The organism is Isoptericola sp. NPDC056134 (assembly GCF_042264825.1).
Lineage (GTDB): Bacteria > Actinomycetota > Actinomycetes > Actinomycetales > Cellulomonadaceae > Isoptericola > Isoptericola nanjingensis.
Genome location: NZ_JBHJVM010000014.1, coordinates 1 through 57378, shown reverse-complemented (window position 1 = coordinate 57378; position 57378 = coordinate 1). Strand labels below are relative to the sequence as shown.

The 57378-nt window shown below is 75.6% G+C and carries 48 protein-coding genes (1 of these 48 only partly in view); 19 read left to right on the top strand and 29 right to left on the bottom strand.

All coding sequences use genetic code 11. From position 1 onward, the window contains the following. From murF to mraZ, 6 genes are all read right to left on the bottom strand, one after another. Positions 1-646, bottom strand: the 5' portion of a protein-coding gene (gene murF, locus ACFCZN_RS14385) for a UDP-N-acetylmuramoyl-tripeptide--D-alanyl-D-alanine ligase (RefSeq protein WP_430557190.1). The gene continues 839 nt to the left of window position 1, outside the view; only the first 646 of its 1485 coding nucleotides appear in the window; it begins with the start codon at positions 644-646; its stop codon lies beyond the left edge, outside the window. Further along, positions 643-2286, bottom strand: a complete 1644-nt coding sequence (locus ACFCZN_RS14380; protein ID WP_429762185.1) for a UDP-N-acetylmuramoyl-L-alanyl-D-glutamate--2,6-diaminopimelate ligase — start codon at positions 2284-2286, stop codon at positions 643-645. The genes murF and ACFCZN_RS14380 overlap by 4 nt, the downstream gene beginning before the upstream one ends. A 108-nt stretch (positions 2287-2394) precedes the next feature. Next, complete coding sequence (locus tag ACFCZN_RS14375; RefSeq protein WP_430557189.1) at positions 2395-4404, bottom strand: peptidoglycan D,D-transpeptidase FtsI family protein; 2010 nt, start codon at positions 4402-4404, stop codon at positions 2395-2397. Between the two features lie 116 nt (positions 4405-4520). After that, on the bottom strand, positions 4521-4952 hold the full coding sequence (locus ACFCZN_RS14370; RefSeq protein WP_429762187.1) for a hypothetical protein: 432 nt from the start codon (positions 4950-4952) through the stop codon (positions 4521-4523). After that, positions 4949-5986, bottom strand: coding sequence for a 16S rRNA (cytosine(1402)-N(4))-methyltransferase RsmH (gene rsmH / locus ACFCZN_RS14365; protein WP_429762188.1), 1038 nt, complete (start codon positions 5984-5986; stop codon positions 4949-4951). The genes ACFCZN_RS14370 and rsmH overlap by 4 nt, the downstream gene beginning before the upstream one ends. Positions 5987-6179: 193 nt before the next feature. Beyond that, positions 6180-6614: a division/cell wall cluster transcriptional repressor MraZ gene (mraZ, locus tag ACFCZN_RS14360; RefSeq protein ID WP_429762671.1), complete on the bottom strand. Its 435-nt coding sequence runs from the start codon at positions 6612-6614 to the stop codon at positions 6180-6182. A gap of 495 nt (positions 6615-7109) precedes the next feature. Here mraZ and ACFCZN_RS14355 point away from each other — a divergent pair, with 495 nt between their 5' ends. From ACFCZN_RS14355 to ACFCZN_RS14345, 3 genes are read left to right on the top strand one after another with little or no spacing between them, the layout of a single operon-like run. Then, positions 7110-8120 carry an AAA family ATPase gene (locus ACFCZN_RS14355; protein ID WP_429762672.1) on the top strand — a complete coding sequence of 337 codons (1011 nt, stop codon included), beginning with the start codon at positions 7110-7112 and terminating at the stop codon, positions 8118-8120. A gap of 8 nt (positions 8121-8128) precedes the next feature. Next, a complete protein-coding gene (locus ACFCZN_RS14350; protein WP_430557188.1) occupies positions 8129-9532 on the top strand; it encodes a DUF58 domain-containing protein in 1404 nt (467 codons plus the stop codon). Further along, a complete protein-coding gene (locus tag ACFCZN_RS14345; protein WP_430557187.1) occupies positions 9529-11766 on the top strand; it encodes a transglutaminaseTgpA domain-containing protein in 2238 nt (745 codons plus the stop codon). The genes ACFCZN_RS14350 and ACFCZN_RS14345 overlap by 4 nt, the downstream gene beginning before the upstream one ends. A 213-nt stretch (positions 11767-11979) precedes the next feature. Here ACFCZN_RS14345 and ACFCZN_RS14340 read toward each other — a convergent pair whose 3' ends face one another. The 3 genes from ACFCZN_RS14340 to ACFCZN_RS14330 are packed head-to-tail and all read right to left on the bottom strand — an operon-like array spanning position 11980 to position 14137. Next, on the bottom strand, positions 11980-12408 hold the full coding sequence (locus ACFCZN_RS14340; protein ID WP_429762191.1) for a DUF3040 domain-containing protein: 429 nt from the start codon (positions 12406-12408) through the stop codon (positions 11980-11982). A gap of 38 nt (positions 12409-12446) precedes the next feature. After that, positions 12447-13724, bottom strand: coding sequence for a DNA polymerase IV (locus tag ACFCZN_RS14335; protein WP_429762192.1), 1278 nt, complete (start codon positions 13722-13724; stop codon positions 12447-12449). Further along, positions 13721-14137 carry an SAV_6107 family HEPN domain-containing protein gene (locus tag ACFCZN_RS14330; RefSeq protein ID WP_429762193.1) on the bottom strand — a complete coding sequence of 139 codons (417 nt, stop codon included), beginning with the start codon at positions 14135-14137 and terminating at the stop codon, positions 13721-13723. Before ACFCZN_RS14330 ends, ACFCZN_RS14335 begins: the two co-directional genes overlap by 4 nt. A gap of 295 nt (positions 14138-14432) precedes the next feature. Between ACFCZN_RS14330 and ACFCZN_RS14325 the strand changes: the two genes are divergently transcribed. Continuing rightward, positions 14433-15251 (top strand): spermidine synthase, encoded by an 819-nt coding sequence (locus ACFCZN_RS14325; RefSeq protein ID WP_430557186.1) that lies wholly within the window; start codon positions 14433-14435, stop codon positions 15249-15251. 100 nt (positions 15252-15351) lie between these two features. Here the strand turns inward: ACFCZN_RS14325 and ACFCZN_RS14320 are convergent, their stop codons facing one another. From ACFCZN_RS14320 to ACFCZN_RS14300, 5 genes are all read right to left on the bottom strand, one after another. Then, positions 15352-15555, bottom strand: coding sequence for a cold-shock protein (locus ACFCZN_RS14320; protein WP_429762195.1), 204 nt, complete (start codon positions 15553-15555; stop codon positions 15352-15354). 193 nt (positions 15556-15748) lie between these two features. Continuing rightward, positions 15749-16687 carry a proteasome assembly chaperone family protein gene (locus ACFCZN_RS14315; protein ID WP_429762196.1) on the bottom strand — a complete coding sequence of 313 codons (939 nt, stop codon included), beginning with the start codon at positions 16685-16687 and terminating at the stop codon, positions 15749-15751. A gap of 113 nt (positions 16688-16800) precedes the next feature. Beyond that, positions 16801-17241, bottom strand: a complete 441-nt coding sequence (locus ACFCZN_RS14310) for a response regulator (protein ID WP_429762197.1) — start codon at positions 17239-17241, stop codon at positions 16801-16803. Positions 17242-17331: 90 nt separating this feature from the next. Beyond that, entirely contained in the window at positions 17332-18543 is a 1212-nt protein-coding gene (locus tag ACFCZN_RS14305) for an ATP-binding protein (RefSeq protein ID WP_430557185.1), read from the bottom strand. Further along, on the bottom strand, positions 18540-19952 hold the full coding sequence (locus ACFCZN_RS14300; protein WP_430557184.1) for a PP2C family protein-serine/threonine phosphatase: 1413 nt from the start codon (positions 19950-19952) through the stop codon (positions 18540-18542). Before ACFCZN_RS14300 ends, ACFCZN_RS14305 begins: the two co-directional genes overlap by 4 nt. 170 nt (positions 19953-20122) lie before the next feature. Here ACFCZN_RS14300 and ACFCZN_RS14295 point away from each other — a divergent pair, with 170 nt between their 5' ends. Beyond that, a complete protein-coding gene (locus ACFCZN_RS14295; RefSeq protein ID WP_429762200.1) occupies positions 20123-22432 on the top strand; it encodes a HelD family protein in 2310 nt (769 codons plus the stop codon). 154 nt (positions 22433-22586) lie between these two features. After that, positions 22587-23825 carry a phosphoglycerate dehydrogenase gene (gene serA / locus ACFCZN_RS14290; RefSeq protein ID WP_430557183.1) on the top strand — a complete coding sequence of 413 codons (1239 nt, stop codon included), beginning with the start codon at positions 22587-22589 and terminating at the stop codon, positions 23823-23825. Positions 23826-23914: 89 nt separating this feature from the next. Here serA and ACFCZN_RS14285 read toward each other — a convergent pair whose 3' ends face one another. From ACFCZN_RS14285 to ACFCZN_RS14275, 3 genes are all read right to left on the bottom strand, one after another. Continuing rightward, entirely contained in the window at positions 23915-24094 is a 180-nt protein-coding gene (locus ACFCZN_RS14285) for a DUF5302 domain-containing protein (RefSeq protein WP_429762202.1), read from the bottom strand. A gap of 132 nt (positions 24095-24226) precedes the next feature. Continuing rightward, positions 24227-24712: a transcriptional regulator NrdR gene (nrdR, locus tag ACFCZN_RS14280; RefSeq protein ID WP_430557182.1), complete on the bottom strand. Its 486-nt coding sequence runs from the start codon at positions 24710-24712 to the stop codon at positions 24227-24229. A 112-nt stretch (positions 24713-24824) separates the two neighbouring features. Then, positions 24825-25232 (bottom strand): LysM peptidoglycan-binding domain-containing protein, encoded by a 408-nt coding sequence (locus ACFCZN_RS14275; RefSeq protein WP_429762204.1) that lies wholly within the window; start codon positions 25230-25232, stop codon positions 24825-24827. A gap of 177 nt (positions 25233-25409) precedes the next feature. Here ACFCZN_RS14275 and lexA point away from each other — a divergent pair, with 177 nt between their 5' ends. Further along, positions 25410-26240: a transcriptional repressor LexA gene (lexA, locus tag ACFCZN_RS14270; protein WP_429762205.1), complete on the top strand. Its 831-nt coding sequence runs from the start codon at positions 25410-25412 to the stop codon at positions 26238-26240. A 25-nt stretch (positions 26241-26265) separates the two neighbouring features. Here the strand turns inward: lexA and ACFCZN_RS14265 are convergent, their stop codons facing one another. The 3 genes from ACFCZN_RS14265 to hflX all read right to left on the bottom strand — a co-directional run bounded on the left by ACFCZN_RS14265 (position 26266) and on the right by hflX (position 30957). Beyond that, a complete protein-coding gene (locus ACFCZN_RS14265; RefSeq protein ID WP_429762206.1) occupies positions 26266-27225 on the bottom strand; it encodes an L-lactate dehydrogenase in 960 nt (319 codons plus the stop codon). A gap of 9 nt (positions 27226-27234) precedes the next feature. Continuing rightward, complete coding sequence (locus tag ACFCZN_RS14260) at positions 27235-29295, bottom strand: ATP-dependent DNA helicase (RefSeq protein WP_430557181.1); 2061 nt, start codon at positions 29293-29295, stop codon at positions 27235-27237. Positions 29296-29382: 87 nt separating this feature from the next. Further along, entirely contained in the window at positions 29383-30957 is a 1575-nt protein-coding gene (gene hflX / locus ACFCZN_RS14255) for a GTPase HflX (protein ID WP_429762208.1), read from the bottom strand. A 172-nt stretch (positions 30958-31129) separates the two neighbouring features. Between hflX and ACFCZN_RS14250 the strand changes: the two genes are divergently transcribed. Next, positions 31130-31732 carry a class I SAM-dependent methyltransferase gene (locus ACFCZN_RS14250; RefSeq protein WP_430557180.1) on the top strand — a complete coding sequence of 201 codons (603 nt, stop codon included), beginning with the start codon at positions 31130-31132 and terminating at the stop codon, positions 31730-31732. Between the two features lie 19 nt (positions 31733-31751). On the opposite strand, the gene dapF is transcribed toward ACFCZN_RS14250, so the two are convergent. Both dapF and miaA read right to left on the bottom strand, forming a co-directional pair. Continuing rightward, positions 31752-32687 (bottom strand): diaminopimelate epimerase, encoded by a 936-nt coding sequence (gene dapF / locus ACFCZN_RS14245; RefSeq protein ID WP_430557179.1) that lies wholly within the window; start codon positions 32685-32687, stop codon positions 31752-31754. After that, positions 32684-33697 carry a tRNA (adenosine(37)-N6)-dimethylallyltransferase MiaA gene (gene miaA / locus ACFCZN_RS14240; RefSeq protein ID WP_429762673.1) on the bottom strand — a complete coding sequence of 338 codons (1014 nt, stop codon included), beginning with the start codon at positions 33695-33697 and terminating at the stop codon, positions 32684-32686. Before miaA ends, dapF begins: the two co-directional genes overlap by 4 nt. A 187-nt stretch (positions 33698-33884) precedes the next feature. Between miaA and ACFCZN_RS14235 the strand changes: the two genes are divergently transcribed. Genes ACFCZN_RS14235 through ACFCZN_RS14225 form a run of 3 tightly spaced genes read left to right on the top strand, consistent with a single transcriptional unit; the run spans position 33885 to position 38340 of the window. After that, a complete protein-coding gene (locus tag ACFCZN_RS14235) occupies positions 33885-34400 on the top strand; it encodes a YbjN domain-containing protein (RefSeq protein WP_430557178.1) in 516 nt (171 codons plus the stop codon). After that, positions 34397-36337, top strand: coding sequence for an HSP90 family protein (locus tag ACFCZN_RS14230; protein WP_430557177.1), 1941 nt, complete (start codon positions 34397-34399; stop codon positions 36335-36337). The genes ACFCZN_RS14235 and ACFCZN_RS14230 overlap by 4 nt, the downstream gene beginning before the upstream one ends. Beyond that, on the top strand, positions 36334-38340 hold the full coding sequence (locus ACFCZN_RS14225) for a hypothetical protein (RefSeq protein ID WP_430557176.1): 2007 nt from the start codon (positions 36334-36336) through the stop codon (positions 38338-38340). The genes ACFCZN_RS14230 and ACFCZN_RS14225 overlap by 4 nt, the downstream gene beginning before the upstream one ends. An 82-nt stretch (positions 38341-38422) precedes the next feature. Here the strand turns inward: ACFCZN_RS14225 and ACFCZN_RS14220 are convergent, their stop codons facing one another. Then, on the bottom strand, positions 38423-39139 hold the full coding sequence (locus tag ACFCZN_RS14220) for a hypothetical protein (RefSeq protein ID WP_430557175.1): 717 nt from the start codon (positions 39137-39139) through the stop codon (positions 38423-38425). Positions 39140-39281: 142 nt separating this feature from the next. Between ACFCZN_RS14220 and ACFCZN_RS14215 the strand changes: the two genes are divergently transcribed. Then, positions 39282-39857 carry a YbjN domain-containing protein gene (locus ACFCZN_RS14215; RefSeq protein WP_430557174.1) on the top strand — a complete coding sequence of 192 codons (576 nt, stop codon included), beginning with the start codon at positions 39282-39284 and terminating at the stop codon, positions 39855-39857. Next, positions 39854-40435 carry a YbjN domain-containing protein gene (locus ACFCZN_RS14210; protein ID WP_430557173.1) on the top strand — a complete coding sequence of 194 codons (582 nt, stop codon included), beginning with the start codon at positions 39854-39856 and terminating at the stop codon, positions 40433-40435. Before ACFCZN_RS14215 ends, ACFCZN_RS14210 begins: the two co-directional genes overlap by 4 nt. A 28-nt stretch (positions 40436-40463) precedes the next feature. Here the strand turns inward: ACFCZN_RS14210 and miaB are convergent, their stop codons facing one another. After that, complete coding sequence (gene miaB / locus ACFCZN_RS14205) at positions 40464-42116, bottom strand: tRNA (N6-isopentenyl adenosine(37)-C2)-methylthiotransferase MiaB (protein ID WP_429762218.1); 1653 nt, start codon at positions 42114-42116, stop codon at positions 40464-40466. Between the two features lie 187 nt (positions 42117-42303). Between miaB and ACFCZN_RS14200 the strand changes: the two genes are divergently transcribed. The 4 genes from ACFCZN_RS14200 (at position 42304) to ACFCZN_RS14185 (ending at position 45815) form a co-directional block, all read left to right on the top strand. Next, a complete protein-coding gene (locus ACFCZN_RS14200; protein WP_430557172.1) occupies positions 42304-43098 on the top strand; it encodes an amino acid ABC transporter ATP-binding protein in 795 nt (264 codons plus the stop codon). Between the two features lie 123 nt (positions 43099-43221). Continuing rightward, a complete protein-coding gene (locus ACFCZN_RS14195; protein WP_430557171.1) occupies positions 43222-44079 on the top strand; it encodes a glutamate ABC transporter substrate-binding protein in 858 nt (285 codons plus the stop codon). Positions 44080-44205: 126 nt separating this feature from the next. Beyond that, entirely contained in the window at positions 44206-44895 is a 690-nt protein-coding gene (locus tag ACFCZN_RS14190; RefSeq protein ID WP_429762221.1) for an amino acid ABC transporter permease, read from the top strand. After that, the gene (locus ACFCZN_RS14185) at positions 44892-45815 is read left to right on the top strand and encodes an amino acid ABC transporter permease (RefSeq protein WP_430557170.1); all 924 of its coding nucleotides are present in this window, start codon (positions 44892-44894) and stop codon (positions 45813-45815) included. Before ACFCZN_RS14190 ends, ACFCZN_RS14185 begins: the two co-directional genes overlap by 4 nt. A gap of 179 nt (positions 45816-45994) precedes the next feature. Here the strand turns inward: ACFCZN_RS14185 and ACFCZN_RS14180 are convergent, their stop codons facing one another. From ACFCZN_RS14180 to ACFCZN_RS14160, 5 genes are all read right to left on the bottom strand, one after another. Continuing rightward, entirely contained in the window at positions 45995-46537 is a 543-nt protein-coding gene (locus tag ACFCZN_RS14180) for a regulatory protein RecX (RefSeq protein WP_429762223.1), read from the bottom strand. A gap of 184 nt (positions 46538-46721) precedes the next feature. Then, on the bottom strand, positions 46722-47840 hold the full coding sequence (gene recA / locus ACFCZN_RS14175; RefSeq protein WP_429762224.1) for a recombinase RecA: 1119 nt from the start codon (positions 47838-47840) through the stop codon (positions 46722-46724). A 158-nt stretch (positions 47841-47998) separates the two neighbouring features. After that, complete coding sequence (locus tag ACFCZN_RS14170; RefSeq protein ID WP_430557169.1) at positions 47999-48952, bottom strand: MBL fold metallo-hydrolase; 954 nt, start codon at positions 48950-48952, stop codon at positions 47999-48001. Then, positions 48949-51006, bottom strand: coding sequence for an alkaline phosphatase family protein (locus ACFCZN_RS14165; protein ID WP_430557168.1), 2058 nt, complete (start codon positions 51004-51006; stop codon positions 48949-48951). The genes ACFCZN_RS14170 and ACFCZN_RS14165 overlap by 4 nt, the downstream gene beginning before the upstream one ends. 63 nt (positions 51007-51069) lie before the next feature. Continuing rightward, positions 51070-51303, bottom strand: a complete 234-nt coding sequence (locus ACFCZN_RS14160; protein WP_429728478.1) for a DUF3046 domain-containing protein — start codon at positions 51301-51303, stop codon at positions 51070-51072. Positions 51304-51416: 113 nt separating this feature from the next. Here ACFCZN_RS14160 and ACFCZN_RS14155 point away from each other — a divergent pair, with 113 nt between their 5' ends. Both ACFCZN_RS14155 and ACFCZN_RS14150 read left to right on the top strand, forming a co-directional pair. Next, positions 51417-56504, top strand: a complete 5088-nt coding sequence (locus ACFCZN_RS14155; RefSeq protein ID WP_430557167.1) for a DEAD/DEAH box helicase — start codon at positions 51417-51419, stop codon at positions 56502-56504. Between the two features lie 20 nt (positions 56505-56524). Further along, positions 56525-57331 (top strand): DNA-formamidopyrimidine glycosylase family protein, encoded by an 807-nt coding sequence (locus ACFCZN_RS14150; RefSeq protein WP_429762228.1) that lies wholly within the window; start codon positions 56525-56527, stop codon positions 57329-57331. The last annotated feature ends 47 nt before the right edge of the window (positions 57332-57378 follow it).

The following is a 57378-nucleotide window of genomic DNA, read 5'->3' as shown; positions in this document are numbered from 1 at the left end:
CCTTGGTGCGCGCGATGGCCTCGACCGAACCGAACTTGCCCACGTGGGCCACGCCGACGGCGAGCACGATGCCGACGTCGGGCGGGGCGATCCGCGTCAGGTAAGCGATGTTGCCGGGGCCGTCCGCGCCCATCTCCAGCACGAGGAAGCGCGTGGCCTCGGTGACGCGCAGGACGGTCAGCGGCAGGCCGACCTCGTTGTTGAACGACCCCGTGGGCACCACCAGGCCGTCCTCGGGGGCGACGCCCTCCGGCAGCAGGTCCACGAGGAGCTGGCCCAGCAGGTCCTTGGTCGTGGTCTTGCCCACCGAGCCGGTCACCGCGACGACCCGGAGGTCGCCCGCGGCCCGCACGCGGGCGAGCACGACGCGCGCGAGCTCGCCCAGCGCGGCCTGCACGTCGTCGACGACGACCGTCGGCACGCCCTCGAGCTCGCGGGCGGCCAGGACCAGCGCGGCCCCCGACTCGACGGCGCCGCGGGCGAAGTCGTGCCCGTCGACGCGCTCGCCGGGCAGCGCGACGAACAGCCCCCCGGGCTCGACGCGGCGGGAGTCCACGACGACGGGCGCGCTCACGGGCGTGGCGGCGTCGGCGTGCAGCCGTCCCCCGGTCGCCTCGGCGACGTCGGCGGCGGTCAGCGCGATCATGCGGTGGTCCTCTCGTGCCGCCGCTGCAGCGCGCGGCGGGCCTCGTCCCGGTCGTCGAGCTCGAGGTCGACGCCCGCGACCTCCTGGATGGTCTCGTGGCCGCGGCCCGCGACGAGGACGGTGTCGTCCGCCCCGGCGTCGAGCACGGCCTTCTCGATGGCGGTCGCGCGCGGCGCCGCCTCGGTCACGACGACGTCGCGACCCGAGCCGCGCGCCGCGTCGCGGGCCGCGCGGGCGCCCTCGAGCACCGCGGCGCGCACGGCGGCGGGGTCCTCGCCGTGGGGGTCGTCGTCGGTGACGACGACGACGTCCGCGCCCGCGACGGCGGCGGCGCCCATCGCGGGCCGCTTGCCCTTGTCGCGGTCCCCGGTGGCTCCGAACACGACGACGAGCCGGCCGGCCGTCGTCGGGCGCAGCGCGGCGAGCGCGAGCTCGAGCGCCTCGGTGTTGTGCGCGAAGTCCACGACGACGCGAGGGTGGCCGTCCCCGCCCGCGCCGACCACCTGCATGCGGCCCGGCACGACGGCCGAGAGGCCGTCGGCCGCGGCGAGGGCCTCGGCCACGTCCTCGACGTGCGCACCGCCCTCGAGCACCATCGCGACGGCGAGCGCGGCGTTCGCGACGTTGAACCCGCCGGGCAGGGACGTCGACGTGCGCAGCGAGCGCCCGTCGGCGTGCGTGAGCGTGAACGCGGAGCCGGTGCCGTGCGCCGCGACGTCCGTGACGGTCCAGTCCGCCGCCGCCTCGCCGTCCCGGGGGGCGCGGGTGCGCAGCGTCGCGACGGGCACCTGCGCGGCGGTCGCCATGCGCTCGCCCCACACGTCGTCCACCACGACGACGCCGCGGCGCGCGTGCTCGGGCGTGAACAGCGACGCCTTCGCGTCGAAGTACGACTGCAGGTCGCCGTGGAAGTCGAGGTGGTCCTGGCTGAGGTTCGTGAACCCGACCACGCCGAACTCGATGCCGTCCACCCGGTGCATCGACAGCGAGTGGGAGGACACTTCCATCGCGAGCGTGCGCACCTCCGCCTCGCACATCGCGGCGAGCAGCGCCTGCAGGTCCGCGGCCTCCGGGGTGGTGAGCCGGCTCGGGAGCACCGTGTCGCCCGCACGCATCTCCACCGTGCCGATCAGGCCGCCGGTCCAGCCGAGGGCCCGCAGCAGGTGGTCGACCTGGTAGGTCGTCGTCGTCTTGCCGTTGGTGCCGGTGACGCCGAAGGTCATCAGGTGCTCGGCGGGCTCCCCGTACACCCAGGCCGCGACGGGCCCGAGGACGGCCCGCGGGTCGCCGGCGACCAGGACCGGCACCACGGGGTCGAGCGCGTGCGGCCCGCGGGTGAGGGTGGCGGCGCCGGCGGCGTCGGTGAGCACGGCCCGGGCCCCGCGGGCCACGGCGTCGGCGGCGAACCGCGCGCCGTGGGCCTGCGCACCGGGCAGGGCGACGAACAGGTCGCCACCTGCGACGACGCGGTTGTCGGACGCGACCGAGGTGACGACGACGTCGGCCGGGACCTGCGGCCGGGGGCCGCCCTCGTCCGGTGCCGCCGGCGTCGTCACCTCGAGCCCGAAGGCCAGGGCGAGGTCCCGCACCCGCCGGGGCGTCGTGCCCGCGGGCCGGATACGGGGAAGCGGGGATGTCACGGAGAAGAACCTACCGTCTGCGTGCTGCGGGCCCGGCACCCAGGGCGCCCGGCATGAGAACCGTCACGGACCGCACGGCGTCTTTCGCCGCCTCGGTCACCACGTCGTTCACCAGGTGAGGGCGTACGGCTTGAACGGGGTCGTGCTGGGGGGCACGTCCATCTTCTGCAGCGTGTACCCCATGAGGTCGCTGAAGACCGGCGCGGCCACCACGCCGCCGTAGATCGACGACTGGGGGCTGCGCAGGAAGACCGACACCGTGTAGCGAGGGTCGTCGGCGGGCGCGACGCCGATGAACGACGCCATGTAAGTGGTCCCGGCCCCCGTCCACATCTGGGCGGTGCCGGTCTTGCCGGCCACGCGGTAGCCGGGCACCCGCGCGTTGGCGGCGGTGCCCTCCTCCCCCACGACCGACTCCATCATCCGCATCACCGAGTCGGCGGTCTTCTCCGAGACCACGCGCTCCTTCGAGGGCGCTTCGGCGGGCGTGAACGTGCCGTCGGACGCGCGCGTGCCGGCGACCAGGCTGGGCTCCACCCGGACGCCGCCGTTCGCGACCGTCGAGAAGACCTGGGTCGCCTGCATCGCGTTCACGGCCACGCCCTGCCCGAACAGGATCGTGTACGGGGTGCGGGCGTCGTGCGCCAGCGTCTGCTCGGAGGGCAGGATGCCCGCCGACTCGCCCGGCAGCCCGAGGCCGGTGGGCTGCCCGAACCCGAACTTGCCGAGGTAGTCGTAGCGGACGTCGAGCGGGATCTTCTCGCCGATCTGCACCGTGCCCGTGTTGGACGAGTGCGCCAGGACGCCGGCGAGCGTCAGCTGCTGGTCGGGGTGCTCGTGCGAGTCCTTGAACGACTCGCCGTTGGGCGTGGTGAAACGGTACGGCACGCGGAACTGGCTGTCGGGCTTCCAGTAGCCCTCCTCGAGGGCTGCCGCCATCGTGATCACCTTGCCCGTGGAGCCGGGCTCGAAGACGTCCTTCACGGCGCGGGAGCCGTTGGCCACCGCGGACGTCGACCGGTCGTTGGGGTCGACGTCGCCCGAGTCGGCCACCGCGAGCACCTGGCCCGTGCGCACGTCCTCGACGACCGCCATGGCGTACTTCGCCCCGGTCTTCGAGACCGCGTCGTCGAGCAACTCCTCCGCCTTCCACTGGACGTCCAGGTCGATCGTCAGCTCCACGTTGCTGCCGGGCACCGCCTCGGTGGTGTCCCGCTCCGAGTTGGGGATCGGGACGCCGTCGCGGCCGCGCTCGTAGGTGACCTTGCCGTCGGTGCCCGCGAGCACGTCCTCGTAGGCGCGCTCGAGCCCGCCCTGGCCCACCTGGTCGCGGTCGACGAAGCCCACGAGCGTGCCCGCGACGGTGCCCGCCGGATAGGTGCGGCGGGAGGTGAGCTCGGTGCGGACGTAGGCCTGCAGCTCCAGCTTGGTGATCGCCCGCTGCACCTCGGGCACGGCGTTGCGCTTGAGGATCACGTACCGGTCGTCCCCGTTGAGCTTCGCGGCGAGCTCCGCGGGCTGCGCGTCGAGGATCGGCGCGAGGAGCTGCGCGATGCCGAGCGCGCCGTCCTGCACCGCCTTGCCGGTGGCGGTGTCCACGCGCTGGCCGCCCTGGAAGCCCTGGATGGCGAGCGTGTCGGCGGAGATGGTGTACCGGTCGACGGACGTCGCGAGCACGCGCCCGTTGGCGTCGACGATGTCGCCGCGGTGCGCGAGCTGCACCGAGTGCGTGGTGCGCGCCTCCTGCGCCTTCGCCGCGAGCGCCGGTCCCTGGAAGATCTGCACCTGCACCAGCCGGCCCACGAAGACGGTGAGCACGAGCGCCGCGACGACCATGATCCACCGCTGCCGGCGCCCGGGGTCGCCCGGACGCCCCCGGCCCGCGGCTCCGCCACGCGGGCGCGGCGGTGCACCCCCGCCGCGCGCCGTCGTCCGGCCCGTGGAGCGGACCGGCGTCGTGCCCGCCCGCGGGCGCCCGCCGCCCGCGGGCGGGTTCGCGTTCCGGGCCGCCGTCCCGCGGCCCGGGCGGGAGCGGGGCGTCGACCGCGAGGTCGAGCCTGTGCCAGGACGCGCGGCCGCCCGCGGCGTCGAGCCGTTCGTGGTGCGGGAGGTGCTCACCCCTCGAGTCTGCGGTGCCGACGTCCGGGTCGTGCGGGCCGGGCCCGGGCGTGTCGCGCGCCCGCCGGCCGAGCCGCCGCTCCGCGCGCCGCCGCGGGCCGGAGGCGTCCGCCCGGTCACGGCGTCTCCGTGTCGCCGATCCCGACCTTCGCGCGCTTCTCGACGCTGATCATCGTCGGGTCCTCGGCGGGGACCATGCCGAGCTTCGTGGCGCGCTCCGCCAGCGACGACTCCGCGGCCCGGAGCTTCTCCTGCTGGGTCTGGACGTCCTGCGCCACCTGACCCACCTCCGCCTGCAGCCGCGACGCCTCGTACGAGCCGCGCGCCATCGACGTGTTGAGGAGCAGGGCCGCCAGCAGCGCGGCGGCGAGGATCACCGCGCACAGCACGAGGAACGGGACGCCCGACGTCGCCTGGAGGGGGGCGCGGACCGCGTCGAGCCGGCGGCCGCGGTCGTCGGCGCCGCCCGGCAGCGAGGTCAGCGGTGCACGGCGGGGTGCCGCGGCCGGGCGGGTCCCGGGGGTGGCGGGGGCACGCAGGGCGCTCATCGGCGGTCCTCCTTGGGGTGCGGGCGGGTGCGCGGGCGGGGCGCGGTGCGCATGTGGTCGGGGGTGGGGCGGACGCGGCGGGCGGCGCGCAGGCGGACCGAGGCGGCGCGCGGGTTGCGCTCGAGCTCCGCCTCGTCGGCCTCCTCCGCGCCCCGCGTCAGGGCCTCGAGGTAGGGCTTGTGGGTCTCCGGCTCGACGGGCAGGCCGGCCGGCGCGCTCGACGTCGTCCCGCGCGCGACGGCCCGCTTGACGATCCGGTCCTCCAGCGACTGGTAGGACTCGACGACGATCCGCCCGCCGACGGCCAGCGCCTCGATCGCGGCTGGCACGGCGCGCTCGAGCACCTCCAGCTCGCCGTTCACCTCGATCCGCAGCGCCTGGAACGTCCGCTTGGACGGGTTGCCGCCCGTGCGCCGCGCCGCGGCGGGGATGGACGCCCGCACCAGGTCGGCGAGCTCGCCCGTCCGCTCCCACGGCCGCTCCTCGCGGCGCCGCACGATCGCCCTGGCGATGCGCGGCGCGAACCGCTCCTCGCCGTACTCGCGCAGCACCCGCGCCAGCGCACGCTCGTCGTAGGTGTTGAGGACGTCGGCGGCGGTCGCGCCGCGCGTCTGGTCCATCCGCATGTCGAGCGGCGCGTCCTGGGCGTACGCGAAGCCCCGGCCGGCCTCGTCGAGCTGCAGCGACGAGACGCCGAGGTCCATGAGGACGCCCTGCACCCCGTCCAGCCCGAGCTCCGCGACGACCTCGCCGATCTCGTCGTAGACCGCGTGCACCGGGGTGAACCGGTCGCCGAAGCGGGCCAGCCGCTCGCCCGCGAGGCGCAGCGCCTGGGTGTCGCGGTCGATCCCCACGACGCGGGCCGTCGGGACCTGCTCCAGCACCGCCTCGGTGTGACCACCCATGCCCAGGGTGCAGTCGACCAGCACGCTGCCCGGCTCCGCGAGCGCCGGCGCGAGGAGGTCGACGCACCGCTGCAGCAGCACGGGCAGGTGACGGTCGCCCGCGGGTCGCGCGTCGTCCGGTGTGCTCATCGGTGCTCCTCCTCTCGTGCTCGGTCTCGTGTCGGGTCCGGTCCAGATGGTCGCCGGGGCCCCGCCCGGCCAGGTCTCCCTCCGCGCCGTTCTGGCACCGGGGAAGTGCGCCAGACCCTCGCGGGAGGAGGCCTCGTCGTGCGGGGCCCTGCTGCTGCTCGTCTGCTGTGCGGTTGTGGGTGGTGCCGGTGGTTCAGAACTGCAGGTCCGGGAAGATCTGCTCGGACGTCTCGGAGTACGACGACTCCTGCTCGGCCAGGTAGGTCTCCCAGGTGGTGCGGTCCCAGACCTCCACGCGGGTCCCGGCGCCGATCACGGCGACGTCCCGGTCGAGGCCGGCGTACGCGCGCAGGGCGGCCGGGATGACGACCCGCCCCTGCTTGTCCGGCAGCTCGTCGCTCGCACCCGACAGGAACACGCGCAGGTAGTCGCGCGCCTGCCGGCTGGTCACGGGGGCCTGCCGCACCTGCTCGTACATGCGGCCGAACTCGTCCATCGGGAGGAGGAAGAGGCAGCGCTCCTGTCCCCTCGTCATGACGAGGCCGGGAGCGAGTCGGGCGCGAAACTTCGCGGGGAGGATGAGCCGGCCCTTCTCGTCGAGCTTGGGGGTGTAGGTGCCGAGCAGCAGCCCGGCCCCCGGAAACGTGTCCTCCAGACCTGCCACGGCTCGCACCTCCCCTCGCGCTCCCGCAGCCTCCACGCTACTCCACTTTCCTCCACCAGGCGCGGGGAACGAGGGGGAGTTCTCCCCATCTCACCCGCTCCCCCCACAGTCCCCACACATCGCCGCAGGTCAGGGCGTCAGGGGCGGGGCGGGCCGCCGGTGGAGGGCGGTGGAGGGCGGGTCGCCGGAATCGTGTCGCCCGCAGCGTGCGTCCGGTACCAGGAGGTGCCGCACGGCCGCGACCACCGCACGCGGGGTGCGTCGTGGAGCGAGGTGGAGCGGGTGATCGTCGTCACGTCCGGCCCCGATTCCACTAGGCTGCGAGAACGTCACGAGCACGTGAACCGGAGGTCACCCGTGCACCCAGAACCCGTCTCCCCCACGCTGGCCGGCGCACGCACGGAGACGGAGGACCACAGGGACGGACCCACCCCCTCCACGGGGACCGGCCTCGACGCCCTGACCAGAGATCTCGACGAGCTCGTCACCGCCACCACGCGGGTGCGGGAGGCGATCGACTCCGTGGTCTCGGGGCGTCCCGGCCTCGCCGAGGTGACCGTCGCCGTCCTGCTCGCCGAGGGTCACCTCCTGATCGAGGACGTCCCCGGCGTCGGCAAGACGACGCTGGCGAAGGCCCTCGCCCGCAGCATCGACTGCCGTGTCGGCCGCATCCAGTTCACCCCCGACCTGCTCCCGAGCGACCTCACCGGCGTCAACATCTTCCGCACCGCCACGCACGACTTCGAGTTCCGGCCCGGGCCGGTGTTCAACAACGTGGTGATCGGCGACGAGATCAACCGCGCCTCGCCCAAGACGCAGTCCGCGCTCCTCGAGTGTATGGAGGAGGGCCAGACGACGATCGACGGCACCACGCACACGCTGCCGCGGCCGTTCCTCGTCGTGGCGACGCAGAACCCGGTGGAGATGGAGGGCACCTATCCGCTGCCCGAGGCGCAGCGCGACCGGTTCATGGCCCGCCTCACCGTCGGCTACCCGGACACGGACGCCGAGCTGCAGATGCTCGACCGCCAGGAGTCCTCCGACCCCCTGGACCACCTGTCCCCCGTCACCACCGGCGCCGACATGGTGCGGTACGCCGAGGCGGTGCGCGCCGTCTACGCGGCGGGACCCGTCAAGCAGTACGTGCTCGGCCTCGTGGGCGCGACGCGGCAGCACGAGGGGGTCCGGCTCGGCGCCTCGCCGCGGGCCTCGCTCCAGCTGCTGCGGGCCGCCAAGGCCGCCGCCGCCATGGCGGGGCGCGAGCACGTGCTTCCCGACGACGTGCAGTCCCTCGCCGTCTCGGTCCTGGCCCACCGTCTGATCCTCAGCACCGAGTCCCGGCTCGGCGGCGTGACCCCCGAGGACGTGATCTCCGAGATCGTCCAGCGCACCGCCGTGCCCGGCGGCCGCGTCGCCGTCGCCCCGCCCGCGGGGTCGTTCGCGCGGCCCTCCCGCGAACGCGGCCGGTAGGGCCGGCGATGTCCGGCGACGACCAGTCCGGCGCGGTCCCGGCCGCCACCGAGCGCAGGGCGGGGCAGCGCGGCCGCCGCGACGCCCGGCACCCGGCGCTGCGGCGGGTCGTCCGCGTCCGGCCCACGCGCCGCGGCCTGGCCCTGCTCGTCGCGGGCCTGGTGCTCGTCACGATCGGCACCCTGCTCGACCTGCCCGACGTCGTGGGCCTCGGCGCCGCCGCCGTGCTGGCCGTCCTCCTCTCCTGGGTGCTCATGGGGGTGCAACGCCTCGACGCCGGTCGGGGGGCGCTCGTGGTCACGCGCGAGCTCACGCCGAACCCCGTCGTGCGCGACCAGACGGCCACGGTGCGCCTGGTCGTCGGCGCCCGCGCACGCACGGGCGCGGCCTACGAGCGGCTGGCCCGCCTGCGGCTGTCCGAGCAGGCCGCGCACGAGCTGGCGGGGCCGCACGGCATCCGCGCCCGGGTGACGGCGCACGCGGACCGCATCGCGGTCTCCTACGCGCTCACCCCGTCCCGCCGGGGTCGCTGGGCCCTCGGCCCGCTGCTCACCACGCGCACCGACGTCTTCGGGCTGGTCCGCACCACGCAGCCGCTCGGCGCCGCGACCCGCGTCGCGGTGTGGCCCCGCACCGTCGGCCTGCCCACGCGCACGCGGGTGCTCGGCGACGTCGAGCGCGCGGCCACCGGCGCACGGCTGGCGTCCACCGACGACTCCGTCCTGCGCGAGTACGTCTCCGGCGACGACCCCCGCCGGGTGCACTGGGCGGGCTCCGCGCGCCAGGGCCGGCTCATGGTCCGGGCGGACGAGAGCGCCGGCGTGCGGCCCGTGACCGTGCTGTTCGACCGGGCGCTGCTGCCGCCGCCCGTCGACCCGCGCACCGGCGTCTGGCCGTCCACCCGCGGCTCCCGCACGCACGCCGAGGGCGAGCTCGCCGTCGAGCTCGCGGCCTCCGTCGCGACGTCGTTCCTCGACGCCGGCCACCCCGCGCGCCTGGTGCCCACCGGCTCGGGCCCCGCGCCCGTCCCCTTCGCCGCCGGCGCGCGCACCGGCCGCGCGACGGTCCTCGACCAGGCGGTCGACCTGCGCGGGCACCGCGGGGCCGCCGACGCCGAGCGCGCCGTCCTGCAGACGGTCCGCGCCCTGCGCGCCTCGCGCTCGCAGGAGGAGATCGTCGTCGCCGTGCTGGGCCCCCAGCCGGAGGCCGCGTTGCGCGACGTGGCCGAGCTCGGCGTCGAGGGCACCTGCTGGGCGCTCGTCGTGGCGCCGGCCGAGGCCCGGGACCCCGGTGCGGCGCCGGCGGGAGAGACGGTCGGCGCGCTGCGCGCCGCCGGCTGGCGCGTGGCCACCTGCCCCCCTGGCACGGCGCCCGACCGCGCCTGGGCGCTCCTCTCGGAGGGGGCAGCATGATCCCCGCCCACGCGGGCCCGACGGCCCGCACCGTCGCCTCCGGGGTCCTGGTCGCCGTGGCGGTCGCCGCCTCGATGCTCTCGCTCACGAGCATCGTGCTGCCGGGCGGCTGGACCCGCGCGGCACTCCTCGGCATCGTCCTCGTCAGCGCGACGACGGTCACGTCCCGGGTCACGATCGAGCGGCGGGCCCGCGCTCGAGGGCTGCGCACCAAGGAGTCCGGCTCCGCCTGGCCCAGCGTGCTGGGCGGCGTCGTCGCCGCCTGGTTCGTCCTCGCGCGGTACGGCGGCCCCACCGCCGACCCCACCTTCGTGGTCACCCCGCAGCACCTGTCGCGCGTCGTGGCGCGGCTCGGCGAGGCCGGGGAGATCGCCCGGTCGGAGGTCGCCCCCGTGACGGGCAGCGTCCCCATGGGCCTGCTCACGGTCGGCGGCACGCTGCTCGTGCTGCTGCTCGCCGACGCTCTCGCGGGCGCGCTGCGCCGTCCCGCGGCGGTCGGCCTGCCGCTCCTCGCCCTCTGGGCCCCGCCGCTCGTGCTCGCGGGACGAGTGCCGTGGGGCGTGTTCGTCGTGACCGTCGCGGCCCTGCTGCTGCTCCTCACGCTCGACGGCCCGCTGGTCGCCCGGGCGCGACGGGCCGAGCGCACGCCCGCGCCCGTGCGGCGCGCCGAGCGGTCCCGCGCCGTCGCGACGACCGCCGGCGCCGTCGTCCTCGCCGTCGTCGCCGGCCTGGTCGGTACGGCGTCCGCCGCGCTCCCCGGCGGGCCCGCGGGCTGGTACCGCACCTTCACGACCACGGGCGACACCATCCGCCTCGCCGAGGACCTCGACATCCTGCGGAGCCTGACCGAACGGTCCCGCTCCGTCGTCCTGTCCTACGACACCGGTTCCGACGCCGACGTCGGGCCGTTGCGCAGCTACACCGCCACGGCCTTCGACGGGCGCCGGTGGCAGCGCGGGGAGGAGCGCGGCGGCAGAGACTTCGGCGACGGCGACGTCCTGTGGCCCGACGACCCGCCGTCCGGCGAGACCGCCGTCCGGACGGTCGCCCTCGACGTGGGCGAGCTCCGCGACGACAAGCTGCCCATCAGCATCGACCCCCGCCAGGTGGCCACGGACGGCGGCGGGTGGGGCTACGACCCCGCCAGGGACGAGGTGGTCGGGGGGCTGACGGCCGCGGGCGACTCCTACACCCTCACGGTGCACGAACGGGACCTCGACCCCGCCACGCTCCGGGGGGCACGGGCGGCCGACCTCGACGAGGTCTACACCCAGGTGCCCGACACCGCGCACGCGGGCGACGTCGAGGCGGCCGCGCGCGAGGCCGTGGGCGACGCCGACACCGCTTACGACCAGGCCGTCGCCCTCCAGCGCTGGCTGCGCGACCCCACCCGCTTCACGTACTCGACGACCATCCCCCGCGGCGGCACGGGAGACCCGGTCTGGGACTTCCTGCAGCACCGCACGGGCTACTGCATCCAGTTCGCGACGACCATGGTGGTCATGGCGCGGTCGCTCGGCATCCCCGCGCGCCTCGCGGTCGGGTACCTGCCCGGCGACCGCACCGGCGAGACCGCCTGGCAGATCACGGGGCAGGACTCTCACGCCTGGCCGGAGATCTACTTCCCCGGCAGCGGCTGGGTGCGCTTCGAGCCCACGCCCGCCCAGCAGACGGGGAGCCCGCCCGCCTACACGATGCCGCGCGTGCAGGGCGACCCGGCCGCGGCGCCCACGGCCAACGACCTCCGCGAGCGGCAGCCCACGGCGGGAAGCACCTCGACCGACGACGAGGCGACGCCGTCGGCCTCGTCCGCCGCCGCGGTCACGCCCGTCGTCGACACCGGCCTCCCCGGCTGGGTGTGGATCACCGCGGGCAGCCTCGTCGTCGTCCTGGTGGGCGGCCTGGTGCTGCTGCTCGCCCGACGGCGCCGTGCGTCGCAGGAGCTCGACCCCGAGCTCGCCTGGCAGCAGGTGCTCGCGGCCCTCGCCGCCGAGGGCGTCCGGCTACCGCCGGCCACCACGCTCCGCCGCGCGCCGGACGTCATCGCGACGGCCGTGACCGCCCGGACCGGCCGCGAGCTCGCCCCAGCGGTGCGCGAGGACCTCGCCGCGCTCGCAGGGGCGGCCGAGGCCAGCAGGTACGCGCGGGAGCCCGTCGCGCCCGAGCCCGACGAGCTCGAACGGCTCACGACGGCGGTCGCCTCCGGGCTCGGTGAGACCCTGTCGACACGGTGAGCCCGGCGACGGTCGCGGGTCCGCCAGGACGAGCCCGCCCGCCCCGGGGGTGATGGACCACCAGCGCGGTGCGTCTTTGGACGCGCGTGCCGACGACCGACGAGCCCGCCCTGTCCTCGGGACAGGGCGGGCTCGTGGTGCCTGCGGTGAAGCGGTGCGTGCGACGAGGCGCCGCAGTGGGTCGCTGCTCGGCGGTTCAACGACCCTGGCGGTTCAACGGCCCTGGTCGCGTCGCCGCTCCCAGCGCTCCTCGAGACGGGCGAGGAAGCCCTCCTTCTTCGCCGCGGGCGCCGCCTGCGGGGCGGTGCGGCCCGGACGCGCGCGGTCCGGGTTGGTCGCCGGGTCGACGGTGCCGTCCGGCCGGACCACACCCGTGGGCCCCGACCGGCGCGGGGCCGCGAACGCGTAGGCGACGCCGGCGAACATCAGGACGAAGCCGACGACACCGACCCAGGCCTGCGACGTGGCAGCACCGACCACGAGCAGCAGCAAGCCCGCGACGACTCCGACGCCGGCCAGGACATAACGCAGGGGCGACCGGCGGCGCGCCTGCTGCAGGGTGTTGGCCAGACGGGGATCGTCGCTGCTCAGCGCGCGCTCCATCTGCTCCAGCACTCGCTGCTCGTACTCGGACAGTGGCATCGAGTCCCCCCGGGGATCGAGGTGGAACGGTAACGCCTTCAGGATATGCCCGCGCCGCCCGGCACGGTAGTCGACGAGGGTGAACCTCGGCGGCGACCCGACGCCGCACCCAGGCTGATCGCCGATCGGCCGAACCGCTCACGCACCGCGTCCAGCGCGAGCTCGGCCTCACGGCGGGCCTCCTGACGCGGATCCACGGCCTCGTCGAGGGTCACCTGCTCGGCGAGACCGGACCTGACCTGCAGGTTCTCGCCGCGGACGCCGACCAGCCGCACGGGCAGACCGCGCAGGTCCGCCGCACCCAGCAGCTCGCGTGCGACGAGGAAGATCGCGCGCGCCACGTCGGTCGGGCCGTCGAGCGTGCGGGACCGGGTCAGGGTCCGGAAGTCGGAGGTACGGACCTTGATCGACACCGTGCGCGCGACCACGCCCTGGTGCCGCAGCCGGGCCGCGACCCGGTCCGCGAGCTCGAGGACGCGCTGCTCCACCGCGCCCAGGTCCCACAGGTCGCGCTCGAACGTGGTCTCGGCCCCGACGCTGCGCTCCTCGTGACCCGGGACGACCGGCCTCGGGTCGCGCCCCCACGCGAGGTCGTGCAGGTGCGCCCCGGAGACCGACCCGACCGCCGCCTGCAGCGTCGGCACGTCGGTGTCCGCGAGCTGGGCCACGGTCGTGATGCCCCAGCGCGCCAGGGCGGCCTCCGTCTTTTCACCCACCCCCCAGAGCGCGCCCACCGGCAGCGTGCGCAGGAAGGGCACCGTCGCGTCCGCCGGCACGAGCATCATCCCGTCCGGCTTCGCGTGGGTGGACGCCAGCTTGGCCACGAACTTGTTGCGCGCGATCCCGACGGAGCACGTGATCCCGTGCTCGGCACGGACCTGCTCGCGCAGCCTCGCCCCGATCACCGTCGGGGCGCCGAGCCGACGACGGGCCCCGCTCACGTCGAGAAAGGCCTCGTCGACCGAGATCCGTTCCACCAGCGGCGTGATCGTGGCGAGGATCGCCATGACCGACTCGGACACCTCGTGGTACAGCGTGTGGTCGGGCGGCACCACGACGGCCTGCGGGCACAGCCGCAGACCGGCGGCCATCGACATCGCGGACCGTACGCCGAAGGCCCGGGCCTCGTAGGTCGCCGCGAGCACGACACCCCGCTCCCGGCCCCCCACGATCACGGGACGTCCCCTCAGCTCGGGGCGGCGGGCGAGCTCGCAGGACGCGAAGAACGCGTCCATGTCGACGTGCAGCACGGAGGTGCCCGACTCGTCGGCGCCCCAGTCCCGGAACGCCTCCGCAGACCGCGGACCGCGGCTCACGAGGCCGCCGGAGCGACGGCGAGCGGACGCGCGAACCCGGCGCGCGGGTCGACCAGGAGGCCGACCTCGTCCCGGAAGTCCTCCGCGCACGCCACGAGCTCGGCCGCCCGGCGGGCGTCGACGTCAGGCTCGAGCCCCGCCTCGACCGCCGCCCGGACCCGGGCACCGGAGGCGAAGTACCCGGACCATGCGGCGAGGTCGGGCTCCACGAGCGCCAGCATGTCCCAGACCGAGCGCGCCCGGCTCCGGACCGACGGGCGTCCGCGCAGCGCGACGACGGCGGCCGCCGCGCGCAGCGCAGCCAGGTGGGCGTGGACGAAGCGCTCGGCGGGGTCCGTCGCCGTCGCGGCCGCCGCGAGCTCCGCGTCGGAGCGATCGAGGAGCCGGGTCACCTCGGGGCTCGGGGGCAGCACCGCGCCCCCACCGACATGACCTGCTCGGCCGGCATGGCCCCGACCGCTCGTCGGACCGGCAGATCTCGTGCGAGCCGACATCCTGCACCTCCCGTGCTCCGCGGTTCCCCGCGCCCGTCCAGTGTCGAACACCTGTTCGAACCTGTCAACCGTCGGACTGCCAGTCCGCCCCGCCCCTCGGAGCGGCGAGACTGGTCGCATGTCCCGCTCCTCCCGAGGCGGATCGCGCCCCGAGCGCCGGTCCGGTCGACGCCACCCAGCATCCCCCGACACACCGACACTCCCCGACGAGGAGGTGCCGATCGACACGGGCACGGCGCGAGTCGAGCGCGACCCGGACCACCCCGACCGCGTGACGCTGCACGTCAACGGCGTGCCGAGCTCCGCCCTCGACCTCGACGACCCCGGCTTCCTCGCTTTCGAGTACATGCAGCAGATGGCCGCCGTGCTGGCGGGGATGCCCGACGGCCCGCTGCGGGTGCTGCACCTCGGGGCGGCCGGGTGCGCCCTCGCGCGGCACGTCGAGCACGAACGACCGGACTCGCGCCAGCTGGGCGTCGACGTCGACGCCCGCCTCCTCGAGCTCGTGCGGTCGTGGTTCGCGCTGCCGCGCTCGCCCCGACTCCGGCTGCGGGCCGACGACGCCGGCCACGCCCTCGCGTCCCTGGCGCCGGGCTCGTTCGACGTCGTCGTGCGCGACGTCTTCGCGGGCGACCGCACGCCCGACCACCTGGCCGACGACGCGTTCGCCGCGGCCGCGCACCGCGTGCTGCGGCCCGGCGGCGTCCTGCTGGCGAACTGCGCGGACCGCCCCCCGCTGTCCCTCGCGCGCCGGGAGACGGCGACGCTCGCCGAGGCGTTCGGGCCCGACGCGGCGGCCGACGGCCGGCTCGGGGTCGTCGCGGAGCACGCCGTCCTCAAGGGGCGCCGGTACGGCAACGTGGTGCTCGTCGCGGTCAGGGCCGTACCCGGCGACGCCCGCGACGGGTCCGGCGAAGACGCCGCCGACGAGGTCGACCTGCACGACGCCGGCCTCGCGCGCCGGCTGCGCAGCCTGCCCGTCCCGGCGCGGCTCCTCGTCGGGGGCGAGCTCCGGAAGTTCACCGGGGCCTGACCCGGCGCGGCCGAGCGGCGGGCCGAGGGACGGACTCCCCGGTCACGACGACGGCCGCGCCCCGGGCGGGGACGCGGCCGTCGTCAGGCGTGCCGGGTGCTCAGAGCGGCACGACCTGCTCCGCCTGCGGGCCCTTGGGGCCCTGGGTGATCTCGAACTCGACCCGCTGGGCCTCGTCGAGGGTGCGGTACCCCTGCGACTGGATCGCGGAGTAGTGCACGAAGACGTCGGCCCCGCCGTCGTCCTGCGCGATGAAGCCGTAGCCCTTCTCCGAGTTGAACCACTTCACAGAACCTTGCGCCATGCTGATCCTTCGACCTTCCGTCACAACGGGCACGAGCGGGCCGGGCGGCCACCCGTCGTTGCAGGCCGCACCGCCGGTTCGTGCGAAGGAGCGCCTCTGCAACGCGGTCAGTGTGGCACGGACCACACCGACGTGCCACGGATATGCCGCGGAAGCCGCGCATCGGCCATTCAGGGCGGGGCCGCGCGATGCGTCAGTCGTCGTCCTGCCGGGCCAGGAAGCGCTCGAACTCCGCGCCGAGCTCGTCGGCCGTGGGCAGGGGGGCCTGCTCGGCCAGGAGGCTCGGCCGACCCACCGACCTCGTGAACGCGTCGTACTGCTCCTCGAGCGCCTTGACGACGGCCTTCACCTCGCCCGACTCCCCCACCTGCTTCTCGACCTCGATGGTCGCGTCCGCCGCGGCCTCCGCGAGCCGGCCCGTCGCCAGGTCCAGGCCCGTGGCGCGCTCCACGTGCCGCAGCGCGACGACCGCCGCCGGCGCGTAGCGCGACTGCGCGAGGTAGTGCGGCACGTGCACGGTGAAGCCGATCGCGTCGTGCCCGGCCTCGCCGAGCCGGTACTCCAGCAGAGCCGCGAGCGAGCCGGGCACCCGCACGGTGCCGAAGAACGACGTGTAGTCCTCCACCAGGCCGGGACGCGTGCCGTGCGCCGTCAGCGACAGCGGCCGGGTGTGCGGCACGCCCATCGGGATGCCGTGGAAGCCGACCGTCAGGGAGACCTCGAAGCGCTCCACGAGGCCCTTCACGGCCGCGACGACCCGCTCCCACTGCAGGTCCGGCTCCGAGCCGTGCAGCAGCAGGAAGCCGGTGCCCTCGCGGTCCGCGACGTGGTCGATCGCGAGGTAGGGCTCGTCGTACGCGGACCACCGGTCGGCGTCGAACGTCATCCCGACCCGCTTCGAGCGGTAGTCGAGGAGCTGGTCGACGTCGAAGGTCACCAGGCGCGTGGTCGTCAGCTCCTCGGTGACGTGCTCCACGGCGATCTCGCCCGCGGAGCCGGCGTCGACGAACCCGTCGAGCGCGTGCAGCAGCACGGGCCCGGTGCCGACCGACGGCGCGTCGGGCCCGTGGTGGGGCAGGACGCTCTCGACGGCGGCCTCGTCGACCTCGTAGATGCTCTGCGGGTCCAGCAAGGGGTTCCTCCTCGGTTCTCCGGCTCGCGCCGACGGGCTCGCGCCCGCACGAGTGTCAACCGCGCCCCGCCCCGGATCCTTCCCGGCCCGTGGGCCGCCGCTCCCCGGCCCGCTCAGCGGTGGGGCAGCCGCACCACCGTGACGAAGAAGTCGTCGATCTGGCGGACCACCTGGATGAACCGGTCGAAGTCCACGGGCTTCGTCACGTAGGCGTTCGCGTGCAGCGAGTAGGACCGAAGCACGTCCTCCTCCGCCTCGGAGGTCGTGAGCACGACCACGGGGATGTGCTTGAGCCGCTCGTCCGCCTTGACCGCCGCGAGCACCTCGCGGCCGTCCATGCGGGGCAGGTTGAGGTCCAGCAGGATGAGGTCCGGCGTCGGCGCCTGGGCGTGCTCGCCCTCCTTGCGCAGGAACGCCATCGCGCTCACGCCGTCCGCCACGACGGACAACCGGTTGGCGACCTTGTGCTCCTCGAACGCCTCGCGGGTCATGAGCACGTCGCCCGGGTCGTCCTCGACGAGAAGGACCTCGATACCCGTCTGCTGGTCCGTCATGCCCGCTCCCTCGTCGTCGAACGCCCGGTCGGGGCGCGCCCCTGCCGTACCTTCTGCAGCATCGTCGCAGGTCAGCGACGTCTGCCGAGCCTAACCGACGATGACGTCGGTCGCCTCGTCACGGTCCGGGAGGGTCCACCGCACCGACGTCCCGCCGCCGGGGGCCGGCTCCAGCCAGACCCGCCCGCCGTGGTGCTCGACCACCCGCTTGACCAGCGCGAGCCCGATGCCGGTGCCCGAGTAGACGTCCTTGGGGTGCAGCCGCTGGAAGATGACGAAGACGCGCTCGGCGTACTGCGGGTCGATGCCGATGCCGTTGTCGGTGCAGGACAGCTCCCAGCCGGGCTCCGGCCCCTCGACCCGCCGCGCCGACAGGTGCACGCGCGGCGGACGGCCAGGGTCCCGGAACTTCACGGCGTTCCCGACGACGTTCGCCAGCAGCATCGTCAGCAGCGCCTTCTCCCCCCGGACGACGGGCAGCGGGTCGTGCGTGACCTCCGCGCCCGCCTCGACGATCCGGCGCTCCTGGTCGTGCCGCACCTGCTCGAGCGCCCGCTCGAGGTCGACGTCCTCGGGCTCGCTGCCGGAGCGCCCCACGCGCGAGAAGCTCAGGAGGTCCTGGATGAGCCGCTGCATGCGGCGCGCGCCGTCGACGGCGAAGGCGATGTACTGGTCCGCCCGCTCGTCCAGCTGCTCGCCGTACCGCTTCTGGAGCAGCTGGGTGAAGCTCGCCACCTTGCGCAGCGGCTCCTGCAGGTCGTGCGAGGCCACGTAGGCGAACTGCTCGAGGTCGCGGTTCGAGCGCTCCAGCTCCTGGTTGGAGCGGGCCAGCTCGCGCGCCTGCTCGGCGAGCTGGGCGTGCGCGCGCTCCGTCTCGCCGTGCGACGCGCGCACCTCGGCCACCTGCTGCACCAGCTCGCGGCGCATGTGCTCGACGTCGGCCGCGAGCGCCGCGACCTCGCCGGTGCCCTCGACCCGGATCTCGTGCTCGTGCTCCCCCGTGCTGGCGGCCCGCACCGAGTCCGCGAGCCGAGCCAGGGGCCGCGTCACGCCCCGCTGCAGCGCGCGCCACATGAACAGGCCCATGACCACCACGAGCAGGACGAGCACGATCACCACGACGAGCAGGGTGAGGTTCCACGCGTGGGCCGCGTCCATCGCCTCGTCGCCCGCGCCCACCCGCAGCAGCACCAGCGAGCGCTGGATCGCGACGAGCGCGACGGCGAGCGCGAGCAGCAGCACCGCGCCGACGATGAGCAGCAGCCGCAGGACGACGTCGTGCAGCGGGCGCTCGCGCCTCACGGGCGCGCCCACTCGGCCGAGTCCGCGAGGGTCGAGGACCGCTCCCCCAGGTAGGGCGTGTCGTGCCCGGTCCACCCGACGACGAGCAGCGCCGCGTCGTCGGTGAGCGGGCCGCCGTGCAGCGCGCGCACGCGTCGCAGCACGCGCTCGACCACGCCGACGATGCCCTGCCGCTCGAGGTCGTCTCGCACCAGCTCGTGCAGCCCGGACTGCCCGAGGCGCGGCACCCGGCGCCGCAACGGACCCACGCGCGCGGGTCGCTCGCCGTGCAGCGCGACGAGCCCGAGCGCGTCCTTGCCCAGGCCGTCCAGCACCGGCTCCGCCGCCGCGTCGGGGACGCCGCCGTGCCGCACCTCCGCCTCCACGAGCCCGTCGGTGTAGAGCATGAGCGCGAAAGGGCCGTCGAGCGCGATCCGCCGCGGTTCCCACCCGCCGTCGACGGGGACGCCGAGCGCCCGCCCCCGACCGGTGGGCGGCAGCAGCTCGCAGCGCAGGTCCCCGACCGGCCCCGTGATGAGCAGCGGCGGCAGGTGGCCCGCCAGGTAGAGGTCGATCCCGGAACGGTCGGGGGCGACGACCACCTGACAGAGGGTCACGAAGACCTCCGGCCGTGCCCGCTCGGTGAGCAGCACGCGCTCCAGGTGCTCGAGGATGCGCTCGGGCGGCGTGCCGGTGAGGACGAGGGTGCGCCAGGCGGTGCGCAGGGTCGCCCCGAGCGCCGCCTCGTCGGGGCCGTGGCCGGCGACGTCGCCCACGACGGACAGCACGGACCCGTCCGGCCGCTCCACGGTGTCGAAGAAGTCGCCGCCGAGCAGGCCGCCGCCGCCCGGCAGGTAGCCGACCATCACCGAGACGCGCTCGTCGCCGACCAGGGGCTTCGGCAGCAGGGCCCGCTCGAGCCGCGCGGTCTCCTCGGCCCGCACCGCGCTGCGGTAGAGCGCACGCTGCTGTGCCGCGGACCGGCGCCGCTGGAGCGCGTAGCGCAGCGACCTGCCGAGGAGCCCCGAGTCCGTCTCGCCCTTGACGAGGTAGTCGTCGGCCCCCGCGGCCACCGCCTGCAACCCCTGGTCGCCGCCGGTCAGGCCCGTGAGCACCACGAGGGCGGGCACGTCGTGGACGCGCTCGGCGACCTCGCGCAGCCGCGACACCGCCGTCAGCCCGACGGCGTCCGGCAGCCCGAGGTCGAGCAGGACGCAGTCGACCCCCGGTGCGCCGCCGGGCCGGGAGAGGGCGTCCACGGCCTCCGCCACGGACCGGGCGCGCCGCAGCACGACCGTGACCTCGGCGTCCTCGAGCAGCTCGGTGACGAGCAGCGCGTCCCCGTCGTCGTCCTCCACCAGGAGGACAGTGGCGGCCGCGTCCTCGGCGGGTCCGTCGGACCCGGATCGCAGGACGTCGCCGCTGCTCATGGGCCTGATCCTAGCCCCGGCCCTCCGCTCCGGGCAGGTGTCCGGGGCCCGGCGCGTCGCCGCCCGGCGCCGGACGGTGCCCGCGGGCGGCCCCGGCATCTGCAATGATGGTCCGCCGCCGGGGCCGCACCGTCGTCAGAGCGCGGCCCGAAGGACGCTGGGGAGGATGCGTGGCAGGCAGGCAGGACGAGCTGGCACGCGAGCAGGAGGTCGTCGACGGCCTCTACGCCCGACTGGACGAGCTGCGACGCGCGACGCGCGACCGGCTCGCGGAGGTCCGGCGCTCGGGGCCGTCGGGGTCGCCGCAGAACCGGAGCGAGCGGGACGCCTTCGCCACCCTCTACGAGGACCGCGTGGCCCAGCTCGACGCCGTCGAGGACCGGCTCGCGTTCGGTCGCCTCGACCTCGACGACGGCGACACCAGGTACGTGGGACGCCTGGGTCTCGCGGACGCCGAGCACCGGTCGCTGCTCACGGACTGGCGGGCGCCGGCCGCGACGCCGTTCTACCGGGCGACCGCCCTCCACCCCGCCGGGGTCCGCCGTCGCCGGCACCTCGTGACGACCGGACGCGCGGTCACCGGGCTCGAGGACGAGGTGCTCGACCTCGACGCCCTGGCGGACGGCGCCGAGGGCGGCGACGGCTCCCTCGCCGCGTCGACCCTCTCCGGCGAGGGCGCCCTCCTCGCCTCGCTGGCCGCGCGCCGCACGGGTCGGATGACCGACATCGTCGCGACGATCCAGTCCGAGCAGGACCGCATCATCCGTGCCGAGCTCGCCGGCGCGCTCGTCGTGCAGGGCGGCCCCGGCACGGGCAAGACCGCCGTCGCCCTGCACCGCGCCGCGTACCTCCTGTACGCGCACCGTCGCGTGCTCGAGCGCAGCGGCGTCCTCCTCGTGGGCCCGAGCCGCGCCTTCCTCCGGTACATCGACCAGGTGCTGCCCTCGCTCGGCGAGACCGGCGTCGTCGCGACCACCGTGGGCGAGCTGCTGCCCGGCGTCCGGGCCGACCTGGCCGACACCCCCGCCGCCACCGAGATCAAGGGGCGTCTGGTGTGGCGCGACGTCGTGCGCCGCGCCGTGCGCGCCCGCGAGCGCGTCCCGGAGCGCGACGTCCGCTTCCGGCTCGAGGGGTACGACCTCGTCGTGCGCCGCCGCGACGTGCGCGACGCGATCGGCCGCGCGCGCCGCACGCACAAACCGCACAACGAGGCCCGCGCCGCCTTCGTGCGCGACATGCTCGCGCGCCTCGTGGACCAGTACCGCGCCGCGGCCGACACCGAGCTCGCCCCCGAGGACGTCGCGATGGTCACCGAGGACCTGCGCTCCCACCGGGACGTGCGGGTCGCCCTCAACCTCGCCTGGTTCCCGATCAGCCCCGAGAAGCTCGTCGCCGACCTCTTCGCCAAGCCGCACCGGCTGGCGGAGGCCGCGCCCGAGCTGTCCGCGAGCGAGCGAGCGGCCCTCCGGCGCGACCCGGACGCACCGTGGACCGAGGCCGACGTCCCCCTGCTCGACGAGGCCGCCGAGCTGCTCGGCGAGGACGACTCGATCGCCAGGGCCGAGGCCCGGGCGCGCGCCGCCGAGCGCGCCGCGGAGCTGGAGTACGCCCGGTCCGTGCTCGAGTCCACCGGCGCGGGCGGCGGCCTGGTGGACGCCGAGACGCTGGCCTCCCGGTTCGAGTCCACCGGGCCGCGGCTGACGACCGCGGAGCGCGCCGCGGAGGACCGGACCTGGACGTACGGCCACGTGGTCGTCGACGAGGCGCAGGAGCTCTCCCCCATGGCGTGGCGGATGCTGGTGCGCCGCGTGCCCACGCGCTCGATGACGATCGTCGGGGACGTCGCGCAGACGTCGTCGCCCGCGGGCGCCCGGTCGTGGGCCCGTGCGCTGGACCCGGTGCTCGGCGACTCCTGGCGCCTGGAGGAGCTGACGGTCTCCTACCGCACCCCGGCCGCGGTCGCGGACGCCGCGCAGCGGATGGCCGCGGAGGCCGCGCTCCCCGTCTCGCCGCTCACCGCCGCCCGGCAGGTCGACGGCGCGCTGGAGCTCACGCGGGTCACGCCGTCGGGTCCCGCGCGTCCGGTTCTGGTCCAGGAGGTCGTGGACCACGCCGTCTCCCTCGCGGGCGAGTTCGTCGGCTCCGACGGCGCCGGACGGGTGGCGGTGGTGGCCGCGGCCGACCAGGTCGAGGCGATCCGGGTCGCCGTCGAGTCCGCCCTGCCCGACGCCCTCGGGCCGGACGAGGGCGCGCGCCTGCTCGCCCAGCGCCCGGAGGACGCCCAGGTGAGCGTGCTCGACCCGCGCGCGGCCAAGGGGCTGGAGTTCGACGCCGTCGTGCTGGTCGAGCCGGCGGCCGTCGCAGAGGGTCCGGGCGGGGCGTCGGACCTGTACGTCGCGATGACGCGCCCCACCCAGCGCCTCGTCGTCGTGCACGAGCGTGCCCTCCCCGCCGGCATCGTGGAGCTCGTCGCGGCGTGACGCGTGAGGTGGCACCGGACGTGGCACCGGACGTGGCACCGGACATCGCCACCGGACATGGCACCGGACATGGCACCGGACATGGCACCGGACATGGCACCGCAACGGTGAGACGCGTTTGTCGGCGCGGGCCCGCACGGCGCACCATGGCCTCGTGCTGCGAGCCCTCCTTCTCGAGAACGTCCACCCCGTCGCTGCCCAGAATCTTCGTGATGCGGGCATCGAGGTCGTCACGCGCCCCGGCGCGCTCGACGAGTCCGAGCTGATCGAGTCCCTCGCGGACTTCCAGATCCTCGGCATCCGGTCCAAGACCACCGTCACCCGCAAGGTCCTGGAGAGCGTCCCCGGCCTGCAGGCCGTCGGCACCTTCTCCATCGGCACCAACCAGATCGACCTCGAGGCCGCCGCGGCCCACGGCGTGGCCGTGTTCAACGCGCCCTACTCGAACACGCGCTCCGTCGTCGAGCTCGCGATCTCGGAGATCATCGCCCTGACGCGCCGCCTCACGGTGCGCGACAAGGCGCTGCACGACGGTGTCTGGGACAAGACGGCGGAGGGCTCGCACGAGGTGCGGGGCCGCACGCTGGGCATCATCGGCTACGGCAACATCGGCTCCCAGCTGTCGGTGCTCGCCGAGAACCTCGGCATGCGGGTGGTCTTCTACGACACCGCCGAGAAGCTCGCCCTCGGCAACGCGCACCGCGTCGAGACCATCGAGGAGCTGCTCGCCGAGGCCGACGCCGTGACGATCCACGTGGACGGGCGGGCGGGCAACGCCGGCCTCTTCGGGGCGGACCTGTTCGCCGGCATGAAGCCCGGCGCGATCTTCCTCAACCTGTCGCGCGGCTTCGTCGTGGACGTCGAGGCGCTGCGGGAGCACATCCTCTCCGGGCACCTCGGCGGCGCGGCCGTCGACGTCTTCCCGACCGAGCCGAAGAAGCGCGGCGACGGCTTCACGTCGCCCCTGCGCGGCCTGCCGAACGTCATCCTCACCCCGCACGTCGGCGGCTCGACGGAGGAGGCCCAGGAGGCGATCGGCGAGTTCGTCTCCAAGAAGCTGCGCGACTTCGTGGCGACCGGGTCCACGACGCTGTCCGTGAACCTCCCGAACCTCCAGCTCGCGCACACGGGCGTCGGCCGCATCATGCTGCTGCACCGCAACGTGCCCGGCGTCCTCGCCCGCGTGAACCAGGTCTTCGCCGACCACGGCGCCAACATCGAGGCGCAGATGCTCGCGACGCGCGGCGAGATCGGCTATGTGGTGACCGACATCTCGGACGTCACCCAGCGCGGCGCGTCGGCCAAGCTGCAGGCCATGGACTCGACGATCCGCCTCCGCATCCGCGACGCGTTCGAGCGGCCCGAGTTCCCGCCGGGGCCCGCCGCCGGCTGACACCCACCCGGCACCGCACGGCGCACGCGCCGCACGCGCGAAGGGCGGCCCCGGTTCCCCGGGGCCGCCCTTCGCGCGTCGGTCGGTGCTCAGCCCGACTTGCGGCGGAACATCTTCTGCACGGGCCCGGTCGTCTCCGAGCCGTGCACCTGGCCGGTGTTGCCGTCCTTGCCGGCGGTCGGGTGGCTGGCGGCGTTCTTCTTCTCCAGCGCCTCCCGGAAGCGCGCCTTCGTGTCCTCGGAGGGCTTCGCCCTGGAGTCGTCCGTCATCGCGGTCACCTCGTCGTCCGTCGGGGTGGGTGTGCTCGCGCGGCGGGGCCACGCAGCACCTGGTGCCGTCCAGCATGCCCCGGGCCGTCACCCGGCGCCAGGGCATTTCGCCCGGACCGGGCGACCCGGGCGTCAGGCGGTCGTGCCGCCGCTCCCGGCGGTGGCGCGCTCGTCCCGCTCCGCCCGCAGCGAGGTGATAGCCGACTCGAAGTCCTCGAGGGACTCGAACGACTGGTAGACGCTGGCGAAGCGCAGATAGGCGACCTCGTCCAGCTCGCGCAGCGGCCCGAGGATCGCCAGGCCGACCTCGTTCGCCTCGATCTCGGGCCGGCCGGAGGCGCGCAGGGTCTCCTCGACCTTCTGCGCGAGGACGGCGAGGTCGTCGGCGCTCACCGGCCGGCCCTGGCAGGCCTTGCGCACGCCCGCCACGACCTTGTCCCGACTGAACGGCTCGGTCACCCCGGAGCGCTTGGCCACCGACAGGCTGGCCGTCTCGATCGTGGTGAACCGGCGCTGGCACGCGGGGCACTGACGCCGGCGACGGATGGACGAGCCGTCGTCGGAGGTGCGCGAGTCGACGACTCGCGAGTCCGCATGGCGGCAGAACGGGCAGTGCATCGCTGGTCTCCTGCGCTCGGCTCCGGACCGGCGCCCGGCTGCCCGACAAGGTAAGCGGCGGGCGACCGTCCGCGCAAGCAGGATCTCCCGCGGCGGGGGCAGATCCTCGCCGTCAGTCCAGCGGGAGCACCACGACCTGCCCGGTCTGGAGCTCCGCCGACGTCAGCCCGTTGAGGTCGCGGAGCTCGGCGACCACGTCGCGCAGGTCCTCGCCCGTGTCACGCACCTGCTGCGCGTACTGCCAGAGGGTGTCGCCGGGCGCCACGGTCTGGAGCCGGACCTCGACGCCCGTGCCCGGCGACTCGGCGACGGCGCGCTGGCCGAACAGCCCCGCTCCCACGAGCACGAGGAGCACGAGGGCCGCGACCACCACCCGGCCCCTGCGGGTGAGCCGGAGCCCTCCGAGCCCGAGGAAACCGTGCGCGTCGCTGGTGCTGCGTGCGTTCTGCATCGTCCTGCCTCCGGTCCACGCGGTGCCGCCCGGGGCGGCCGCTCCGTCGAACGTCTGTTCGTCGAACACCTGTACGTCGAACTGCTGTACTAGGTGTACCACGTCCCGGCGACACGGTCGAGGCCCGATCGAACAGATGTTTGATGTCGGGCCGGAACTGGCTTAGAGTGGCCGACAGCGCGATGGAAGGTTTGTCGGATTTCATCGGCCCGCCCACGGGCCGCGCCCTGCAGGACGGAGAACGCGATGACCAGCGGACGGGACCAGGCCCCGGCGTCCACGACGACGGCGACGCCATGGGCTGCCCAGGACGAGACACTCGACGGCGCGGCCACGACGACGGCCGGCGCCTCGACGACCGCGCTGGCGTCGGTGAGCGAGCTCTCGCCGTCGTCCGACCGCCTCACGCCCCGCCAGCGGCGCGTGCTCGAGACCATCCGCAGCTCCGTCGAGGCACGCGGCTACCCGCCGACCATGCGCGAGATCGGCGAGGCCGTGGGCCTGGCGAGCCCGTCCTCGGTCAAGCACCAGCTCACCACGCTCGAGCGCAAGGGCTACCTGCGCCGCGACCCCAACCGGCCGCGCGCGATCGAGGTCGTCGACCCCGAGGCACCCGCCATCGACAGGGCCGCGCCCGAGGCAGACCCCGCCCCGGGGTACGTGGCAGGGTCGCTCGCCGCGTCCGACGCGCAGCCGGCCCAGGCCCCGTCCTACGTCCCGCTGGTCGGCAGGATCGCCGCCGGAGGCCCCATCCTCGCGGAGCAGGTCGTCGAGGACGTCTTCCCGCTCCCCCGGCAGGTCGTCGGCGACGGCGACCTGTTCCTGCTCAAGGTCGCGGGCGACTCGATGGTCGACGCCGCGATCTGCGACGGCGACTGGGTGGTCGTGCGCAGCCAGCCCGTCGCCGAGAACGGCGAGGTCGTCGCCGCGATGATCGACGGCGAGGCCACGGTCAAGACGTTCAAGCAGGCCGACGGGCACACCTGGCTGCTGCCGCAGAACGCCGCCTACTCCCCCATCCCGGGCGACGAGGCGCAGGTGCTCGGCCGGGTCGTGGCGGTGCTCCGCAGCCTCTGAGCACCGCCGGTGCGGCCCCGGGCCGTCAGAACCCGAGGCGCTGCTGCACGGCCCGCATGCTCTCGGCCGACGCGCGCAGCCCGGCGACCTCGTCGTCCGACAGCGGGGTGTCGATCGTCTCTGCCACGCCCCGGCGGCCGACGAGCGACGGTACCGACAGGCAGACGTCGCTGATGCCGTAGAAGTCGTCCAGGCGCGAGGACACGTTCATCACGCGGTGCTCGTCGTTGAGCACCGCCTCGATGATCCGGGTGGCCGCCAGGCCGACCGCGTAGTTGGTGGCCCCCTTGCCGGCGATGACGCGGTAGGCGGACTCCACGACGTCGGTCGCGATGCGCCGCCGGGCAGCCTCGTCGAGGGGCGGGTGCCCCCGGAAAGGCCGCCAGTCCAGGAGGGGCACGCCGGCGATCGTCGCGGAGCTCCACAGCACGATCTCCGAGTCGCCGTGCTCGCCCGCGATGTTCGCGTGCACGTTCCCGACCGCCACCCCGCAGTGGCGGGCCAGCGCGTCGCGCAGCCGCGACGAGTCGAGGACGGTCCCGCTGCCGAACACCCGCCCCCGGGGCAGGCCGCTGATCTCCTGCGCGGCGTAGGTGACGACGTCGACCGGGTTGGTGACCATGAGGAACACGGCGTCCGGGGCCACCTCGAGGAGGCCCGGCAGGATGGACCGCGTGAGGCCGACCGTCGCCTCGGCCAGGTCGAGGCGGCTCTGTCCGGGCTTCTGCTTGGCCCCCGCCGTCACCGCGACGATGTCGGCGCCGCGGCAGACCTCCACGTCGTCCGAGCCGTCGATCTCGGCCTGAGGGATGAACATGCCCCCGTGCCGGAGGTCGAGCACCTCGGCCTCGACCTTCGCGCGGTTGACGTCCAGGAGGGCGACGGACCGGGCCGCGCCCCGGGCCAGCGCCGCGTACGCGAGGGTGGAGCCCACCGCGCCCGCTCCGACGATCGCGAGCTTGGTCGTCCTGCGTGTCTCGTCCACGGCCCCACGCTAGGTGTCGAGGCGCCGGAGCGCAGCGCGGACGAGTTCCCCGTCCGTGGTCGGCCAGAAGTCGGGCATGGAGCGGGTGAGGAAGGACCCGTAGCGGGCGGTCGCGAGGCGTGGGTCGAGCACGGCCACGACGCCGCGATCCTCGCCCGTGCGCACGAGCCGGCCGGCGCCCTGCGCGAGGAGCAGCGCGGCGTGCGTGGCTGAGACCTGCATGAACCCGTTGCCGCCCGCCTGCTCCACCGACCGGGCCCGCGCCGCCTTCACCGGGTCGTCCGGGCGCGGGAACGGGATCCTGTCCACGAGCACCAGCTGGCAGCTCGGGCCCGGGACGTCGACGCCCTGCCACAGCGAGAGGGTGCCGAAGAGGCAGGTCGCGGGATCGTCGGCGAACGCCTTCACGAGGGTCGGGAGCTGGTCGTCGCCCTGGCACAGCACGGGGACGTCCAGCCGCTCGCGCATCGCCTCCGCGGCGGCCGTCGCCGCCCGGCGGGAGGAGAACAGCCCGAGCGTCCTCCCCCCAGCGGCCTCGATCAGCCCGGCGATCTCGTCGAGCTGGGCGTCGGTCGTCGGCTCACGTCCGGGCGCCGGCAGGTGCCGCGCCACGTACAGGATCCCCTGGCGCGGGTAGTCGAACGGGCTGCCGACGTCGAGCCCCGCCCAGTCCGCGGTCTCGTCGGAGCCCCCCGAGCCCGCCAGGCCGAGCGACCGCGCGACCGGGTCGAAGGTGCCGCCGAGGGTGAGCGTCGCCGAGGTGAACACGCCGGTCGCCTCGCCCAGCAGGTGCGTGCGGATCAGCCCCGCCACCGCGAGCGGCGCGGCATGCAGCCGCGTCACGCCGTCGCCCGCCCACGGCGCGTTCTCCGGCGGGCGCGAGCACCACAGCACGTCCGCCGTCGTGTCCTCCGCCGCCATCCTCTCGGCGACCTCGAAGAGCTGCAGGACGGCGGACTGCGCCATCTTCGTGCCGGCGTCCGGCGCCTCCTGCCCCTTCCCCGCGCCCTGGGGCTTGAGCCGGGTGAGAAGCTCGCGCGCCGCGTCGCGCACGGCGCCCACCGCGGCGCGCAGGTCGTCGGGGAGGCCGAGGGGGAACCGCTCCGCGGGCGCCGTGGCGAGCAGGTTGCCCAGGCGCTGCGACGCGGCGTCGAGCGCCTCGGTCTCGGTGCCGCCGTGCCGACGCGCGAGGCGTGCGGCGTGCTCCACCACCGTCAGGGAGAGGTCGACGGTGGCTGCCGCCGTCACGCGCTCGGCGAGCTCGTGCGCCTCGTCGACGACGACGGCGTCGTGCTCGGGCAGCACGCCCGGGTTCCCCGAGACGGCGATGCCGAGCATCGCGTGGTTGGTGACGACGACGTCCGCGTCCCGGGCCGCCGCACGCGCCCGCTCGGGGAAGCACTCCGCCAGGAGCGGGCAACGCTGCCCCAGGCACTCCAGCGCGGTGACGGACACCTGGCGCCAGGCCTTGTCGGGGACCCCGGGCACGAGGTCGTCCCGGTCGCCCGTGTCGGTCTCGTCGGCCCAGGCGTGCAGCCGGCGCACGTGGTCGGCCAGCGTCGCGGTGTCGTCGGCGCGCCCGCCGCGTCCGCGGGGGCCGGGCGGCGCCGGGTGCTGCTCGGCGGCCGCGCCCTCGCCGGGGCCGGGGTCGGCCGGGAGGTCGAAGAGCGTCGCGCCCTCGACCGGGTAGCCCCCGGTCACCTTGTGCTTGCACAGGTAGTTGTGCCAGCCCTTGAGCAGCGCGACCTTGGGAGGGCGGGGCAGCTTCGGCCCCACCGTCTCGGCGACCAGCGGCAGGTCGCGCGTGACCACCTGGCGCTGCAGCGCCAGGGTCGCGGTGGAGACGATGACGCGCCTGCCGTCGACGACCGCGTGCCGCACCGCCGGGACGAGGTACGCGAGCGACTTGCCCGTGCCGGTGCCCGCCTGCACCAGCAGGTGCCGGCCCTCGTCGACGGCCTCGGCCACCGCCTCCGCCATGCGGCGCTGACCCTCCCGCCGTCCGCCGCCGAGGGCCCCCACCGCCAGGTCGAGGAGCTGCGGGGCGTCGGGGGCGTCGGCGGAGGTCACCCGTCGATCCTAGGGCGCCCCGCCGACCGTCCGGGGCGCCGCCCACAGTCGGGTCGACGACCGGTGGGCGGCGACCACGGCGGGCGGTCAGCCCCCGACGGCGGCGGCCTTGAGCTCGGCCGCGAGAGCCTCGTCCACGCGACCGCGCAGGCGGGTGCCCTCGGCCAGGTGCTCCTCGGCGACCGACCCGCCGGCCTCGTGCACGCGGTGGACCAGGTCGCCGCGGGAGTACGGGACGACCAGGTCGATCTCGACGTGCGGCTGGGGCAGCTCGGCCGCGATGAGCTCCCGCAGCTCGGCCATGCCCTCGCCGGAGTGCGCGGACACGACGACGCTGCGCCGCTCGCGACGCTGCACCCGGCCGACGACGGCCGGGTCGGCGACGTCGGCCTTGTTGAGCACGACGACCTCGGGCACGTCCGCGATCCCGGGGATCTCGGCGAGCACCTCGCGCACCGCGGCGATCTGGCCCTCGGGGTCCGGATGGGAGGCGTCGACCACGTGCAGCAGCAGCGCGGCGTCGCCCACCTCCTCGAGCGTGGACCGGAACGCCTCGACGAGCTGGTGCGGCAGGTGCCGCACGAACCCGACGGTGTCCGTGAAGGTGTACGGGCGGCCGTCCTCCGTGCGGGCCTTGCGGACGGTCGGGTCCAGCGTCGCGAACAGGGCGTTCTCGACGAGGACGCCCGCGTCGGTGAGCGCGTTGAGCAGCGACGACTTCCCGGCGTTGGTGTAGCCGGCGATCGCCACGTTCGGCACGCCGTGCCGCTTGCGGTCCAGACGCTTGGTCTCGCGCCCGGGCGCCATGGCGGCGATCTCGCGGCGCAGCTTGGCCATCCGGTTGCGGATCCGGCGCCGGTCCAGCTCGATCTTCGTCTCGCCGGGGCCGCGGGATCCCATGCCGGCGCCCTGGCCGCCCACCTGGCCACCGGCCTGGCGGGACATCGAGTCGCCCCAGCCGCGAAGGCGCGGCAGGAGGTACTCGAGCTGGGCGAGCTCGACCTGGGCCTTGCCCTCCCGCGACTTGGCGTGCTGGGCGAAGATGTCGAGTATCAGCGCGGTGCGGTCGACCACCTTGACCTTGACGATGTCCTCCAGCGCGCGGCGCTGCGACGGGGCCAGCTCGGTGTCGGCCACCACGGTGTCGGCGCCGACGGACGCGACGACGTCGGCGAGCTCGGCCGCCTTGCCGGACCCGAGGTACGTGCCCGGGTCGGGCTTCTGACGACGCTGCAACAGCCCGTCGAGCACCTGCGAGCCCGCGGTCTCGGCGAGCGCGGCGAGCTCGCGCAGCGAGACCTCCGCCTCGCGGGCCGCGGCCTCGCCGCCGGAGTACAGGCCGACGAGCACCACGCGCTCCAGGCGGAGCTGGCGGTACTCGACCTCGGTGACGTCCTCGAGCTCGGTGGAGAGCCCCGCGACGCGGCGGAGCGAGATGCGCTCCTCGAGGTCGAGCTGGTCGCCGTCGTGGGCGGTGTGCACCGTGGCGCCCTCGGACCGCGCCGTCCCGGCCCGTGCGAGCACCCGGGCGACGACGTCCTGCGCGATCGCCTGGGCGTCGCGCTCGGCCTCGCGGCGCGCGTCCGCCGAGGTCTCGGCGCCGGAGGCCCCGGCGGTCTCGTCGGCCTGCGGGGTGTCGGGGTTGGTCGGGGTGTGGGTCAAGGTGTGCCTCTCGGGTCGGGGTCGGCGGTCCGGCCGCCGTAGGAGTACAACAAGGGTCCCACGCGAGACAGTCCCGGTGGAGAGTTTTTCCCGCGCGGGCCCGTCCGGCAGTTCTGCGGGTCGGGCGCCGGAGACGACGCCGGAGGCGACGCCCGGGACCTAGGATCGCGGGGTGAGCGAGCAGCCCGACCACTACTTCACCGCGCAGCCGGCCTCCGCCGCCGAGCGCCGTCGCGCCGTCGTCGAGCTCGCCGGCCGGGAGGTCGAGGTGGACGTCGCCTCCGGCGTCTTCTCCCCCGGCGGCGTCGACAAGGGGACGCGCGTGCTGCTGCGCGAGGTGCCCGCCCCGCCCGCCTCCGGCGACCTGCTCGACCTCGGCTGCGGCTGGGGACCCCTCGCCCTCACGATGGCGCTCGCGTCCCCCGGGGCGACCGTCTGGGCGGTGGACGTCAACGAGCGGGCGCTCGACCTGCTCCGCTCGACCGCGGCGCGCCTCGGGCTGGAGAACGTCCGCGCCGTGCGCGCCGAGGACGTGCCGGACGGCGTGCGGTTCGCCGCGATCTGGTCGAACCCCCCCATCCGCGTCGGCAAGGCCGTGCTGCACGACCTGCTGCGCGCCTGGCTCCCCCGGCTGGCCCCGGACGCCGCGGCGTGGCTCGTGGTGCAGAAGAACCTGGGATCCGACTCGCTGGCGCGCTGGATCGAGGCCGAGCTGGGCCGCGGCGTCGAGCGGGCGTCGTCGTCCAAGGGCTTCCGCGTGCTCCGCGTCGACTGACCCGCGACGCCGCCGTTGCTCAGAGCTCCCCGAGCTCCGTCTCGCCGCTGAACACCAGCTCCGCCGGGCCGGCGAGCTCCACGTGCCCGCCGTCGAGCAGCCGCACCCGGACGAGCCCGCCGGGCACCTCGACCTCCCAGATGTCCGGCACGGGGCCGTCGGCGCCAGCCACGGCCCACGCGCGCACCGCGAGCGCCGCGGCGCACGCCCCCGTGCCGCAGGACTGCGTCTCCCCCACCCCGCGCTCGTGCACGCGCATCCGCACGTGCCCGACCGCCCGCCCGTCGGGGTCCACCGTCTCGGCGAGGGGCACGACGAGCTCCACGTTCGTGCCCTCGGGGGGCAGGGGGTCGACCTCGGGCGCGCGGGTCAGGTCGGTCTCGGCGAGCTCCGACGGCCGCGCGAGGGCGACGACGGTGTGAGGATTGCCCATGTCGACGCTCAGCGCCGGGCGCGGGGCGTCCCAGCCCCGCACGAGGACGGCGGCGTCGGCGCCGCGCGTCGCGGCCTCCTGCCCGCCGGGCAGCGCCCAGGGACCCATGTCCACGGCGTACCAGCCGCCGGGCTCCTTGCGGACCCGGCGCACGCCGGCGCGGGTGCCGAGCGCGAGCTCCTGCCCGTCCTCGAGGTCCGCGAGCCCGAGCTGCTCGGCGAACGCGGTGAAGACGCGCACGCCGTTGCCGCACATCTGGGCGACGGAACCGTCGGCGTTGCGGTAGTCCATGAACCAGATGGCCGCGGGCTCCTCGGCGAGCACACGGTCGGCGACCGCCTCGCCGGCGCGCGCGACGGCCGCGGTCGGCGCGAGCCGGATGACGCCGTCGCCGCCGATCCCGCCGCGTCGGTCGGCCAGGCGCCGCACCTGGTCCGGGGTCAGGTCGAGGTCCCCCCGCGTGTCGGCCAGCAGCACGAAGTCGTTCTGGGTGCCGTGACCCTTGGTGAAGCGCAGCGTCATGAGCCCAGACTACGGCGCACGGGCCCCGTCCCGGGCTCGGGCAGCCGCCCGGCGTCGGCGGCGCGCACCACCGCGAGCGCCTCGTCGAGCAGGTCGGGCGAGCCCGCGTCGAGCCAGCGCACCCGCGGGTCCCGGCCGAACCAGCCCATCTGCTTGCGCGCCAGACGACGGGTGTTCGCGACGATCGCCTCGCGCGCGGCCTCGAGCGTGAGCTCGCCGCGCCAGCACGCGAGCAGCTCCGCGTAGCCGACCGCGCGGGCCGCCGTCGTGCCCAGGCCCGCGCCCGTCCCGCCCTGCTCGGCCGAGGCGAGCGACCGCACCTCCTCGACGAGGCCCTCCGCCCACATCCGCTCGACCCGGCCCGCCACGCGGGCGTCGAGCACCTCGCGGTCGCAGTCGAGCCCGATCTGCACGGCCGGGCGGACGTGCTCCTGGCGGGGCAGGTTGGCGGTGTACGGGCGGCCGGTGAGCTCGATGACCTCGAGCGCACGCACGATCCGGCGCGTGTTGTGCGGGCCGATCGACGCCGCGGCGTCGGGGTCGAGACGGGCGAGCTCGTCGTGCAGGGCGCGGCGCCCCTCGCGCTCGGCGCGGTCCTCGAGCCGGGCCCGGACGGCCGCGTCGGTGCCCGGGAAGTCCATGTGGTCGAGCAGCGCGCGCACGTACAGGCCGGAGCCCCCGACGACGACGACGCGCGCCCCGCGGCCCGCGATCGCGTCCAGGTCGGCGCGCGCCGCGCTCTGGTACCGCGCCACGGACGCGTCCTCGAGCGGGTCCAGGACGTCGAGCTGGTGGTGCACGATCCCGCGCCGATCGCCGACCGGAACCTTCGCCGTCCCGACGTCCATGCCGCGGTAGAGCTGGAACGCGTCCGCGTTGACGATCTCGGCGTCGGCGGTCCCCCGCACGGCGCCCTGCGCGCCGGCTCCGGACGGCGACAGGGCCTGCGCCAGGTCGAGCGCCAGGTCGGACTTCCCCGTCGCCGTCGGGCCGACGACGGCGACGACCACGGCCGCGCCGGACCCGCCCCCGCGCGCGCTCTCGGACGGGCTCGCGGTGGGGTCGGGTGCGCTCACGCCCACGACCCTAGCCCGCCGTCCGAGGGCTGTCGGACCGGCTGGTTAGGGTGTCCTTCGCCACCCACCGAGCCCGGCGCGACGACGTGTGCGCCCCGGCTCCCGCACAGGACGAGGACCCATGGCCTTCTTCACCAAGCCCACCGTCGCGGCGACCCCCGCCCCCGCCCCGCTCACCCGGGACCGGCTCGAGGCGCTGATGACGCGCCGCGAGTGGTACTTCGGCATCGACGACGACGGCGACCTCGGCGGGGTCTGGGACGAGAACACGTTCTACTTCCTGCTCGTGGGCGAGCCGGCCGGGATCCTGCAGATCCGCGGCCGATGGAGCCGCACCCTCCCGGTCTCCGAGCTGGGGACGCTCACCGCGCTCCTCAACGAGTGGAACGTGGGGCGCATCTGGCCCAAGGTCTTCGCGCGCCCGGAGGACGACGGGTCGGCCGTCGTCGTGTACGCCGAGGTGGCCACCGACCTGCGCAGCGGCGCGAACGACGAGCAGCTCGAGCGGATCGTCGACTGCGGTCTCGCCACGGGGCTGTCCTTCTTCGAGATGCTGGACGAGCGCTACCCGGCGGCCGACGGCGCGCAGGGGGCGGATCAGGAGGCCGCACGCCCCGCGGCGGGCGACGCGCGGTGACCAGCGGCACCGACGCCTTCCAGGTCGACCTGCGCGGCCTGGTCGAGCTGCTGAGCCGGCACCTGTACTCGAGCCCCCGCGTCTACCTGCGCGAGCTGCTGCAGAACGGCGTCGACGCCATCACCGCGCGCCGCGCCCTGGACGCCGACGCGCCCTCGCGCGTGCTGCTGCGCCCGCTGGACGACGGCGGTCTCGAGGTGCACGACACGGGCGTCGGCCTCACCGCCGACGAGGCCCGCGACCTGCTGGCCACCATCGGGCGCAGCTCGAAGCGCGACGCCGGGCCCGCCGACCCGGCCGACCCGCTCGCCGGGGCTCTCGGCACGGGGTTCGGGGGCGGGCGCGAGGAGTTCCTCGGCCAGTTCGGGATCGGCCTGCTGTCGGCGTTCATGGTCGCCGACGAGATCGACCTCGTGTCGCGCTCCGCGCGTGACCCGGAGGCGCCGCCGGTCCGCTGGCGCGGCTATGCCGACGGCCGGTACGAGCTCACCGAGCTCGACCCCGAGGACCCCTCGGCTCCCGGCGAGCCCGGGAGCGTCGTCCGGCTGCGCCCGCTGCGCGACGCGGAGCACTGGCTCGAGCCCGACACCGTGGCGGCCCTCGCCGCCGACTTCGGCGGGCTGCTGCCCGTGGACGTGTCGGTCGAGGTGCGCCTGGACGACGGTGGCACGGTCAGGCGCCGCCTCAGCGGCGGCGAGCTGCCCTGGCGCGCGACCCATGCGGACGACGCCGAGCGCGCGCGGGCGCTGGCGGCGTACTGCGAGCGCACCCTCGGCTTCACGCCGCTGGCCCACATCGACCTCGACCTGCCGGTCGCCGGGCTCACCGGGGTCGCGTTCGTGCTCCCCGCCGCCGTGGCCCCCACGACCGCCGCGCACCACCGGGTGTCGCTCAAGCGCATGCTGCTCGGCACGGGCGTCGAGAGCCTCCTGCCCGAGTGGGCGTTCTTCGTCCGCTGCGTCGTCGACGCGTCCGCCCTGCGGCCGACGGCGTCGCGCGAGGGGTTGTTCGAGGACGACGTCCTGTTCGCCACCCGCGAGGCGCTCGGCGAGCAGGTCCGCGCCTGGGCCCTCGAGACGCTGGCCGAGCCGTCGCCGCTGGCCCGGTCGTTCCTGTCCACGCACCACCTCGCCGTCCGCGCCCTGGCGGTGCAGGACGACGCCATGCTCGACCTGGCCGCCCGCGTGCTGCCGTTCGAGACGACGGTCGGCACGCGCACCCTCGCGGACCTGGCCGAGCCCGCCGACGGAGGGGCGCCCGCCCGGGTGCTGTGGACCACCAGCGTCGAGGAGTACCGCCGGGTGGCCGCGGTCGCCGCGGCGCAGGGCCTGCCGGTGCTCAACGCGGGGTACGTGTACGACGCCGACCTGCTCGCCCGCGTCGCCCGGCGACGGCCGGGGTGGCGCCTCTCCCCCGTGGTGCCGGGCGACCTCGAGGCCGTGCTGGGCGAGGTGGAGCCGCTGCGCGAGCTCGAGGTGACCGACGCGCTCGCCGCCCTCGGCGACGACCTCGCCGACCAGGACTGCGACGTCCAGCTGCGGGTCTTCTCGCCGTCCGAGGTGCCCGCGATGCTGCTCACCGACCGGGACGGCGAGCACGCCCGCCAGACCCGCGAGGCCGCCGCCCCCGTCGGCGACGCCACGGACGTCTGGGGCTCCGTCCTCGCCGGCCTCGCCGGCCCGGCCCGCGCCCGCCGGCTCGTGCTGAACGACGCCAACCCGACGGTCCGCGCGCTGCTCGCGGCCGACGACGCCCCCGTCCGCGCGGCGGGCGCCCGGTCGCTGTACGTGACCGCCCTGCTCGCGTCCGGCCGGCCGCTGGCCGGCGCCGAGGCGAGCCTGCTCGACCACGCCCTGCGCACGCTGCTCGAGCGTGCCCTGCCCGACGCCCGCACCACCGAGCCCCGCACCACCGACACCGAGGACGACGCCCGATGACCCGCACCCTGGACGAGGCGAACCGCGCCGTCTCGACGATCATGAGCATGCCGTACGGCGTCGCGCGCAGCGCTGCCGCGGAGCAGGAGGCCGCACGCATCACCGCGGAGGGCCCGGACGAGGCCCGCGCGTACGCCCTCTTCGCGCTGGTCGACTCCTACACCTCGACGCCCGAGGCCGAGAAGGCGTTCCTGCCGTTCACCCAGCTCCTGCGCTGGTGGGACGCGCACCCGGAGCTGTTCGACGGCAGCGACACCCACTCGCTGTTCTGGTCGTTCAAGTGGATGGTGGGCCTGCTCGCGCGGTTCCCCTCCGTCCCGACCGCACAGCTCGACGCGACGCTCGACGACATGGAGCGCCGCTACGCGCTCGCCGGGAACGGGACCAGCGCGGTGGCCGGCGAGCGGTTCGCCTGGCTGCGCGCCCAGGGCGCCCCCGGCACCGAGGAGGCCTACCGGACCTGGATCACCACGCCCCGCGACTCCTTCTCGGACTGCGCCGCCTGCCTGCCCGCCGGCCAGGCGGAGTACCTCGCCGAGACCGGCCGCGTCCGTGAGGCGGCCGACGTCGTGAGCGCCGCCGTCGCGTCGGGCGCCACCTGCGGCGACGAGCCCGCGGGGATGGAGTCCCTGCTGCAGCTGCTCCTGCTGGACCTGGGCGACGCCGCGGGCGCCGCGGCCGCGCACCGCAGCGCGATGAGCCACCTCGACGCCGCGGTGTCGAAGGAGATCGCCACCTCCCGCCACGTGGAGTTCCTCGCGCGGACCGAGCACCCGGAGCGCGCCCTGCGGCTCCTGCACGCCTCCCCCGAGCACCTCACGGTGTCCGACTCGCCGGGCGAGCGCCTCGCCGTGCTCACCCACGTCGCGGTCGCCACGGGCGTGCTGCGCGAGACGCACGCCGAGACGCCCGTCGAGCTCGCGGGGGTACCGGCGCGCACGGTCGCCGAGCTGGACGCGTGGGCCCGCGGCGAGCTCACGCCGGTCGCCCGCGCCTTCGACGCCCGGCACGGCACCGACCGGCACGCCCGCCTGCTCGACGCCGCGTGGGAGCGGCAGTCGCGCCGGCTCCCCGTCGAGCTCGGGGTGCTCGCCGCCGCCGAGCGCACGGCCGCCGCGACCGACCCCGTCCCCGGCCCGGCGCCCGACGTGCTGACCGACGGGCTGCCCGTGTCGCTCGCGGGCGCGGACGCAGGCTCCCCCGCCGGCGTCGACCTCGCCGGCCTGACGGACCCGCGCGACGACGCCGACCCGGTCGGCGCCGCTCTCGCGCGGGCGGAGCTCGAGCCTGACCCGGTCGAGGCCTCCGCGGCCTACCTCACCGCCGCCCGCGTGGCCGAGGAGGCCGGGCGGCTCGAGGACGCCGGCTTCGCCCTGGCCGAGGCCGCGCAGGTGGCCGCCGCCCTGGGCGACGACGAGGGCGCGGTGCCCGCGTTCGGGCGGGCGGTCGGCCTGCTCCGGGCCGCGGGGACCGACCCCGCCTACGTCGGCCCCGTGGTCCGGGCCGCCGCCGCGGCCCAGGCTCGCGCCGGCGACGTCGACGCCGCCCTCGCCGCGGTCGAGCGGGTGCTCGGGGGCGTCGTGCGCCCCACGGTCGGCGCGCCCGCGGCTCCGACGCCCGCGCTGTCGGAGGACCTCGCGACCCGCCGCGCCGCGTTCGCCGCCGCTGAGGAGCGGCAGCTGCGCGACGTGCGCGCCCGCCTCCTCGCGACCGCGGGGCAGCACGCCGAGGCGGCGCGCCAGGCGGAGACGGTGGCCGAGGAGTTCGGTCGTGCCGGCCTGCCCTTCGACGCCGCCCACGCGTTCTGGCTGGCGGGCAGCGCGCTCCGGGCCGCGGGCGACGCCACCGCGGCGGTCGACCCGCTGCGGGCCGCGTTGGAGGGTCTCGCGGCGGTGGGCGCACGGGCGGACCTGGCCGCCGTCGCGGACGAGCTCGTCGGGACGCTCCGGGGTCTGGGTCGCGCCGAGGAGGCCGACGCCGTCGCCTCGTCGCTCGTGCCCTGACGCGCGGCGGCCGTCGCGCGACGCCGGTCGCGCCGGGCCGGTGACGCGAGGCGACCCGCCGACCGCCGGACCGGTCGACGGGTCAGCCCGCGCGTCCCTCGGCGACCCCGTAGGACGGCGGCAGGTGATCGTGGCCGCCGGGGACGGTCGTCACGCACCACGACCACCGGCCCGGCGCCACGGCGGCGTCCAGCAGGGCCGAGACCGCCGGCGCGAGGAGCACCGGGCAGCCGGCTCCCCGGTGGGACGCCGGACCGGGCTCCGGATCGGGCGCAGGGTCCGGCACCGCCGCGGCGCCCGGGGTCCCGGGCGCGGCACCCCCCGCGACGACGACCGCGGGCGCGCGATGCAGCGCGGCGACCGCCTCGGCCGGCGCCTCGGCGGCGTCGGACACCTCGAGCACGACGACGTCGGGCGGTCCGCCGTGTCCCGCTCGCCGCAACGAGGCGCGCAGCGCGAGCAGCGCCACCGACGCCGGGACGTGCGCGGGACGGGCCGACGCCGGGTCCGCCCGGGCCCACGCGGCGACCTCGGGCACCCAGCGGTCGGCGACGCCCGCCCCCGCGAGGGACGGCCGCCTCCGGCCGAAGCCGCCTCTCGCCCCCCGAGGCGCGGCCGCCAGCACCACGAGAGGTGCGTCACCGTCCCGGCGCGTCGTCGCCGGGGTGACGGACGCGGCCACCAGCCGGTCGAGGGCCGCGGCCACCGCGACGCGGACGTCACCGAGGCGGTCGGCGCCGCCGCCGGCACCGGGCACGAGCAGGGACGTTCCTGGGAGGACGACGGCGCGGGCTGGCACGCGCCCAACCTACCCTCGCCCTCTCGCTCGCCCTCTTCACGCCCCCGCCACCGCCCCGGCGGGCGGCACGGCCCGCGACCCCGGGCCGTCCGGAGCTCGGCGCTCGCGCCCCGCCGTGGGTCCCGGCGTGTAGCGTGGACGGGTGAGGTTCTTCGGTTCACGCCGGGCAAGCAAGATCCGGCCGACCTCCGTCGGCCGGGAGGACGAGCTCGTGGGCGGCCTTCGGGACGACGATCTCCACGACCGGATCGAGGGTCTGCTCGCCGACCACGTCGGCGCGGAAGACGCGCTGGCCCCGTTGTCGCGCGAGCGCGTGACGGACTGGCTGGAACGGTCCGGTTTCTCCTACTTCGTCGACTCCGACGGAGACGTCGGCGGGCTCTGGCACGGCTGGTTGTTCTACTTCCTCGTGCTGGGCGAGCGGTCGGAGGTGCTCCAGGTCCGCGGTCAGTGGCACCGCGACCTCAGCATCGACCGGCTCGGCGACATCCTCGAGCTCTGCAACGAGTGGAACGCCGAACGGATCTGGCCCAAGACGTACGTGCGCGTGCGCGACGACGGCTCCGTCGTGGTCTGCGCGGAGGTCACCGTGGATGTCGGCAGCGCGGTCGGCGAGGCGCAGCTCGACCAGCTGCTGCAGTGCGGCCTCAGCACGGGGTCGATGTTCTTCGAGCACCTCGACACCACGTTCCGCGACCCGCTGCGGGACGCGTCGTGACCGGCGCGGACCGGTCCGGCACCGCCCGCCGGCTGCTCGGCGGCGTCCGGCGAGCGGCGGACGCGGTCGGTCGCGCCGTGCAGGACGCCGGCGCACGCGTCGCCGCCCGCGCGGAGCGTGCACCCGCGGGCCCGCGCGGCACGACACCGCGGCCGTTGTCCCACTTCCGTGTGGCGGACGACCTGACCCGCCGGGGCTACCGGTTCCGCACGGACGACGACGGCGACGTGACCGGGACGTGGGACGGCAACCGGTTCTGGTTCCTCCTGCTCGGCGACCACGACGAGATCCTGCAGGTGCGCGGCCGCTGGGCCGGCACGGTGCCCGAGGGCGCCCGCCTGGCCGTCCTGCAGGCCGTGAACGACTGGAACCGCGAGCGGGTGTGGCCCAAGGTCTACGCCCGGGCGGAGGGCGAACGACTCGCGCTCTACACCGAGGTGTCGGTGGACTTCGAGCACGGCGCGACGGACGAGCAGCTCGCCGCCACCGTGTCGTGCGGCCTCGTCACGTCGTCGCAGTTCTTCAGCACCGTGGGTGCGATGACGCCCGGCGGGCCGGAGATCGACGACCCGTCCTGAGCCGGCCCGGTTCGGGCAACCCGCCCGGTCAGCCTCGCAGCGAGGGCATCCCGAGCACGACCGGGCCCGCGGACGGCGCCGTGCCGTGGGAGTGCTCGTCCTCTCCCCCGCCGAGGCGCGCCGTCTCCCGCTGCGCCCAGGCGTCGCCCGACCGGGTGCGGCGCACGGCGTACGCGCCGCCGTCGAGCACCGCGTCCGCGACGAGGAAGTGCGGCGCCGACCGCGTGACCCCCACGGTCACGACGTCGCCCGGGCGCGGCAGGCGCGCGTCGAGCGTCGCGGCGTCGGCGAGCCGCGGGTCCTCGAGCGAGGTCGGGGCGCCGGCGAGGCCCTCGGCCCCGGCGGCGACGTCGTCGAGCAGGTCGGCGGGGAGCGCGAGGTGCACGAGCCGGTTGTCGGGGGCGCGTCCGGAGAGCCGGTGCGTCGCGCCGTCCTTCTTGCCGGCACCCTCGGAGACGAGGACGTCGATCGTGCGCCCGACCTGGCGGGCGGCCTCCTCGCCGGCGATGCGCTCCTGGAGGGCCAGCAGGCGCTCGAACCGCTCCTGCACGACCTCCTTGGGCAGCTGCTCCTCCATGGTCGCGGCCGGCGTGCCGGGGCGCGGGGAGTACTGGAACATGAACGCCGAGCTGAACCGCGAGGCCTCCACGACGCGCAGCGTCTCGCGGAAGTCCTCCTCCGTCTCCCCCGGGAAGCCCACGATGATGTCGGTCGTGATCGCGGCGTCCGGCATGGCGTCCCGCACGCGGTCGAGGATGCCGAGGAACCTGGCCGACCGGTACGACCGGCGCATGGCGCGCAGCACGCGGTCCGAGCCGGACTGCAGCGGCATGTGCAGGCTCGGCATGACGTTCGGCGTCTCGGCCATGGCGGCGATGACGTCGTCGGTGAACGCCGCCGGGTGCGGGGAGGTGAAGCGCACGCGCTCCAGCCCCTCGATCGCGCCGCAGGCGCGCAGCAGCTTCGCGAACGCCCCGCGGTCGCCGAACTCGACGCCGTAGCTGTTGACGTTCTGGCCCAGCAGCGTGACCTCGACGGCGCCGGCGGCCACGAGCGCCTCGACCTCGGCCAGGACCTCCCCCGGCCGGCGGTCGCGCTCCTTGCCGCGCAGGTGCGGCACGATGCAGAACGTGCAGGTGTTGTTGCAGCCGACCGAGATCGACACCCAGCCCGCGTAGACCGACTCGCGGCGCGTGGGCAGCGTGGAGGGGAAGACCTGCAACGACTCCGCGATCTCCACCTGGGCCTCGGCGTTGTGCCGGGCCCGCTCGAGGAGGACCGGGAGCGCGTCCAGGTTGTGCGTGCCGAAGACGACGTCCACCCACGGGGCCTTGGACACGATCTCGCCGCGGTCCTTCTGCGCGAGGCAGCCGCCGACCGCGATCTGCATCCCCGGCCGGTCCGACTTGATCCCGGCGAGCTGCCCGAGGTTCCCGTAGAGCCGGGTCGCGGCGTTCTCGCGCACGGCGCAGGTGTTGATCACGACGACGTCGGCGCGGCTGGCCGCCTCGTCCTCGGCGGTGGCGCGCGCGTAGCCGGCCTGCTCGAGCATGCCGGCCATGTGCTCCGAGTCGTGCACGTTCATCTGGCAGCCCAGGGTGCGCACGAGATAGGTGCGCTGGCCGGACGGCTCGTCGGTGGGACGTGCCGACACGGCGGGGCTCTGCGTGGTACTGGACATCGCATCTAGGGTACGGTGCCCGACGGCCGGGCCCCGACGAGGTGACCCAGACCTCCTGCTCGACGGCGTGGCCGCCGCGGTCAGGGCCCGGAGCGCAGTCATGCTGCGCAAGCACTGTTACTGAACCGTTGCGGAACCGGACAACCCGGTGCTGGTCGCGGAAACACCGAGTGGATAGGTTCGACAGATGGATCACGGCGATGCGACCACGACGACCGACCCCGCCGAGGCGGAGTCCTCCCTCGGTGCCCCGCTCGTCGAGCTGAAGAACGTCAACAAGCACTTCGGCGAGCTGCACGTGCTCCAGGACATCGACCTCACCGTGCGCCGGGGCGAGGTGCTCGTCGTCATCGGCCCGTCCGGCTCCGGGAAGTCCACCCTGTGCCGGGCGATCAACCGCCTTGAGACGATCGACTCCGGCGAGATCCGGATCGACGGCCAGCCGCTGCCCGAGGAGGGCAAGACCCTGGCCAAGCTGCGGGCCGACGTCGGCATGGTGTTCCAGGCGTTCAACCTCTTCGCGCACAAGACGATCCTGGAGAACGTCACGCTCGGGCCGGTCAAGGTCCGCAAGGAGCGCTCGTCGGCCGCGAAGGAGCGCGCCCTGCAGCTGCTCGACCGGGTCGGGGTGAAGAACCAGGCCCAGAAGATGCCCGCCCAGCTCTCCGGCGGTCAGCAGCAGCGCGTCGCGATCGCCCGCGCGCTGGCGATGAAGCCCAAGGTGATGCTCTTCGACGAGCCCACCTCGGCGCTCGACCCGGAGATGATCAACGAGGTCCTGGACGTCATGGTCGCCCTCGCCAAGGAGGGCATGACGATGATCGTCGTCACCCACGAGATGGGCTTCGCCCGCAAGGCCGCGAACCGGGTCGTCTTCATGGCGGACGGCCAGATCGTCGAGGAGGCCACCCCCGAGGAGTTCTTCACCGCGCCGAAGAGCGACCGCGCCAAGGACTTCCTGTCCAAGATCCTCTCCCACTGACCAGCACTGATCCACCCACGACCACTGCCACGCTAGGGCGGGAACCCCCGCCGGCCGCGCGGTCCGGGACCTGACATCGGCGTCCCCGGCCCGCCCGGGCGACCACAACGAAGGGTAAGAACGATGCGCACACGACACGCAGGGGCCGCGGCGCTCGCCGCACTGACCGCTCTCACGCTCGCCGCCTGCGGCGGCGGCGACGTCGGCGGCGAAGGTGGCGGCGACGAGACCGGCGGTGCCGGGGGCGGCGACACCATCAAGATCGGCATCAAGTTCGACCAGCCCGGCCTGGGCTACCAGGACGGCAGCGAGTACACTGGATTCGACACCGACGTCGCCCGCTACGTCGCGGACAAGCTCGGCTACTCGGAGGACCAGATCGAGTGGGTCGAGGCGCCGTCGGCCAACCGCGAGACCATGCTGCAGACCGGCCAGGTCGACATGATCTTCGCGACCTACTCCATCACCGACGAGCGCAAGGAGCAGGTCGCGTTCGCCGGCCCGTACTTCATCGCCGGTCAGGACCTCCTCGTCGCCGAGGACAACACCGACATCACCGGTCCCGAGACGCTCGAGGGCAAGAACCTCTGCTCGGTGACCGGCTCGACGTCGGCGCAGCGCATCAAGGACGAGTACGCCGAGGGTGTGCAGCTCGTGGAGCGGCCCGGCTACGCCGAGTGCGTCACCGCGCTCACCGCCGGCCAGGTGGACGCGGTCACGACCGACGACATCATCCTCGCCGGCCTTGCCGCCCAGCCCGCCAACAAGGGCAAGGTCAAGGTCGTGGGGGCTCCGTTCTCCGAGGAGAACTACGGCGTGGGCCTGCCGCAGGACAACGACCGCTGCGAGGACATCAACGCCGCGATCACGGAGATGATCGACGACGGCTCGTGGGAGGAGGCCGTGACCTCGAACACCGAGGGCACCGGCTACACCCCGAACGCCGACCTCAACCCGCCGACGCCGGACGCCTGCGCCTGACGAGGTCGTCCGACCGTCCGATCGGCACGAGGGGGGGCGGCGCCGCCGCGCCGCTCCCCTCGTTCGTCGACCTTCGTCCGTCCACCGCGGTTTCCGCCGCACCACCCTCCGGGAGGCTGACACACCGTGGGTGACTTCCTGTCCCAGTTCGGCGAGCTCTTCGCGATCTACGACGTGCCCGCCGCGTTCTGGGTCAACATCCAGCTGACGTTCTGGGCCGCGATCTTCTCGCTGATCCTCGGCACCGTGCTCGCGCTCATGCGGATCTCGCCCATCGCGAGCCTGCAGTGGGCGGGCGCGGCCTACGTGAACATCCTGCGCAACACTCCGCTGACCGTCATCATGACGTTCCTGTTCCTGGCGGTCTGGACGCAGCTGCAGATCACGCTGTCCGACGACTTCGCTCAGAACTTCTTCCGGTTCGGCGTGATCGGCCTGACCGTGTACCACGCGGCGTTCGTGTGCGAGGCGATCCGCTCGGGGGTCAACACCGTGCCCCTGGGGCAGGCGGAGGCCGCCCGGGCGATCGGCCTGTCCTTCCTGCCCGCCGCCCGGCTGATCATCCTGCCGCAGGCGTTCCGCGGCGCGATCGCGCCCCTCGGCAACACCCTGATCGCGCTGCTGAAGAACTCGACGGTCGCGGTCGCGGTGAGCGTCTCCACGGAGACCTCGACCCTCATGCGGGAGATGATCGAGAGCAACGCGAACTACATCTACGCGATCTTCATGATCTTCGCGATCGGCTTCGCGGTGCTCGTGATCCCCATCGGTCTGCTCACCACCTTCCTCTCCAACCGACTGGCGGTGCGCCGATGAGCTCTCAGCAGTCCGTCCTCTTCGACGCCCCCGGCCCCCGTGCGCGCCGGTTCATCGTGCTCGGCAACATCCTCGGCGCGCTCGTCGTGCTGGGCATCGCCGCGCTCGTCGTGGTGCAGCTCGCCGCCAAGGGGCAGTTCGCCGCGGCGCTGTGGGAGCCGATCTTCACGTCCAGCGCCTGGCAGAACTACTTCATCCCCGGCCTGCAGAACACGCTGCGGGCCGCGGGGTTCGCCATCGTCGGCGCCGTGGTCTTCGGCCTCATCTTCGGGTCCGGGCGGCTCGCCCGCGTGCGCGCCGTCCGCTGGTTCAGCGGCGTGGTCGTGGAGTTCTTCCGCGCCGTGCCGGTGCTGCTCATGATGGTCTTCTTCTGGCTGCTGTTCGGGTTCAACCGGATCAGCGACGACCCGGCCTTCCTCGCCGTCGTGATCGCCCTCATCCTCTACAACGGGTCCGTCATCGCGGAACTGGTGCGGGCGGGCGTCGGCAACCTGCCGAAGGGCCAGTCCGAGGCCGGCCTCGCGGTCGGGCTCACCGGCGGGCAGGTGCTGCGGTCGATCCAGCTCCCCCAGGCCCTCATCGCGATGCTGCCGGCCCTGGTGTCCCAGCTCGTGGTGGTCCTCAAGGACACCGCTCTCGGCCAGATCATCACCTACAACGAGCTGCTGCGCGCGGCGCAGATCTTCGGCAACGGGAACAGCAACAACCTGCAGACGCTGACGGTCGCCGCGCTGATCTTCATCGTCATCAACTGGGCGCTGACCGCCGTGGCCCGCTGGCTGTCGCGGTACCTCAGCGGCCGCACGTCGGGGGTCACCGCGGCCGGTCCCGGGATCGGCAACCCGACCGCTGTCGCCGGCGGCAAGACCACGGGGCCGGGCAACGCCATCGCGGCCACCGGAGACCCGAGCGCGACCTGACGCGCGATCGCGCCTGCCACGCAGGACGACGGATGCCCCCGGACGCTTCTCGCGTCCGGGGGCATCCGTCGTCCTGGGGCGTGCGTTGAGATCCGATCCTGCGGGCGGAGATCCATGACAAGCGTGGACGTGGAGGCGACGGCACCCACGGACGGCGGAGCCCGCTGGCAGCGCGCGAGTCAGTCCACGGCACCGGGGTAGTCGTCGTCGAGGTCGTCCTCGCCCTCCTCCGCGAGGGCGTCGCGCACGACGCCGAAGGAGACGCCCGGCGCGTAGCCCTTGCGCCCGAGCGCCCCGACGGCGCGGCGGACGCGCACGTCGCGCTCCAGCCCGCGGGTGCGTGCCACGTGCTTGCGGGCCAGGGCCAGAGCGGCCGCGCGCTCGTCGTCGGGGTCCACCTGCTCGAGCGCGTCGGCGGCCGTCTCCTCGGCGATGCCGCGGCGGCGCAGCTCCATCGCCAGCGCGCGCCGCGAGAGCCCTCGCTCGGAGTGCCGCGTGCGCACGAGCATGTCGGCGTAGGCGGCGTCGTCGACCAGACCCACCTCGTCGAACCGGTCCAGCACCGGCCCCACGACCGCCTCCGGGTAGCCCTTGCGCGCGAGCGACTGCTCCAGCTCCGCGCGGCTCTTCGGGGCTGCCGTGAGGATGCGCAGCAGAGTCTCGCGCGCCTTCTCCGTGGCGTCCTCGAGCGTCAGCTCGCCGGCCTCGAGCCGCTCGGCCACCGTGCGACGGGGCTGACGCCCGCGCGGGGCGCCGTCCGCGTCGCCCTCCGAGCCGGCATCCGAGCCGGCATCTGAGTCGGCATGGCGGCGGCCGCGACGCTTCCCCACGCCGCGACCGCCCGGGGCAGTATCCCCCGAAGTCACGAGACCCCTCCTCCGTCGACCGCGACGAGCGCGGCGCCTGTCAGAACGGCGCCTTCTTGCCCTTGGCGCCCGCCTTGGCGGTCGGTGCCGGGTCGACGCTCAACCCCGTGGCGGAACCCGCGGCGCCCGTGGCCGGAGCCTCCGCCGCGGGGGCGTCCAGCTTGGCGCCGACACCGAGCTTCTCCTTGATGCGCTTCTCGATCTCGTTCGCCAGGTCAGGGTTGTCCTTCAGGAAGGCCCGGGCGTTCTCCTTGCCCTGGCCCAGCTGGTCGCCCTCGTAGGTGAACCACGAGCCGGACTTGCGCACGAACCCGTGCTCCACGCCCATGTCGATGAGCCCGCCCTCGCGGGAGATGCCCACGCCGTACAGGATGTCGAACTCCGCCTGCTTGAACGGCGGCGCCATCTTGTTCTTGACGACCTTGACGCGGGTCCGGTTGCCGACCGCGTCCGTGCCGTCCTTGAGGGTCTCGATGCGGCGGATGTCCATGCGCACCGAGGCGTAGAACTTCAGGGCCTTGCCGCCGGTGGTGGTCTCCGGCGAGCCGAAGAACACGCCGATCTTCTCGCGGAGCTGGTTGATGAAGATCGCCGTGGTGCCCGACGCGCTCAGCGCACCGGTGATCTTGCGCAGCGCCTGCGACATCAGGCGGGCCTGGAGGCCGACGTGGCTGTCGCCCATCTCGCCCTCGATCTCGGCCTTCGGCACGAGCGCCGCGACCGAGTCGATGACGATGATGTCCAGCGCGCCGGAGCGGATCAGCATGTCCGTGATCTCCAGGGCCTGCTCGCCGGTGTCCGGCTGCGAGACCAGCAGGGCGTCCGTGTCGACGCCGAGCTTCTTGGCGTACTCCGGGTCGAGCGCGTGCTCGGCGTCGACGAACGCCGCGATGCCGCCGGCCCGCTGGGCGCTGGCGACGGCGTGCAGCGCGACGGTCGTCTTGCCGGAGGACTCCGGGCCGTACACCTCCACGACGCGCCCGCGCGGGAGGCCGCCGATGCCGAGCGCGATGTCCAGCGCGATCGAGCCGGTGGGGATGACCTCGACGGGCGCGCGACCCTCGTCGCCGAGGCGCATGACCGAGCCCTTGCCGAAGCTGCGGTCGATCTGGGCGAGCGCGGCCTCGAGTGCCTTCTCGCGGTCTGCCGTTGCGGGCATGTCGGTCACCTTTGCGTTCTGGGCGCGGCGGCTGCGCGCCTGCGTTCGTGGCTGCGTGCTCATGTTGTCGTCGACCGTACGTGCCGCCACCGACACGGTCGGGGCGGCCCGTCGCGGCTGTGGAGGACGACGTCCGAGGACCCTCCTGGGGGCAGACTCTACCCGAACACGTGTTCGAGGGCGTCGTCGTCCCCGGGCGTGTCGCGCCACGTCCCGCCGGGCCGCAGCACGACGACGCGCACGTCCGGCGCCGCCCGGCGGCAGGCCGCCGCGAAGGCCTCCCCGGCGTGGTCCATCCACCCGCGCGGCAGGTGCTGCCCGCCCGGCACGTGCAGGGTGCCCCAGTGCACCGGGACCGCCACGCGCGGCCGGACCTCCGCGCACACCTCGGCCGCACCGCGGGGGCCGAGGTGGCCGCCCGACAGCCGCGGGCCCCAGCCGGACACGGGCACGAGGGCCACGTCCACCCGGCCGCCTGCCAGCTCGCGCACGCGCCCCACGCCCGGGTGGTGCTCGGTGTCCCCCACGGCCCACACCGTCGCTCCGCGCCCGCGCACCAGGTGCCCGCTCGCGGCGTTCGGCCGGTGCGGCATCGGCCGGTCGCCGTGCACCGCGGCGGTCAGGCGCACCTGCACGCCTGCGACGTCGTGCCAGTCCCCGTGCTGCGGGGCGTGCCGCGGGGCGTGCTGCAGGGCACGGTGCGAGCCGTGGTGAGCGACGTCGTGGCCCGGCGGGTGCCCCGCGGCAGGCGGCAGGTCGAGGCCGACACCGCGCAGGCCCTTGCCGCGCAGCCAGCGGGCGTTCGCGGGTGCCGTGAGCACCGGCACGTCCCCGAGCAGCCGCAGCGAGCCCAGCTCGGCGTGGTCGTGGTGCAGGTGGGAAAGCAGGGCGACGTCGGCGCCCCGCCAGGCGTCCGCGTCCGGACGGTCGCCCCGGCGCCGCAGGAGGCCCGCGTGCCGCCGCAGCAGCGGGTCCGTCACGAGCCGGGCGGTGCCCCCGCCCGCGCGCGGGACGTCGAGGACGACGGTCGAGTGCCCCAGCCACGTCACCCGGAGCCCGGCCCCCGTGACGGGGGCGTGCCCGCCCGGCACGTCACCCGGCGCCCCGCTCATGAGGCCTCCCGCAGGCCGAGCGCGGCGAGCCAGGCGACGAGCCGGCGGTGCACCGCCTCGGCGCCCACCAGCACGCGGGCGCCGTCCACGTCCTCGCGCTCGTCGTCGGGCACGACGAGGTCGGCGGGGTGCAGCAGCAGCGCCTCGCTCTGCGCGCCGCCGAGCCCGCCGTGCGAGCCCACCAGCCCCTCGAACGCGTGCACCCGGCCCATCGGGCCGACCGACGACACGACCACGAGGTCGCCGGCGTCCTCCAGCCCGGCGACGCGCAGCAGGTCGGCGCGCGCCCGCGACCCGTAGCCGACCAGGGGGTCCCGACCGGTCACGCGGCCGGTCGCCAGGTCGTGGGAGCCGAGCCGCCCGCGCGCCACCGGCCCCTGCGCGCCGTGGACCACGACGAAGCCGACGGCGGGCGACTCGACCAGGCCGGGCACGAGCGCGGGCCAGCGGGCCTCGACCTCCGCGGCCGACAGCCGGCGGGGATCGCGGCGGAACCACACCATCCCGAGGTTGCCCGACCCGATCACCTCGACCTCGGGCAGGCCCGTCCGGCCGGTGTCGCGGTCCGGCCCGACCAGGAGCCGGCCGTCACCGTCGTCGTCCCGGCGCAGCGCGTGCAGCGCGGTGTTCGCCGGGCCCCACGCCTCGCCGTCCGCCCGGCCGGCCTGCGCCGGGGCGGGGATCGCCATGAGCCGGTGCACCTCGTCGGCGAACGACCGCCCCACCACCTGCTCGAAGGTCGCCCCCAGCGACTGCCCGTGGTCCGACACGACCACCGTGCGGTACCGGCGCGGGGCGCCGCGCGCGATCTCCTCCCACAGCCCGACGACGCGGTCGAGCCCCTCCAGCGCACGCAGCGCCTCCGGCCGCAGCGGGCCGGCGTGGTGCGCGATCTCGTCGTAGTCGACGAGGTCCACGCACACCACGGGCGCGCCGCGCACGAGCTGCTCCGCCACGAGCGAGGTGTTGAGGTCGCGCAGCAGCACGTTGGTCACCGCCCGCAGCACCGGGTACCAGCCGCGGCGCGCCACCCGTGGACGCACCCCGCGCACCACCTGCTGCCACCCCTGGTACACCTCCTTGAGCGCCTCCCCGACGGTGCCGGCCACCGCCCGCACCAGCACGAACGGGCTCGAGAAGAAGCGGACGAACAGCTGGCCGGGGCCGAGCCCCTCCGTCGCGCGGCTCATCACGAGCAGGCTGGTCGGGGCGTCGCCGGAGAACATCGTCGACACCGCCACCCCGCCGTCGGCGAGCAGCCCGCGGCCGTCGGAGGCCGACCGCTCCACCTCGGCGGCGTCCGCCGGCCGGTTCGTCACCACCAGTCGGCCGAGCCGCCGCGACCACCACCGGAACGCCGGCACCGCGTCGGTGGTGCCGTGCAGCAGGCCCAGGGTGCTGGCCGGGGTGGTGCACGGCACGCGGGCCCACCACGACTCGAGCCGGTGGCTTCCCGACCCGAGCCAGCGCTCCATCGTGGGCACGAGCCCGGCCTCCAGGGCGTGGTCGAGCGTCGGCCGGGCCACGCCGTCGAGCATGACGACGAGCACGCCCGGGGGCCGGTCGTCCACGCCGTCCCCACCGGCCTCGCCGCCGTCGGGGGCGACCCGGCGCGGGAGCCCGGCGCGACGCCGGGCTCGGCGCAGCAGGTCGCCGACCACGTACGCGTTGTCCCGCGCCCCGACCACCCAGTGCCCGCACGCCATCACGAGCGCGGCGACGAGGAGCACGGCGAGCACGTCCGCCCACGAGCCGCTCGTCACGCCCGGGAGGAACGTCAGCGCGGCCCACACGACCGCCACCTGCGCCGCCAGGCCGAGCAGGAGCGCCACGACCGCCCCGCCGCCGCGCGCGAGGCGACGCAGCGGCGCCCGCAGCAGCGCGTCGCCGAGCCCCACGACGAGCGCCGCGAGCAGCACGTCCCACGGTGAGGCGACCCGCACGCCGTCGACCACGGCGATCGCGACCCCGAGCCCGGCGGCCGTGGAGACCAGGGACCAGAGGGCGCCGCGGACGTCGGCCACCGTCACGAGCGGGGGACGGTGGCGGCGCATGGCGCCATGATGCACCGCCTGCCCGACGTCGGCCCGAGCGGCGGGCGGTCGGCGCGCGGGCGGTCAGCGCGCGGGCGGCGCCTGGCGGCGGTCGTCGCGGCCCCAGCGCTCCGCGTCGGGGACGTCGAGCGCGTCGCACAGCGCGTGCCAGACGTCGCGGGGCTCCAGCCCGGCCTCGAGCGCCTCGGCCGGGGTCCGGCCGTCGAGGCGCGGCAGGACCTGCTCGCGCACGAGGGCACGCCCGTAGGCGGGCCCGAAGACCTCGTCGACCAGCTCGGCGAACTCGCGATAGCGCACGCCCCCAGCCTCGCACGGCCGGGAGGACGGTCGGGACGCCGGGCGCCGCGGACGCCGGCGCGGCGGGCCGGCCCGCCCTGCGGGCTGTCGGTGCTCCCTGCCAGGATGGCGAGGTGGTCGTCCCCCCGTCCGGCGTTCCCGCCGACCCCGCCGTCGCGCACGACGGCGTCCTCGCGCGGTTCGGACCCGCGACGCGTGCCTGGTTCGCCGGGGCTTTCGCCGCGCCGACCGCGGCTCAGGCCGGGGCGTGGGACGCGATCAGCTCCGACCGGCACGCGCTCGTCGTCGCGCCGACGGGGTCCGGCAAGACCCTCGCGGCGTTCCTCTGGGCCATCGACCGCCTCACGACCACGCCACCGCCGGAGCGGGCCCGCCGCTGCCGGGTCCTGTACGTCTCCCCGCTCAAGGCGCTCGCCGCCGACGTGCAGCGCAACCTGCGCTCCCCGCTGGCCGGCATCCGGCAGGCCGCCGCACGCGAGGGGCTCACGGTCGAGGAGGTGACCGTCGGCGCGCGCACGGGCGACACCCCCGCCTCGGAGCGCCGCGCGTTCGCCACCCGCCCGCCGGACGTGCTCGTCACCACCCCCGAGTCGCTGTTCCTCGTCCTCACGTCGCAGGCGCGAGCGGGCCTCGCGGGCGTCGAGACCGTGGTCCTGGACGAGATCCACGCGGTGGCGGGCACCAAGCGCGGCGCCCACCTGGCGCTGAGCCTCGAGCGGTTGGACGCGCTCCTCGACCGGCCCGCGCAGCGCGTCGGCCTGTCCGCGACGGTCCGCCCCGTGGAGACGGTGGCCGAGTTCCTCGCCGGGCACCGCACCCCGGACGACGGCGGCCGGGAGGTCGTCGTCGTGCAGCCCGAGTCCACCAAGAAGTGGGACATCGACGTCGTCGTGCCGGTGCCCGACCTCGCCGACCTCGACTCGGGCGGTGTGCCCGACCCGACCGCGCCGGCGCCCGCGGCGGCGCCGTCCGCGGCCGGGCTGGGCGACGAGGAGCTGGACCTCACCGGCGACGCCGCGTCGCCGCTGCGCCGCGCGTCCGTGTGGCCGCACGTCGAGGAGCGGGTCGTGGACCTCGTCGCCGAGCACCGCTCGACGCTGGTGTTCACCAACTCGCGCCGCGGCGCCGAGCGGCTGACCGCTCGGGTGAACGAGATCTGGGCGGAGCGCTCCGGGGTCGACCTGCCGGAGCCGGGCACGCAGTGGCCCGCGCAGACGCAGGGGCAGTCGGGGGCGTCGGTCGGGCTGCCGGCCGACGACGGCGCAGGGCCGCACGTGCTCGCGCGCGCCCACCACGGCTCCATGAGCCGGGTCGAGCGCACCCGCACCGAGTCCGACCTCAAGGCGGGCCGCCTGCCGGCCGTGGTCGCGACGTCGTCCCTCGAGCTCGGCATCGACATGGGCGCCGTGGACCTCGTCGTGCAGGTCGGTGCGCCGCCGTCCGTCGCGAGCGGGCTGCAGCGCATCGGGCGCGCCGGCCACCAGGTGGGCGCGGTGTCGCACGGCGTCGTCTTCCCGACGTTCCGCGGCGACCTGGTGCCCACGACCGTCGTGGCGCAGCGCATGCGCGCGGGCGAGATCGAGCACCTGCACGTCCCCGCCAACCCGTTGGACGTGCTCGCCCAGCAGGTGGTGGCGGCGCTCGCCACGGACGACTGGCAGGCCGACGACCTCCTCGCCGCGTTCCGCCGGGCGCACCCGTTCCGCTCGCTCGGCGACGCGACCTGGCGGGCCGTGCTCGACATGCTCGCCGGCCGCTACCCCAGCGAGGAGTTCGCCGAGCTGCGCGCCCGCATCGTCTGGGACCGCGCCACCGGCCGCCTGTCCGGGCGCCCCGGCGCCCTGCGGCTCGCCGCGACGAGCGGCGGCACCATCCCCGACCGCGGGCTCTACGGCGTCTACCTCGCCACGGAGGCGCCTGCCTCGGGCGTGCCGGCGGACGGCGGCGGCACGGCCGACCGGCCCCGCGGCGGGAAGCGCGTGGGCGAGCTGGACGAGGAGATGGTCTACGAGTCGCGCGTCGGCGACACGTTCACCCTCGGCTCGTCGACCTGGCGCATCGAGGAGATCACGCCCGACCGCGTCCTGGTGACCCCCGCGCCCGGGCTCCCCGGGCGCCTGCCCTTCTGGAAGGGCGACTCCCCCGGCCGTCCCGTCGAGCTGGGGCGTGCGGTGGGCGCGTTCGTCCGCGAGACCGACGCGCTGCTCGCCGACGACGAGGAGCGCGGCACCGGGCGCGGCCGGGAGGTGCTGCGCGACGCCGGGCTCGACACCTGGGCGGCGGACAACCTCGCCGCGTACCTGGGCGAGCAGCGTCGCGCGACGGGACGGCTGCCCGACGACCGCACCGTGGTCGTGGAACGGTTCCGCGACGAGCTCGGCGACTGGCGCGTCGTGATCCACTCCCCCTTCGGGGCGCCGGTGCACGCGCCGTGGGCGCTGGTCGTCGCCGCGCGCCTGCGGGCGCGGTACGGCACCGACGTCGCGGCGATGCACGCCGACGACGGGATCGTGCTGCGGCTCCCCGACGCCGGCGACTCCGGCTGGGACCTGGGCGGACCGGGCTGGGGCCCCGGGCCGGACGGTACAGGGCCGGACGGGGCGGGGCGCGGCGACGCCCCGGCGGTCACGGCCGAGGACCTGCTCGTCGACCCGGACGAGGTGCTCGACGCGGTGCGCGAGGAGCTCGGCGGCTCGGTGATGTTCGCGGCGCGCTTCCGCGAGGCCGCCGCGCGGGCGCTGCTCCTGCCGCGGCGTCGTCCCGACCGGCGGCAGCCGCTGTGGCAGCAGCGGCAGCGGGCGTCACAGCTGCTGCAGGTCGCGTCGCAGTTCCCGGACTTCCCGATCATGCTCGAGGCCGCCCGCGAGTGCCTGCGCGACGACTTCGACGTCGCGGCGCTCACGGACCTCATGCGCGACCTGGAGGGCGGCCGGGTGCGGCTGGTCGAGGTGACCACCCCGACACCGTCGCCCTTCGCGCAGGCGCTGCTGTTCGGCTACACCGCGCAGTTCCTGTACGACGGTGACGCGCCGCTCGCGGAGCGGCGGGCGGCCGCGCTGTCCCTGGACCCGGACCTGCTCACGGAGCTGCTCGGCGAGCAGGGCGCCACCCCGCTCGCGGACCTCCTCGACCCGGGCGCCGTGGAGCGCACCGAGGCGGAGCTCCAGGCGCTGGCACCCGAGCGGCAGGCGCGCGACGCGGAGGGGCTGTGGGACGTGCTGCGCCGCACCGGGCCGCACCCCGCGTCCGCGCTGCGGGCTCGGACCCGCGAGGGCTCCCGCGACCTCGTCGACGCGTGGCTGGCCGACCTGGAGGGCGCGCGCCGCGTCCTCCGGGTGCGGGTCGGCGGCCGCCCGGGCGACGACGCCGACGCCGAGCAGTGGGCCGTCGTGGAGGACGCCGGCCGGCTGCGCGACGCGCTCGGCGTCGCCCTGCCCGTGGGCGTGCCCGAGACGTTCACCGAGCCGGTGCCCGACCCCCTCGGCGACCTCGTCCGCCGCCACGCCAGGACGCACGGTCCGTTCCCCGCCGTGGACGTCGCGCGCCGGTTCGGGCTCGGCGTCGCGGTCGTGGCCCAGGTGCTGGCCCGGCTCGAGGCGGCGGGCGCGGTCGCGCGCGGGGCGCTGCGGCCTTCCTCGCTGGGCGGCACGGGCGACGAGTGGTGCGACCCGGAGGTGCTGCGCACGCTGCGGCGCCGGTCGCTCGCCGCGCTGCGCGCCGAGGTGGAGCCGGTGGAGCCGGAGTCGCTCGGTGTCTTCCTCCCGCGCTGGCACGGGATCGGGGTGCGGGTGGGCGGCGCCGGGTCCGGGGGCGGGACGCTGCGCGGCGCGGACGGCGTGCTGCGCGCGGTGGAGCAGCTCTCGGGGGCCGCGGTGCCGGCGTCGGCGCTCGAGACGCTCGTCCTGCCCGCCCGCGTCTCCGACTACTCCCCCGCGGTCCTCGACGAGCTCACCACGGCCGGCGAGGTGCTGTGGTGCGGGCACGGCCGGCTCCCGGGGTCGGGCGGCGGCGACGGCATGGTGAGCCTGCACCTGGCCGACGGCGCCCCGCTCACCCTGCGCGACCCGGACCCGGTGGACGAGGGCGGGCCGCTCGACAGCGACCTGCACCGCGCGGTGCTCGACCTGCTCACCGGCTCGGGCGGGTACTTCCTGCCCCGCCTCGCGGAGCTCGCGGGCGCGAGCCAGGCGACCACGCTCGACGCCTTGTGGGACCTGGTGTGGGCGGGCTGGGTGACGAACGACCGCCTGGGTCCGCTGCGCGAGTCGCTCGGCGGGTCCACCCGGCGCGGGGCCAGGCACGGCGGCGGCGCGCACCGCGCTCCCGCGGCCCCCGGGCGGGCCCGCCCCGTGCGGCCGTCCCGCTTCGGGCTCGCCCGCCCGACGTCGGCGGCCGCCGTGCCGCTGACCGGCGGCGGCCGCTGGTCGGCGCTGCCGGCCGTGGAGCAGGACCCGACCGTGCGCGCGCACGCGCTCACCCAGGTGCTGCTGGAGCGGCACGGCGTCCTGACCCGCGCGGCGGCGCCCGCGGAAGGGGTGACCTCCCGCTTCCGCGACGTGTACCGGGTGCTCCGGGTGCTCGAGGAGCGCGGGGCCGTGCGGCGCGGCTACTTCGTCGAGGGCCTGGGTGGCTCGCAGTTCGCGCTGCCCGGAGCGGTCGACCAGCTACGGACGGACGCCGCCGACCGCGCCCGCGCCCGGGACGCCCTCGTCGAGGGCGACGGTGCCGGCCCCGTGAGCAGCGGCGGTCGGGCCGAGCCGGGCGCCGTCCTCCTCGCCGCGACCGACCCGGCCAACCCGTACGGCGCCGCGGTCGCCTGGCCGCGCGCGGCGACCCCACGCACCGGGTCGTCCGGAGCCCGCGCCTCGGACGGGGGGGACGACGCCGCGGGTGCGCACCGTCCGGGGCGCAAGGCCGGCGCGGTCGTCGTGCTGGTCGACGGCGAGCTGGTGCTGTTCGTCGAGCGCGGCGGGCGCACGGTGCTGTCCTTCGCCCGCGGCGACGCGGGCGACGGCCCCCGCCTCGCCGCCGCGGCCCGGCTGCTCGTGACGGAGACGCGCGCCGACCGGCTCGGGCGCGTCACCGTGCAGCGCGTCGACGGCGTTCCCGCCCTCACCGCCGCCCGCGACCGGATCCCGGCCGCGGCCGCGCTGCTGGACGCCGGCTTCGGCGTGACGCCGCGCGGCCTGCGGCCGGCCTGACCCCGCACCGGGAGGCGACCGTGCCCGAGGGAGACGTGCTCCGGCTCACCGCCGAACGGCTCGGCGTCGCGCTGCGCGGCTCGCCCCTGGTGCGCGCGGAGCTGCGCTGGCCCTCGGCGGCGGGCGTGGACCTCGTCGGCGCCACGGTCCGCGAGTCGGTCGCGTACGGCAAGCACCTGCTCACCCGGTTCGACGACGGCCGCACGCTGCACACCCACCTGCGGATGGACGGCTCCTGGCGCGTGCACCGCACGGGCACCCGCGAGGCGGCCGGTCGCTCCCCCGCCGTCCGCGCCCTGCTGGCCACCGCGTCGTGGACCTGCGTCGGCCTCCAGCTCGGCATGCTCGACGTGCTCCGCACCCGCGACGAGCCGCGCCTGCTGGGCCACCTGGGCCCGGACGTCCTCGGCGACGACTTCCCGGAGCGGCTCGACGAGGGCGGACGTCGCCTCGCCGCCGACCCCGCCCGGCCGCTGTGCGTCGCCCTGCTCGACCAGCGCGGGGTGGCCGGGCTGGGCACGATCTGGACCGCGGAGTCGCTGTTCGTCACCCGGCGGTGGCCCTGGACGCCCGCCGGGGCCCTGGACGACGACGAGCGCCGGGCCCTGCTCGTGGCGGCCCGCCGGCTCATGGCGCGTAGCGTCCAGGGGGGACGACGTACCGGGCTGGGCGCCGGCGAGCTCGCCGTGCACGGTCGGCACCACAAGCCCTGCCGCCGCTGCGGGACGCCCGTCGCGCTGGGCAGCACCAGCGGCCCCGGGCGGCGGCCCGACGCCGGCGAGCGGGCGATCTACTGGTGCCCGACCTGCCAGCATGCGCCGAGATAGAGAACTCGGACCCGCGAGATAGAGAGGCCGGGTCGACACCGCAGAGG

What these genes read in the sequence shown, in the direction of transcription:
- ACFCZN_RS14370 (WP_429762187.1), bottom strand. Translation starts at nt 4,952, where the DNA reads ATGAGCGCCCTGCGTGCCCCCGCCACCCCCGGGACCCGCCCGGCCGCG.
- rsmH (WP_429762188.1), bottom strand. Translation starts at nt 5,986, where the DNA reads ATGAGCACACCGGACGACGCGCGACCCGCGGGCGACCGTCACCTGCCC.
- ACFCZN_RS14350 (WP_430557188.1), top strand. Translation starts at nt 8,129, where the DNA reads ATGTCCGGCGACGACCAGTCCGGCGCGGTCCCGGCCGCCACCGAGCGC.
- ACFCZN_RS14345 (WP_430557187.1), top strand. Translation starts at nt 9,529, where the DNA reads ATGATCCCCGCCCACGCGGGCCCGACGGCCCGCACCGTCGCCTCCGGG.
- ACFCZN_RS14340 (WP_429762191.1), bottom strand. Translation starts at nt 12,408, where the DNA reads ATGCCACTGTCCGAGTACGAGCAGCGAGTGCTGGAGCAGATGGAGCGC.
- ACFCZN_RS14320 (WP_429762195.1), bottom strand. Translation starts at nt 15,555, where the DNA reads ATGGCGCAAGGTTCTGTGAAGTGGTTCAACTCGGAGAAGGGCTACGGC.
- ACFCZN_RS14310 (WP_429762197.1), bottom strand. Translation starts at nt 17,241, where the DNA reads ATGACGGACCAGCAGACGGGTATCGAGGTCCTTCTCGTCGAGGACGAC.
- ACFCZN_RS14300 (WP_430557184.1), bottom strand. Translation starts at nt 19,952, where the DNA reads ATGAGCAGCGGCGACGTCCTGCGATCCGGGTCCGACGGACCCGCCGAG.
- ACFCZN_RS14285 (WP_429762202.1), bottom strand. Translation starts at nt 24,094, where the DNA reads ATGACGGACGACTCCAGGGCGAAGCCCTCCGAGGACACGAAGGCGCGC.
- nrdR (WP_430557182.1), bottom strand. Translation starts at nt 24,712, where the DNA reads ATGCACTGCCCGTTCTGCCGCCATGCGGACTCGCGAGTCGTCGACTCG.
- lexA (WP_429762205.1), top strand. Translation starts at nt 25,410, where the DNA reads ATGACCAGCGGACGGGACCAGGCCCCGGCGTCCACGACGACGGCGACG.
- dapF (WP_430557179.1), bottom strand. Translation starts at nt 32,687, where the DNA reads ATGACGCTGCGCTTCACCAAGGGTCACGGCACCCAGAACGACTTCGTG.
- ACFCZN_RS14235 (WP_430557178.1), top strand. Translation starts at nt 33,885, where the DNA reads ATGGCCTTCTTCACCAAGCCCACCGTCGCGGCGACCCCCGCCCCCGCC.
- ACFCZN_RS14225 (WP_430557176.1), top strand. Translation starts at nt 36,334, where the DNA reads ATGACCCGCACCCTGGACGAGGCGAACCGCGCCGTCTCGACGATCATG.
- miaB (WP_429762218.1), bottom strand. Translation starts at nt 42,116, where the DNA reads ATGTCCAGTACCACGCAGAGCCCCGCCGTGTCGGCACGTCCCACCGAC.
- ACFCZN_RS14200 (WP_430557172.1), top strand. Translation starts at nt 42,304, where the DNA reads ATGGATCACGGCGATGCGACCACGACGACCGACCCCGCCGAGGCGGAG.
- ACFCZN_RS14195 (WP_430557171.1), top strand. Translation starts at nt 43,222, where the DNA reads ATGCGCACACGACACGCAGGGGCCGCGGCGCTCGCCGCACTGACCGCT.
- ACFCZN_RS14185 (WP_430557170.1), top strand. Translation starts at nt 44,892, where the DNA reads ATGAGCTCTCAGCAGTCCGTCCTCTTCGACGCCCCCGGCCCCCGTGCG.
- recA (WP_429762224.1), bottom strand. Translation starts at nt 47,840, where the DNA reads ATGCCCGCAACGGCAGACCGCGAGAAGGCACTCGAGGCCGCGCTCGCC.
- ACFCZN_RS14170 (WP_430557169.1), bottom strand. Translation starts at nt 48,952, where the DNA reads ATGAGCGGGGCGCCGGGTGACGTGCCGGGCGGGCACGCCCCCGTCACG.
- ACFCZN_RS14165 (WP_430557168.1), bottom strand. Translation starts at nt 51,006, where the DNA reads ATGCGCCGCCACCGTCCCCCGCTCGTGACGGTGGCCGACGTCCGCGGC.